General features: G+C 55.7%; 56 protein-coding genes and 1 rRNA gene (1 of these 57 running past the window's edge). 25 read left to right on the forward strand and 32 right to left on the reverse strand.

Going from position 1 to position 57,014, the window contains the following annotated elements:
- A 16S ribosomal RNA gene (locus L1D43_RS19080) occupies positions 1–480 on the reverse strand; the annotation flags it as partial.
- Between the two features lie 471 nt (positions 481–951).
- Between L1D43_RS19080 and L1D43_RS19085 the strand changes: the two genes are divergently transcribed.
- Positions 952–1,509, forward strand: coding sequence for a gamma carbonic anhydrase family protein (locus L1D43_RS19085; protein WP_239854050.1), 558 nt, complete (start codon positions 952–954; stop codon positions 1,507–1,509).
- Positions 1,510–1,628: 119 nt separating this feature from the next.
- Here the strand turns inward: L1D43_RS19085 and L1D43_RS19090 are convergent, their stop codons facing one another.
- Positions 1,629–1,901, reverse strand: coding sequence for a DUF1488 domain-containing protein (locus L1D43_RS19090; protein WP_239854051.1), 273 nt, complete (start codon positions 1,899–1,901; stop codon positions 1,629–1,631).
- Positions 1,902–1,941: 40 nt separating this feature from the next.
- Entirely contained in the window at positions 1,942–2,769 is an 828-nt protein-coding gene (aroE, locus tag L1D43_RS19095; protein WP_239854139.1) for a shikimate dehydrogenase, read from the reverse strand.
- A 190-nt stretch (positions 2,770–2,959) separates the two neighbouring features.
- Here aroE and L1D43_RS19100 point away from each other — a divergent pair, with 190 nt between their 5' ends.
- Positions 2,960–3,388 carry a group II truncated hemoglobin gene (locus tag L1D43_RS19100; protein ID WP_239854052.1) on the forward strand — a complete coding sequence of 143 codons (429 nt, stop codon included), beginning with the start codon at positions 2,960–2,962 and terminating at the stop codon, positions 3,386–3,388.
- A gap of 83 nt (positions 3,389–3,471) precedes the next feature.
- On the opposite strand, the gene hemF is transcribed toward L1D43_RS19100, so the two are convergent.
- The 3 genes from hemF to L1D43_RS19115 form a co-directional block, all read right to left on the reverse strand.
- Entirely contained in the window at positions 3,472–4,383 is a 912-nt protein-coding gene (gene hemF, locus L1D43_RS19105) for an oxygen-dependent coproporphyrinogen oxidase (protein WP_239854053.1), read from the reverse strand.
- Between the two features lie 18 nt (positions 4,384–4,401).
- Positions 4,402–4,959 (reverse strand): L-threonylcarbamoyladenylate synthase, encoded by a 558-nt coding sequence (locus L1D43_RS19110; RefSeq protein ID WP_239854055.1) that lies wholly within the window; start codon positions 4,957–4,959, stop codon positions 4,402–4,404.
- A gap of 91 nt (positions 4,960–5,050) precedes the next feature.
- Complete coding sequence (locus L1D43_RS19115; protein WP_239854057.1) at positions 5,051–5,617, reverse strand: type I DNA topoisomerase; 567 nt, start codon at positions 5,615–5,617, stop codon at positions 5,051–5,053.
- A 136-nt stretch (positions 5,618–5,753) separates the two neighbouring features.
- Here L1D43_RS19115 and L1D43_RS19120 point away from each other — a divergent pair, with 136 nt between their 5' ends.
- A complete protein-coding gene (locus tag L1D43_RS19120; protein WP_239854058.1) occupies positions 5,754–7,535 on the forward strand; it encodes a collagenase in 1,782 nt (593 codons plus the stop codon).
- 57 nt (positions 7,536–7,592) lie between these two features.
- Here the strand turns inward: L1D43_RS19120 and L1D43_RS19125 are convergent, their stop codons facing one another.
- The 3 genes from L1D43_RS19125 to L1D43_RS19135 all read right to left on the reverse strand — a co-directional run bounded on the left by L1D43_RS19125 (position 7,593) and on the right by L1D43_RS19135 (position 10,274).
- Positions 7,593–8,066 (reverse strand): DUF494 family protein, encoded by a 474-nt coding sequence (locus L1D43_RS19125; RefSeq protein ID WP_011867527.1) that lies wholly within the window; start codon positions 8,064–8,066, stop codon positions 7,593–7,595.
- A 2-nt stretch (positions 8,067–8,068) separates the two neighbouring features.
- Positions 8,069–9,088: a DNA-processing protein DprA gene (gene dprA, locus L1D43_RS19130; protein WP_239854059.1), complete on the reverse strand. Its 1,020-nt coding sequence runs from the start codon at positions 9,086–9,088 to the stop codon at positions 8,069–8,071.
- Positions 9,089–9,176: 88 nt separating this feature from the next.
- On the reverse strand, positions 9,177–10,274 hold the full coding sequence (locus L1D43_RS19135; RefSeq protein ID WP_239854060.1) for a LysM domain-containing protein: 1,098 nt from the start codon (positions 10,272–10,274) through the stop codon (positions 9,177–9,179).
- A gap of 125 nt (positions 10,275–10,399) precedes the next feature.
- Between L1D43_RS19135 and def the strand changes: the two genes are divergently transcribed.
- Genes def through L1D43_RS19160 form a run of 5 tightly spaced genes read left to right on the forward strand, consistent with a single transcriptional unit; the run spans position 10,400 to position 16,067 of the window.
- Positions 10,400–10,912, forward strand: coding sequence for a peptide deformylase (gene def, locus L1D43_RS19140; protein ID WP_239854061.1), 513 nt, complete (start codon positions 10,400–10,402; stop codon positions 10,910–10,912).
- Between the two features lie 7 nt (positions 10,913–10,919).
- On the forward strand, positions 10,920–11,894 hold the full coding sequence (gene fmt, locus L1D43_RS19145) for a methionyl-tRNA formyltransferase (protein WP_239854062.1): 975 nt from the start codon (positions 10,920–10,922) through the stop codon (positions 11,892–11,894).
- Complete coding sequence (rsmB, locus tag L1D43_RS19150; RefSeq protein ID WP_239854063.1) at positions 11,891–13,174, forward strand: 16S rRNA (cytosine(967)-C(5))-methyltransferase RsmB; 1,284 nt, start codon at positions 11,891–11,893, stop codon at positions 13,172–13,174. The genes fmt and rsmB overlap by 4 nt, the downstream gene beginning before the upstream one ends.
- A gap of 10 nt (positions 13,175–13,184) precedes the next feature.
- The gene (gene trkA, locus L1D43_RS19155) at positions 13,185–14,594 is read left to right on the forward strand and encodes a Trk system potassium transporter TrkA (RefSeq protein WP_041509791.1); all 1,410 of its coding nucleotides are present in this window, start codon (positions 13,185–13,187) and stop codon (positions 14,592–14,594) included.
- Positions 14,595–14,624: 30 nt separating this feature from the next.
- Positions 14,625–16,067 carry a TrkH family potassium uptake protein gene (locus tag L1D43_RS19160; protein ID WP_239854064.1) on the forward strand — a complete coding sequence of 481 codons (1,443 nt, stop codon included), beginning with the start codon at positions 14,625–14,627 and terminating at the stop codon, positions 16,065–16,067.
- A gap of 23 nt (positions 16,068–16,090) precedes the next feature.
- Here L1D43_RS19160 and rlmF read toward each other — a convergent pair whose 3' ends face one another.
- Both rlmF and L1D43_RS19170 read right to left on the reverse strand, forming a co-directional pair.
- Positions 16,091–17,266 carry a 23S rRNA (adenine(1618)-N(6))-methyltransferase RlmF gene (gene rlmF, locus L1D43_RS19165; RefSeq protein WP_239854065.1) on the reverse strand — a complete coding sequence of 392 codons (1,176 nt, stop codon included), beginning with the start codon at positions 17,264–17,266 and terminating at the stop codon, positions 16,091–16,093.
- 45 nt (positions 17,267–17,311) lie between these two features.
- Complete coding sequence (locus L1D43_RS19170) at positions 17,312–17,719, reverse strand: flagellar basal body-associated protein FliL (RefSeq protein WP_239854067.1); 408 nt, start codon at positions 17,717–17,719, stop codon at positions 17,312–17,314.
- A 174-nt stretch (positions 17,720–17,893) separates the two neighbouring features.
- On the opposite strand from L1D43_RS19170, the gene L1D43_RS19175 reads away from it, so the two are divergent.
- Positions 17,894–18,460: a chorismate lyase gene (locus tag L1D43_RS19175; RefSeq protein ID WP_239854069.1), complete on the forward strand. Its 567-nt coding sequence runs from the start codon at positions 17,894–17,896 to the stop codon at positions 18,458–18,460.
- Between the two features lie 31 nt (positions 18,461–18,491).
- Here L1D43_RS19175 and L1D43_RS19180 read toward each other — a convergent pair whose 3' ends face one another.
- The 3 genes from L1D43_RS19180 to L1D43_RS19190 form a co-directional block, all read right to left on the reverse strand.
- On the reverse strand, positions 18,492–21,353 hold the full coding sequence (locus L1D43_RS19180) for an immune inhibitor A domain-containing protein (protein ID WP_239854071.1): 2,862 nt from the start codon (positions 21,351–21,353) through the stop codon (positions 18,492–18,494).
- Between the two features lie 388 nt (positions 21,354–21,741).
- Entirely contained in the window at positions 21,742–23,940 is a 2,199-nt protein-coding gene (locus L1D43_RS19185) for a trehalase family glycosidase (RefSeq protein ID WP_239854073.1), read from the reverse strand.
- A 203-nt stretch (positions 23,941–24,143) separates the two neighbouring features.
- Entirely contained in the window at positions 24,144–24,737 is a 594-nt protein-coding gene (locus L1D43_RS19190) for a YhgN family NAAT transporter (RefSeq protein WP_239854075.1), read from the reverse strand.
- A gap of 228 nt (positions 24,738–24,965) precedes the next feature.
- On the opposite strand from L1D43_RS19190, the gene L1D43_RS19195 reads away from it, so the two are divergent.
- Together L1D43_RS19195 and L1D43_RS19200 are read left to right on the forward strand one after the other, a co-directional pair.
- Entirely contained in the window at positions 24,966–26,582 is a 1,617-nt protein-coding gene (locus L1D43_RS19195; RefSeq protein ID WP_239854077.1) for a metal transporter, read from the forward strand.
- A 61-nt stretch (positions 26,583–26,643) separates the two neighbouring features.
- On the forward strand, positions 26,644–27,450 hold the full coding sequence (locus L1D43_RS19200; RefSeq protein WP_239854079.1) for an NRDE family protein: 807 nt from the start codon (positions 26,644–26,646) through the stop codon (positions 27,448–27,450).
- Here L1D43_RS19200 and L1D43_RS19205 read toward each other — a convergent pair.
- Positions 27,447–27,869 carry a nuclear transport factor 2 family protein gene (locus tag L1D43_RS19205; RefSeq protein WP_239854080.1) on the reverse strand — a complete coding sequence of 141 codons (423 nt, stop codon included), beginning with the start codon at positions 27,867–27,869 and terminating at the stop codon, positions 27,447–27,449. The two genes, L1D43_RS19200 and L1D43_RS19205, sit on opposite strands and share 4 nt — an antisense overlap.
- Positions 27,870–27,974: 105 nt before the next feature.
- Between L1D43_RS19205 and L1D43_RS19210 the strand changes: the two genes are divergently transcribed.
- Together L1D43_RS19210 and L1D43_RS19215 are read left to right on the forward strand one after the other, a co-directional pair.
- Positions 27,975–28,526: a lysophospholipid acyltransferase family protein gene (locus tag L1D43_RS19210; protein WP_239854082.1), complete on the forward strand. Its 552-nt coding sequence runs from the start codon at positions 27,975–27,977 to the stop codon at positions 28,524–28,526.
- A 76-nt stretch (positions 28,527–28,602) separates the two neighbouring features.
- Positions 28,603–29,226: a LysE family translocator gene (locus L1D43_RS19215; protein WP_239854083.1), complete on the forward strand. Its 624-nt coding sequence runs from the start codon at positions 28,603–28,605 to the stop codon at positions 29,224–29,226.
- Here the strand turns inward: L1D43_RS19215 and L1D43_RS19220 are convergent.
- On the reverse strand, positions 29,223–30,473 hold the full coding sequence (locus L1D43_RS19220; RefSeq protein WP_239854085.1) for a mechanosensitive ion channel domain-containing protein: 1,251 nt from the start codon (positions 30,471–30,473) through the stop codon (positions 29,223–29,225). The two genes, L1D43_RS19215 and L1D43_RS19220, sit on opposite strands and share 4 nt — an antisense overlap.
- 183 nt (positions 30,474–30,656) lie before the next feature.
- Here L1D43_RS19220 and L1D43_RS19225 point away from each other — a divergent pair, with 183 nt between their 5' ends.
- Complete coding sequence (locus tag L1D43_RS19225) at positions 30,657–31,181, forward strand: TonB-dependent receptor (protein ID WP_239854087.1); 525 nt, start codon at positions 30,657–30,659, stop codon at positions 31,179–31,181.
- 93 nt (positions 31,182–31,274) lie between these two features.
- Complete coding sequence (locus tag L1D43_RS19230; protein ID WP_239854089.1) at positions 31,275–31,952, forward strand: DUF3157 family protein; 678 nt, start codon at positions 31,275–31,277, stop codon at positions 31,950–31,952.
- 54 nt (positions 31,953–32,006) lie between these two features.
- Here the strand turns inward: L1D43_RS19230 and L1D43_RS19235 are convergent, their stop codons facing one another.
- From L1D43_RS19235 to hutC, 4 genes are all read right to left on the reverse strand, one after another.
- Positions 32,007–32,486, reverse strand: a complete 480-nt coding sequence (locus L1D43_RS19235; RefSeq protein WP_239854091.1) for a PaaI family thioesterase — start codon at positions 32,484–32,486, stop codon at positions 32,007–32,009.
- Between the two features lie 151 nt (positions 32,487–32,637).
- Positions 32,638–34,170, reverse strand: coding sequence for a histidine ammonia-lyase (gene hutH / locus L1D43_RS19240; protein WP_239854093.1), 1,533 nt, complete (start codon positions 34,168–34,170; stop codon positions 32,638–32,640).
- Between the two features lie 27 nt (positions 34,171–34,197).
- A complete protein-coding gene (gene hutU / locus L1D43_RS19245; protein ID WP_239854094.1) occupies positions 34,198–35,868 on the reverse strand; it encodes a urocanate hydratase in 1,671 nt (556 codons plus the stop codon).
- Positions 35,869–35,989: 121 nt separating this feature from the next.
- Complete coding sequence (hutC, locus tag L1D43_RS19250; RefSeq protein WP_239854095.1) at positions 35,990–36,697, reverse strand: histidine utilization repressor; 708 nt, start codon at positions 36,695–36,697, stop codon at positions 35,990–35,992.
- Positions 36,698–36,877: 180 nt separating this feature from the next.
- Here hutC and hutI point away from each other — a divergent pair, with 180 nt between their 5' ends.
- The gene (hutI, locus tag L1D43_RS19255) at positions 36,878–38,104 is read left to right on the forward strand and encodes an imidazolonepropionase (RefSeq protein ID WP_239854097.1); all 1,227 of its coding nucleotides are present in this window, start codon (positions 36,878–36,880) and stop codon (positions 38,102–38,104) included.
- Positions 38,105–39,014: 910 nt separating this feature from the next.
- Here hutI and L1D43_RS19260 read toward each other — a convergent pair.
- The 3 genes from L1D43_RS19260 to L1D43_RS19270 all read right to left on the reverse strand — a co-directional run bounded on the left by L1D43_RS19260 (position 39,015) and on the right by L1D43_RS19270 (position 41,855).
- Positions 39,015–39,239: a GDCCVxC domain-containing (seleno)protein gene (locus tag L1D43_RS19260; RefSeq protein ID WP_239854099.1), complete on the reverse strand. Its 225-nt coding sequence runs from the start codon at positions 39,237–39,239 to the stop codon at positions 39,015–39,017.
- A gap of 239 nt (positions 39,240–39,478) precedes the next feature.
- Positions 39,479–40,426 (reverse strand): PDC sensor domain-containing protein, encoded by a 948-nt coding sequence (locus L1D43_RS19265; protein WP_239854100.1) that lies wholly within the window; start codon positions 40,424–40,426, stop codon positions 39,479–39,481.
- 274 nt (positions 40,427–40,700) lie between these two features.
- Positions 40,701–41,855, reverse strand: coding sequence for an alpha/beta hydrolase-fold protein (locus L1D43_RS19270; protein ID WP_239854102.1), 1,155 nt, complete (start codon positions 41,853–41,855; stop codon positions 40,701–40,703).
- A gap of 274 nt (positions 41,856–42,129) precedes the next feature.
- Between L1D43_RS19270 and mtnC the strand changes: the two genes are divergently transcribed.
- Both mtnC and L1D43_RS19280 read left to right on the forward strand, forming a co-directional pair.
- The gene (gene mtnC, locus L1D43_RS19275) at positions 42,130–42,807 is read left to right on the forward strand and encodes an acireductone synthase (RefSeq protein WP_239854103.1); all 678 of its coding nucleotides are present in this window, start codon (positions 42,130–42,132) and stop codon (positions 42,805–42,807) included.
- A gap of 145 nt (positions 42,808–42,952) precedes the next feature.
- A complete protein-coding gene (locus L1D43_RS19280; protein WP_239854104.1) occupies positions 42,953–43,381 on the forward strand; it encodes a thioesterase family protein in 429 nt (142 codons plus the stop codon).
- Positions 43,382–43,396: 15 nt separating this feature from the next.
- On the opposite strand, the gene L1D43_RS19285 is transcribed toward L1D43_RS19280, so the two are convergent.
- On the reverse strand, positions 43,397–44,422 hold the full coding sequence (locus L1D43_RS19285; RefSeq protein ID WP_239854105.1) for a Solitary outer membrane autotransporter beta-barrel domain: 1,026 nt from the start codon (positions 44,420–44,422) through the stop codon (positions 43,397–43,399).
- Between the two features lie 97 nt (positions 44,423–44,519).
- Between L1D43_RS19285 and L1D43_RS19290 the strand changes: the two genes are divergently transcribed.
- Positions 44,520–44,765, forward strand: a complete 246-nt coding sequence (locus L1D43_RS19290) for a GNAT family N-acetyltransferase (RefSeq protein WP_239854106.1) — start codon at positions 44,520–44,522, stop codon at positions 44,763–44,765.
- A 5-nt stretch (positions 44,766–44,770) separates the two neighbouring features.
- On the opposite strand, the gene L1D43_RS19295 is transcribed toward L1D43_RS19290, so the two are convergent.
- From L1D43_RS19295 to L1D43_RS19315, 5 genes are all read right to left on the reverse strand, one after another.
- Positions 44,771–45,175 carry a thioesterase family protein gene (locus L1D43_RS19295; RefSeq protein ID WP_041509764.1) on the reverse strand — a complete coding sequence of 135 codons (405 nt, stop codon included), beginning with the start codon at positions 45,173–45,175 and terminating at the stop codon, positions 44,771–44,773.
- A gap of 120 nt (positions 45,176–45,295) precedes the next feature.
- Positions 45,296–47,092: a long-chain fatty acid--CoA ligase gene (locus L1D43_RS19300; RefSeq protein ID WP_239854107.1), complete on the reverse strand. Its 1,797-nt coding sequence runs from the start codon at positions 47,090–47,092 to the stop codon at positions 45,296–45,298.
- A 127-nt stretch (positions 47,093–47,219) separates the two neighbouring features.
- The gene (locus L1D43_RS19305) at positions 47,220–48,482 is read right to left on the reverse strand and encodes a hypothetical protein (RefSeq protein WP_239854108.1); all 1,263 of its coding nucleotides are present in this window, start codon (positions 48,480–48,482) and stop codon (positions 47,220–47,222) included.
- Complete coding sequence (locus L1D43_RS19310) at positions 48,479–49,324, reverse strand: ABC transporter ATP-binding protein (protein ID WP_239854109.1); 846 nt, start codon at positions 49,322–49,324, stop codon at positions 48,479–48,481. Before L1D43_RS19310 ends, L1D43_RS19305 begins: the two co-directional genes overlap by 4 nt.
- 14 nt (positions 49,325–49,338) lie before the next feature.
- Positions 49,339–49,719: a GntR family transcriptional regulator gene (locus L1D43_RS19315; protein ID WP_239854111.1), complete on the reverse strand. Its 381-nt coding sequence runs from the start codon at positions 49,717–49,719 to the stop codon at positions 49,339–49,341.
- A gap of 115 nt (positions 49,720–49,834) precedes the next feature.
- Between L1D43_RS19315 and L1D43_RS19320 the strand changes: the two genes are divergently transcribed.
- From L1D43_RS19320 to L1D43_RS19340, 5 genes are all read left to right on the forward strand, one after another.
- Positions 49,835–51,418: an alpha/beta fold hydrolase gene (locus tag L1D43_RS19320; RefSeq protein WP_239854113.1), complete on the forward strand. Its 1,584-nt coding sequence runs from the start codon at positions 49,835–49,837 to the stop codon at positions 51,416–51,418.
- Positions 51,411–52,145 carry an ATP-binding cassette domain-containing protein gene (locus L1D43_RS19325; RefSeq protein ID WP_239854114.1) on the forward strand — a complete coding sequence of 245 codons (735 nt, stop codon included), beginning with the start codon at positions 51,411–51,413 and terminating at the stop codon, positions 52,143–52,145. Before L1D43_RS19320 ends, L1D43_RS19325 begins: the two co-directional genes overlap by 8 nt.
- Positions 52,145–53,278 (forward strand): ABC transporter permease, encoded by a 1,134-nt coding sequence (locus tag L1D43_RS19330; protein WP_239854141.1) that lies wholly within the window; start codon positions 52,145–52,147, stop codon positions 53,276–53,278. Before L1D43_RS19325 ends, L1D43_RS19330 begins: the two co-directional genes overlap by 1 nt.
- Positions 53,279–53,337: 59 nt before the next feature.
- The gene (locus L1D43_RS19335; protein ID WP_239854116.1) at positions 53,338–53,586 is read left to right on the forward strand and encodes a hypothetical protein; all 249 of its coding nucleotides are present in this window, start codon (positions 53,338–53,340) and stop codon (positions 53,584–53,586) included.
- A gap of 162 nt (positions 53,587–53,748) precedes the next feature.
- Positions 53,749–54,009, forward strand: coding sequence for a hypothetical protein (locus L1D43_RS19340; RefSeq protein WP_239854117.1), 261 nt, complete (start codon positions 53,749–53,751; stop codon positions 54,007–54,009).
- Between the two features lie 98 nt (positions 54,010–54,107).
- Here the strand turns inward: L1D43_RS19340 and L1D43_RS19345 are convergent, their stop codons facing one another.
- Positions 54,108–55,115, reverse strand: a complete 1,008-nt coding sequence (locus tag L1D43_RS19345; protein WP_239854119.1) for a helix-turn-helix domain-containing protein — start codon at positions 55,113–55,115, stop codon at positions 54,108–54,110.
- Positions 55,116–55,229: 114 nt separating this feature from the next.
- Between L1D43_RS19345 and L1D43_RS19350 the strand changes: the two genes are divergently transcribed.
- On the forward strand, positions 55,230–55,409 hold the full coding sequence (locus L1D43_RS19350; protein ID WP_239854121.1) for a hypothetical protein: 180 nt from the start codon (positions 55,230–55,232) through the stop codon (positions 55,407–55,409).
- A gap of 93 nt (positions 55,410–55,502) precedes the next feature.
- Here the strand turns inward: L1D43_RS19350 and mog are convergent, their stop codons facing one another.
- Together mog and L1D43_RS19360 are read right to left on the reverse strand one after the other, a co-directional pair.
- The gene (gene mog / locus L1D43_RS19355) at positions 55,503–56,036 is read right to left on the reverse strand and encodes a molybdopterin adenylyltransferase (RefSeq protein ID WP_041509755.1); all 534 of its coding nucleotides are present in this window, start codon (positions 56,034–56,036) and stop codon (positions 55,503–55,505) included.
- 173 nt (positions 56,037–56,209) lie between these two features.
- Positions 56,210–57,014, reverse strand: the 3' end of a protein-coding gene (locus tag L1D43_RS19360; RefSeq protein WP_239854123.1) for an ATP-binding protein. The gene runs 2,312 nt beyond the window's last position; the window shows 805 of its 3,117 coding nt (coding positions 2,313–3,117); its start codon lies beyond the right edge, outside the window; the stop codon is at positions 56,210–56,212.

Genomic DNA, 57,014 nt, shown 5'->3' on the forward strand with positions numbered 1-57,014 from the left:
CTTTCCTCCTCGCTGAAAGTGCTTCTTTCCTCCTCGCTGAAAGTGCTTTACAACCCGAAGGCCTTCTTCACACACGCGGCATGGCTGCATCAGGCTTGCGCCCATTGTGCAATATTCCCCACTGCTGCCTCCCGTAGGAGTCTGGGCCGTGTCTCAGTCCCAGTGTGGCTGATCATCCTCTCAGAACAGCTAGGGATCGTCGCCTAGGTGAGCCATTACCTCACCTACTAGCTAATCCCACCTAGGTACATCCAATCGCAGAAGGTCCGAAGAGCCCCTCTTTTCCCCCGTAGGGCGTATGCGGTATTAGCAGTCGTTTCCAACTGTTATCCCCCTCGACTGGGCAGTTCCCTAGGCATTACTCACCCGTCCGCCGCTCGTCATCTTCAAAAGCAAGCTTTTGAAATGTTACCGCTCGACTTGCATGTGTTAGGCCTGCCGCCAGCGTTCAATCTGAGCCATGATCAAACTCTTCAATTAAAAGTTTTTGTGCTCCACTCTTTATTCAAAAGGAAGCGACTCAATGAATTCTGATTCACATAAATGACTCGGAAGAATCACTTACATGTTTGTACATATTGCTATGGACTCTCATCATTGCATTGAGATTTAAATCGTTTTCGATTAACTCAATACCTGTGAGTGTCCACACAGATTTCTTGTTTTATCTTGTTAAAGAGCATTACACTTCCCGATGTTGGCGTCAAGTGATTTTTAAGAAGTTTTTCAACTTTATCACTTTAACCATCTGAGCTTGGTAATCGTTGCTAAGTAGCGCCGTTTGCCGTGTCAGTGGGAGCGCATTATAGGGAGCCAAATCTTTTGTGCAAGGGCTTTTTAAAAGAAAAGTGCTTCTTTTGCATTGTTTGCGCGCTTTTTCGCCTGACTAGCTACTTTTTCCCCATTATACTGGGTAACCCCCACTCATTTGGCCGTTTTAAGGACTTAGCCATGACAAAATCTATCCGTGCCTATAAGGGCCTTAGCCCACAATTTGATGCCAGTGTGTATATTGATGAAGCCTGTGTACTCGTCGGCGACATTGCTTTAGACACAGATGCCAGCATCTGGCCCATGGTCGCGGCGCGAGGCGATGTGAATCACATCCGCATTGGTAAACGTTCAAACGTACAAGATGGCACCGTATTACATGTCACCCGTAAATCGGCCAGCCGCCCCGAAGGACACCCACTCCTCATAGGCGATGATGTCACCATAGGTCATAAGGCGATGTTGCATGGCTGCCGAGTCGGCAACCGTATCCTTATCGGCATGGGCGCCATCATATTAGACGGCGCAATAATAGAAGACGATGTGATCTTAGGTGCAGGCTCTTTGGTTCCACCCGGCAAGACACTGGAGAGTGGCCACCTCTATGTAGGCAGCCCGGCCAAGAAGGTGAGAGCGCTGACAGAGGCAGAAATAAACTTCCTGCCAGAGTCGGCGGACAACTATGTCCGCCTGAAGAACGAATATATTGAAGAGGCGTTGCAGGATCTGCCGACCTAGACAGTTATTGACAGCTTCTCTATCGAGAAATGCGACTTAAACTCAACCTGCATGGCGTCGATGATTCGGCGCCCCTATGCAGCATCAACGTAAGCGCTAGGGGCAAACTTTAGAATGAGCTAGTCGACGCGCTCAACCTGTATATGGCCTTGAACGTCAAACGCCTCTTGCTCGATCAACTTTTCCGCCTGCTCCTCGATATCGAAACGAAACTGTTCAAACAAGGACAATGCCTGTTCACTGTTATTAATCTTCTCGGCCGCCAGATGCTCAAGCACCTTCTGGCTTATGTAGCAGTCGATCAACATCCCCTGCTGCTGCGCGGTAAAGTAAATCGCATTTTGCTGACCATCCCAGGTCAGTTGCTCGGTAAATATGATGCTTTGATTCATGGCTTGCTACTCCTATTGCCAACTAACGACATAGCTACTCTCATGCCTGCACGGCAAGCTCATTACGCAACTGTGCCAGCACTGGTTCGACGGCAGGTTCGACGCCACGCCAGATGGCGAAGCTCTTAGCCGCTTGGCCCACCAGCATGCCGAGGCCATCAATCACCTCACCCGCCCCCTGACTCGAGGCCCAGCGGTTAAAGGCGGTGAGATCCTTGCCATACATCATATCGTAGCAGACGGTATGGGCAGCGATAATCTCATGGGGCAGATTCGGCAACTCTCCACTTAAGCTGGCAGACGTTGAATTGATGACGATATCGAAACTATGATTCAGCTCGTCTAAGGTGCAAGCCTTAACCTGACCATACGCCTTAAATGTCTCGGCCAGTAGTTCGGCCTTGCTATGGGTGCGATTATGAATCGTCAGAGAGGCGATACCAGCATTCAATAACGGCAGTATGGCGCCTCGCGCGGCGCCGCCGGCACCGATAAGTAAGACGTTTTTACCGCTTAAGGCTCCTATGTGACGCTCGAGATCCGCCACCAGCCCCAAGCCGTCGGTATTATCTCCCTTGATACGACCATCATCCAAGCGGCTAAGGGTATTCACCGCTCCCGCGAGTCTCGCCTCCTCACTCAGGCAATCACACAAGGCATAGGCCTGCTCCTTGAATGGCAGGGTCACATTCGCCCCCTTCCCCCCTTCATTGAAAAAGCTTTGCAGAGACTCGGCAAAACCATCGAGGGGCGCCAAAATCGCTTCATAGCGCAGCGACTCCCCTGTCGACTGGGCAAAAGCCTGATGAATAGCGGGAGATTTACTATGCCCTATGGGATGGCCAAATACGGCATATCTGTCTTGCACCAGCGGTTGTGTCATGGGGTAACTGTCTCTGTTAATCCGATTGCGCCCAGTCTACTGAGCTTTTTAGGCGAAGCAAAGGGCGACGCCATGCAATCTCTTCAGGGAAACTAGCATTGATTGCAACTGGAGAATCCGCTAGTGTGCCGCTTGATATCTAAATCGAGTCCAACAGAGCCCACGAGAGAGTCAGATGAAGTGGTTAAAGAAGATGATGGCCAAGCCTTCGGCCGAGCGCGATCCTCAGCAATCAAACGCCTACGATAGAATTGGCGGTGAAGAGGTGATCAGGGCGCTCGCCAAACAGTTTTACCACCAGATGCAGACCAACCCAGACACACAGGCCTTATTGGCCATGCATAGATCCCCCATTGCCGAGTCGGAACAGAAGCTGTTCGAGTTCCTCAGCGGCTGGCTAGGTGGCCCACAGCTGTTTCATCAACGTCATGGACACCCGGCCCTACGCGCCAGGCACATGCCCTTTAGCATAGACGAGAACATGCGCGATCAGTGGCTACTCTGCATGCAGCGAGCATTAGCGATAGAGATCAAGGAGCCGCAACATAGGGAAGCCATCTACCAGGCGATCTCGACTCTAGCCGATCATATGCGTAACCAATAGCATAGGCGCCAATATGTGCAAAACCAAAATGTGTAAAACAAGAAAGGACTCAATAGAGTCCTTTTTTGCTTCTGGTTGACCTTCTACGCTGGCAGCCAATCTCTCGGCTTGAGGAAGTCGCTATAGAGTTTCGCCTCCGCACTGCCCGGCTCAGGAGTGTAGGCATATTGCCAACGCACCAGTGGCGGCATAGACATCAGGATAGACTCGGTACGGCCACCGGTTTGTAGGCCAAACAGCGTGCCTCTGTCATATACCAAGTTAAATTCCACATAGCGGCCACGACGATAGAGCTGGAAATCACGCTCACGTTCCCCATATTCGGTGTCTTTGCGCTTCTCGACAATCGGCGCATAGGCCTTCAAGAAGCCCTCGCCCACCGCCTGCATGAAGGCGAAGCTGTTTTCGAACCCAGGCTCATTGAGATCGTCGAAGAAGAGACCACCGACGCCACGGGTCTCATTACGATGGGGCAGGAAGAAATACTCGTCGCACCATTTCTTATATTTAGGATAAACATCCTCGCCGAAGGGCTCGCACAATGCCTTGGCACTCTGATGCCAGGTCACCACATCTTCCTCAAACGGGTAGTAAGGGGTCAGATCGAACCCGCCACCGAACCACCAGACAGGATCCGCTCCCTCTTTCTCGGCGATAAAGAAGCGCACATTGGCGTGGGTCGTCGGCACATAGGGATTATTAGGATGGATCACCAGGGAGACGCCCATGGCCTCGAAGCTACGCCCGGCCAGCTCGGGGCGGTGCGCCGTGGCAGATGCCGGCATGGCCGCGCCGGTCACATGGGAAAAGTTCACCCCAGCCTGCTCAAACACCTTACCCTTAGTCAATACGCGGCTCGTGCCGCCACCGCCCTCTTCCCGCTTCCAGGAGTCGGCCACAAACTTGGCCTCGCCATCGAGTTGTTCTAGGCCTTCACAGATCCTCTGTTGCAGGTCGAGTAAGAATGCTTTGACTTGAGTGGCATCGGGCTTCATAAAAATTCCTTGCTATGGTTATCGTAAAATCTTTCCGCTGATCACATCTATGATGGTCGACGGTTTAGGCTCGGCGCCTAGGCTACCGGCCACCAGGCCATCTATCTTGCCATCAAACTGACGTATGACTTCCTCTGGAGTCAAGGCGGGCTCTTCTCCGGTCAGGTTGGCACTGGTCGAGACGATGGGCTTACCCAGCGCCTGACATAGCGCCTGCACGCCAGGATGATTGGAGACACGCACGGCGAGGGAGTCAAACTGACCGCTCAACAGGCTGGATAGCCCAGGATGTTTCGGCATGATAAAGGTGAAGGGGCCGGGCCATTTATCGAAGGCCGACTGCATCTGCGCCTCGGTGAGGACAGAGCAATCGATATAGGGCGTTAATTGACTGAAATCACTGGCAACCAGGATCAAGCCTTTCTGCCAGGGACGCTGCTTTAGGTCGAGCAGCTTCTGAATCGCCTCATCATTGTCGGGATCGCAGCCCAGTCCATAAACGGCTTCGGTGGGATAGGCTATGACGCCACCTTGCAGTACCGTTTCAACCAGGGCGCCAGGATCTTGCTGTAACATGTGGCCTTACCTTTCTTGTTCAACGGGTCGACTTGACCTTATGCGTCGAGATTATACAGACAAAGCTAATGCGAACAATGGTAGAGAACGCTTAGGCTAGCGGGCGCTTATATTTACAGGCCTTTTGAGGACACTCCAGCCGCATGCCTGCGGCGCCTTTGCGTTCGACCAAGATGCCGAAGCCGCAATCGGGACAGGTCTCCTGCACGGGAGGATAATTGACCAAAAACTTACACTTAGGATAGGCACTACAGGCATAGAAGCTTTTACCGAAACGGCTGGTTCTATGCTCCATCACGCCCTTATGGCAACTGGGACAGGTCACGGCCTCGGTCGGATCCTCCTGATCGTGCTTCTCGATATGCTTACACTCAGGATATCGGGTACAGCCGATAAAGATACCGAAACGGCCCGACTTCACCGCCAGCTCGGCGCCACACTCGGGGCATTCTGAGCCTTGGATCACCTGAGTCTCTATCGATTCGTGATGCACCAGGGGCCGAGTATAGTCGCAACTAGGGTAGTTGTTGCAGCCGATGAACCCACCATGTTTACTGTTTTTTACCGACAGCTCGCAGCCACACTTGGGACAGAGTTCATACTCTTTCTCTAGTGCATGCTCGTGTGAACTAAACAGTTGATCATCTATCTTAGACATGGTTTTCTCGACAGCCGGTGACTCTAGCCATTTTATCAAGCTCTACAGCGCCTTGGGAATCGAATGTGCATTTAATTATAGCTAGTCTTCTTCATGACAATGAAATATATTGTATGCAAAAATAGATGGAGACTCTATGTTACACCAATCCCTCCGCGCACTCTTATTACTCGGCCCCAGTCTGTTACTGGGGTGCAGCACCACGGCGCCGACACAGCTAGACCCTGCCTTTATCGGCCGGCTTAACACCATGCCAGCGCAGCAAAGCTTCAGCCATGACAACCCTTTACTCGATAAGGCCAGCTTCAATCAGGCGGTACAAGCCATCATTCAGAGCCAGGACGAGCAAACGCTAGATGCCCAGCTCTACTACCTGAGGGCCTTTAGCTATTTCGGCCCTATGGACGCGCTGACCAGTGTTGAATACGCCGCGCTAACGGATGCGCTAAACAAGCTAGGTCAAAGCAAGCTAGTCAGTCAGAGTGCCAGATTACAGGAACACTTCGCTGTCACCCTGTATCGCTACTATGCCAATACTGAAGAAGAAAGTGATGAGCACGCCGAGCAAGTTGGCAGATTACTGCCCCTACTAAACCAGCAACTGAGCCGCATCGCTAACCAATCCCCCAGCCTGGCGACAGACTACGCCCTGTGGGAGACCCTGAGAGCCTATGGCATGCTGCTGAACGCTGCGCGCAAACAGCCCGAGGGTACCCTCAACCAACAATTGATTGCCGCCAGATTAGATAAGCCACTGCTCGACTTTGCCGCCTCTCCCCTTAGCCTGCACGGTCAGCGGGACTGGCCAAGAGCCAATGCCTACTGGGCGCTTGGGCTCTACCGCCTGGCACTGCCCAGCGGCGATGAGGGCAAGATCACGCCAGCCGAACAGGCACTGGACGACGCCATGGCCGAGATGGCCGAGCGAGATGTTGCGCGGCGAGGGGATGCGGCTAAGACCACCTACACCTTGGGCTATCATGTAAATGCCTTCGCCGGCCAGGAGGCCTGCAAGGCACGCGGCACTATCTGTCAGATCCCAGAGCAATCGCAGATCTTACCCATACGCCATAAATGCTCAGACAGCCTGTATATCCTGGCGCAGGATCTGACTCCGGATGAGCTCAGCATCAGCTGTACTAAGCTCACCTCCCAGGAGGCACACTTTCATCAGTTGCTAAAGACAAAGCATCGGCCTACCGCCAACGATAACAATGACGCGCTGCAGGTGGTGGCCTTCAAAAATTGGAGCCAATACAACGCCTACGGCCAGTTGCTGTTCGACATAGGCACGGATAATGGCGGCATATATATCGAAGGAACGCCATCTAACCCAGATAATCAGGCCAGCTTCTTCGCCTATCGTCAGTTTTGGATAGCCCCGGAATTTGCCATCTGGAACCTGAATCATGAATACGTTCACTATCTCGATGGTCGTTTCGTTAAATACGGCGGCTTCGGCCATTTCCCGAGCAAGCTGGTGTGGTGGTCGGAAGGCCTGGCGGAGTACGTCTCCAAGGGCAATGACAATCCATCGACCCTGAAGGTAATCAAGGAAAAATTAGATGAGGCGCCGGATCTCAAGACCATCTTCGCCACCGAATATAAGGATGGTCTCGACCGCACCTATAAATGGAGTTACATGGCAATCCGCTTCTTGGCCGAGCAGCACCCAGAGGAGTTGGTGCATCTCAGCCATTACCTGAAGACAGATTATTTTGAGGGCTATGAGAAGTTGCTCGATGAACTCTCAGAGCAGCAGGAAGCATTCTCAGTATGGCTAACCCAGCAGGTTGCCGATTTTAAAGAGAAAGAAACAAATAAGACGCCCAAGATAAACAAGCTAAATCGTTACGCCTATCGCGATTATTTGATGCCTGCTCATCTTAAGTTAGATAGCGCCCATCAACATTTTTAATCAAGCATTAAAAAAGGAGGCTCAGGCCTCCTTTCTTTGAAATCCGAATCGAGTCAATTAGGAGTGTAGCCGACCATCGGGTTGCTCGAAGATCAGATCTTCCATCTGCTCATAGGCGGACTCGTTGCCTGGCACATTAAACAGCACCATGAGGATCACCCACTTAAGGTCTTCAAGGATCAATGCAGGCTCATCCAGCTCCATCACACGATCGATCACCATCTCGCGTAGCTCGACATTGAGCACCTTGATCTGCTCTAGGAAAAGCAGGAAACCACGACACTCGACATCTAACTTCTCCATCTCGGCCTGAGTATAGATACGGAAAGAGTGTTGATCATGATTACATAGGTAGGGTTGATCACTTTCTTGTAGCGAAGCCAGGTGTTCTAACCAGGACAAGGCCTTAATAATCGCCGATTGATGAAAACCTGCTCGTGTCAGTTCTTGGGTCAACTCGTCTTCGTCGACCAGTAACTCGACCTCACTGTGCACATAGTTTTCAAATAGATACATGAGGATATCGAACATGGCTAGCTCCTCTTAAGTCTTATATAACCACCGGGTACAGCTGAAACCCAACCTTGTAGTTCAAGTTCAAGCAACTGCTCTAATACTAGCTCTATCGTTTTTCCACTATGCTCGACCACCACATCTAATGGCGTGGCCTCATAGCCTACACTAGCTAACAGTGAGGCAAATGGCAAATCAGAAGCTAACTCCTCCCCTATATGGTGACGACGATGCAACTCTTCAAGGTGAAATCTTGATAAAGCTGCAACCTCTTCGATAATATCGGCGGCGCACTCCACTAATTTAGCGCCATCCCGTAACAAATCATGACAACCCTGATGATCCCCAGCCAGGATGTTACCCGGTACGGCAAACACCTCGCGGCCCTGCTCCAGCGCCAATCGCGCAGTGATCAACGAGCCACTCTTTCGCGCCGCCTCGACCACCAACACGCCCAGCGACAGCCCGCTGATGATGCGGTTACGCTTAGGAAAGTTACCCGCGTAGGGTTTAACCTGAGGCCAGAACTCACTGAGCACACAGCCCCTCTGCTGGATCTTGTCGTAGATGGGTTTGTGACGTTTGGGATAGACCACCTCTATGCCTGTGCCCAACACGGCCAGGGTCACGCCATCCATATCTAATACCCCCTGGTGGGCCGCACCATCGATGCCAGCCGCCATGCCACTGATCACCGCAACCTTGGCCGCGGCGAGTTCCTGGGCCAGTTGATAGCTAGCGGCTAATCCCGACTGAGACGCAGCGCGGCTGCCCACCATGGCGATACAGGGATGCACCATGGCATTGATGTCGCCCTTGGCAAATAGGATCGGCGGTGGGTCGTTAATCTGCAGGAGCAGGCTAGGATAAAGGGGATCTTGAGGACAGAGGATATGATGATGAGACTCGGCATCTTGCCATGCTAACGCCTGTTCGACCAAGGCAAAGTCGGGGGTCAAGTTAGTCGTCAACAGCCGCTCAGGCAGGGGTAAGGCTTCGGGTTCATGCTCCAGCCTTTGCCTGAGCTCTGCTACATCCATGTAGTTTAATAATTGTTTAACCCGGGCCGGTCCTAACCCGGGTACTGCACAAACAACTAGCCAGTCGACCAGTTTGTCGTCGATGGCACTATTCGCTTGCTAACAGGGTATCCGGCTGCAGCAACTTATCATGAACACGCACAGGCTTCTCGTTAATCAGAATAAGCCCCATGCTGACACGGTCGAACACCTTGAAGACCATTACCTTACCGCGATAGATATCTGGCATCTTCACCGCGTTATCGGAAGAGATATTCGCCAGAAGCTCCTCATAGGTGCTGCGATCCTCAGGTTGTACCGGCTGGCCGTCACCATCGATCACCACCTCAACGCCATCTCGGAAGATGGAGAACACATGGCCTGGCTCGACACCATCCTGGCTGCCACGGTCGATATAGACCACATCCAGTTTACCCATTTCACGTACACCTTTATCCGAGGCGAGCACCTTACCAGGCGTGGTCGCCGCCTTAGGCATGAAATAAGCGGACATCAAGGAATCATCTTCGATAGGCAGCACACGATAACCCGCCTTGGTCTCACGCATATTGCTCAGCAGTTGCACCTTAGACACAGGGCCCGACTCGATGACACGGCCGCTAGCGGTTAGAATGACCTCCAATCCCAGCGCATCACCAGACTCGGCATCTTCAAACTGACGTCCCTTGGCATAGACACCAAACTTGTCCCCCAGGGTCAGCTCCCCTTGGACATAGATAACATCGTCGGTCACATGGTGTCTGGACTCGCTCTCGCCGCCCATGACCATAGGTTGCTTATCGAACCACTCGCCATCGACCACTCGGTTTTGCACCAGATAGGGTTGGATTAGGCTAAGATCCACGGCTGGGATTGCGCCACCTTTAGGCAAGACGCGCCCTTCGGGACTCTTACGAACATGAGGCTTAACCACCAATCTGGGTTCGCCGTCGATAAAGACCAGGGTCAGCCTGTCGCCGGGATAGATAAGGTGAGGGTTAGCGATCTGTGGGTTGGCGCCCCAGAGCTTAGGCCAACGCCAGGGGTCCTTGAGAAATTGCGCTGAGATGTCCCAGAGGGTATCTCCTTTCTTCACCACATACGAATCGGGATGGCCAGACTTCAATGTCAAGGTATCCGCGACAACAAACGAACTACTAAAAATCATTAAACCGAGTAAAATTAGTCGTTTCATGGGGGTATCCATGCTGTTTGCCCTTTATATAGAGCTTTTACTGTTATTGAATGCCACTAAGGATTAAAATTAACCCATTAGCCAAAGTCAGTATAACCAACTGACTCGAATTTGACAGACTTGTTAAGAGTTTATGTATGAGTTTACTAAAAGTTTTACGCTTTCCCGATGAGCGCTTACGCACCATTGCTAAGCCCATTACAGAATTTAACGCTGAGCTTCAGACACAAATCGATAATATGTTCGAAACCATGTATGAAGAGAAGGGAATTGGTCTGGCAGCGACCCAGGTAGATTACCATCATCAATTGATCGTTATGGACCTGCAAGATGACGTAGAACGCCCTAAGGTTTTCATAAATTTAGAGATAATTGAGAAAAGTGGCGATTTTTGCAACGAAGAGGGCTGCCTCTCCGTTCCCGGCATCTATGCCAAAGTCGATCGCGCCGAGTTTGTCACCATCAAGGCACAGGACAGAGATGGCAACGAGTTCACTTTAGAGGCTGATGGCCTGTTCGCCATCTGTCTGCAACATGAGCTTGATCACCTCAATGGCAAACTGTTTGTCGATTACCTCTCGCCCCTCAAGCGTCAGCGTATCAAACAGAAACTCGAAAAAGCCGCGCGCCTCGAAGCCAAACAAGGATAAGCCCCATTTGAAACCACTCAAGATACTCTTTGCGGGTACGCCAGATTTTGCCGCCCGCCATCTACAAGCCTTAATCGATTCAGAGCACCAGGTTATCGGAGTCTACTCCCAACCAGACAGACCCGCGGGCCGTGGCAAGAAGCTACAGGCCAGCCCGGTCAAGACCTTGGCACTCGAGCATGATATCCCAGTCTACCAACCCGTGAGCCTGAGAAACGAAGAAGCCCAGGCAGAGCTCGCCGCTCTCGGCGCCGACATCATGGTGGTGGTCGCCTATGGCCTTATCTTGCCTCAGGTGGTGCTGGACACCCCTAGACTGGGCTGCATCAATGTGCATGGCTCCATCCTGCCTCGCTGGCGCGGCGCGGCGCCGATTCAACGCGCCCTGTGGGCCGGTGACGAGGCAACAGGTGTCACCATAATGCAGATGGATATAGGTTTAGATACCGGCGACATGCTACTCAAGACCCACCTACCTATCGAAGACAGCGATACCTCTGCCAGCCTGTATGAGAAGCTGGCCGAGCAGGGACCTAGCGCCCTGATCCAGGCGCTACAGGGACTGGCCGAAGGTAACCTCACACCTGAGCCACAAGATGAAGCCCTGGCCAACTACGCAGATAAGCTGAGTAAAGAAGAGGCGCAGCTCGACTGGCGCAAACCGGCTGAGCAGCTTTGGCGTGAAGTTCGCGCCTTCAATCCTTGGCCCGCAAGCCACTTCCCCCACCAAGATGCGGTGATCAAGGTGTGGCAGGCCAGCGTGTCTAACGAGGCCGTTAAGCAGGCCCCGGGCACCATCATCCGCGCCGATAAACAGGGCATAGTGGTCGCCACCGGCAAAGGCGCGCTGATCCTCGAGACGATTCAACTGCCAGGCAAGAAAGCCATGGCGGTGGCGGACGTGCTTAACGCCCGCGGCGACTGGTTTACCCCGGGCACTCAATTGCAGGGTGTAGCCAAACAGGACGAGGCGCAGGCATGAAGAATCTGCGAGCTCTCGCCGCCAAAGTCGTCTTTCAGGTACTAGAGAAGGGTGTCTCCCTGTCTGTCGCCCTGCCAGAGCAGCAGCAAAGACTCACCAGTGGTAAGGACAAGGCCCTGCTGGCCGAACTCTGCTATGGCGTGATGCGTCATCTTCCCCAGCTCGATAAGCTGGTGAGCGACTGCATGAGCAAGCCACTCAAGGGCAAGCAGCGCATCGTACATCAGCTACTACTCGTGGGATGTTATCAGCTCTATTTCACCCGCATCCCCGGCCATGCGGCGATCTCGGAAACCGCCGAGGCCTGTCGCCAGCTCAAGTTCGAGGGCCTGGTCAAGGTGGTCAACGGTGTGCTGCGCAACCTGCAGCGTAACCAGAAGCCGCTGCCCGAAGACAATGAGACTCTGGCCTTCAACACCCCAGCCTGGTTGATCAAGCGCCTCAAGGCCGCCTACCCAGATAGCTGGCAAGAGGTGATCGCCCAGAGCCATCAACGCCCACCCATGTGGTTGCGTAACAATCAGTTGTCCCAGACGCGAGAGCAATATCTGGCGCTACTCGACGAGCAGGAGATAGCCGCAACACCAGGGGCGAGCGACAACGCCATACTGCTGGAGAGCCCCAAAGATGTCGGTATGCTTCCCAGCTTTGCCGATGGCGCCGCCTCGGTACAAGATGGCGCGGCGCAATGGGCCGCCAGCCTGCTGGCGCCCGAGCAAAATGAGCTGATCCTCGATGCCTGCGCCGCTCCTGGCGGCAAGAGCTGTCATCTGCTGGAGAGTCAGCCCAGTATCGATCTGGTAGCGGTAGACTTCGACGCCAAGCGTCTGGAGCGGGTACAGCAAAACCTCGACAGATTAAGCCTCAAGGCCAAGTTGGTGCATGGTGATGCCGCCAAGATAGACTCCTGGTGGCAGGGCGATAAGTTCGACCGCATCTTGCTGGATGCGCCTTGTTCGGCCACCGGTGTGATTCGTCGTCACCCGGACATCAAATGGCTCAGAAAGCAGGCCGATATCGAAGATCTAGCCACATTGCAGTCACAAATTTTGGATCATTGCTGGCAGTGGCTTAAACCCGGTGGCACACTCTTGTATGCTACATGCTCAATTTTACCGCAAGAGAACGCCGAACAGATCAAGGCTTTCTTAGCGAGAACCCAAGACGCAACCCTGGTCCCCATCGCACAACAACAAAATCGCGATGACATTGGCTGGCAGATCACGCCAGGCCAAGACAATATGGATGGGTTTTACTACGCTCGCTTGGTTAAGGGATAAAGTTTAGGCTATGAAAATTATCATATTAGGCGCGGGTCAGGTCGGCGGCACATTGGCGGAAAACCTGGTGGGTGAAAACAATGACATCACCATAGTCGATAATGACCGCGACAGGCTACGCTCGCTGCAAGACAAGTATGACTTGCGTGTAGTGCTGGGCCACGGTGCTCACCCTGGTGTCCTCAAGGATGCCGGCGCCGAAGACGCCGATATGTTAATTGCTGTTACCAACAGCGACGAGTGCAACATGGCCGCCTGCCAAATTGCCTTCTCCCTCTATGGCACCCCCACCAAGATCGCCCGAATCCGCTCGGAGCAGTATCTGGCCCTGCGTGACAAGCTGTTTATCGACAGCGAGACCAAGCAGAGCGAAAACCGTCCTCGCGGCGGCTTCATCATAGATGAGTTGATCGCCCCCGAGCAGCTGGTGACCGCCTATATTCGTCGCCTGGTGGAATACCCTGGCGCCCTGCAGGTACTGGAATTTGCCGAGGGACGCCTCAGCCTGGTGGCGGTGCGCGCCTATTATGGCGGCCCGCTAGTGGGTAACGCCCTGGCCGCACTGCGCGAACATATGCCCAATATCGACACACGTGTGGCGGCCATCTTCAGACAGGGCCGTCCCATCATGCCCAGAGGCACCACCATCATAGAGGCCGACGACGAGGTGTTCTTCGTTGCCGATAGTCGCCACGTGCGCGCCGTGATGAGTGAGATGCAGAAGCTAGATAACACCTACCGCAATATCATGATCGCCGGGGGCGGTAACATAGGCCTGGGGCTGGCCAAGCAGCTGCAGCGCAATCATGCGGTCAAGCTGATCGAACACAGGCAGGATCGCGCCGAGGCGCTGTCGGAGAAGCTGGAAAATACCACTGTGTTTTGCGGTGACGCCTCAGATCAGGAGCTGCTGCTCGAAGAGCATATCGACCAGACCGACGTGTTTATCGCGGTGACCAACGACGATGAGGCCAACATCATGGCCGCCCTGCTAGCCAAGCGTATGGGTGCCAAGAAGGTGATGGTGTTGATCCAACGCGAAGCCTATGTGGATATCGTCCAAGAAGCCAATATCGATATCGCCATCTCGCCGCAACAGGCGACCATATCGGCGCTACTGACCCATATCCGTCAGGGGGATATCTGTAACGTCTACTCATTAAGACGCGGCGCCGCCGAGGCGATCGAAGCCATCGCCCATGGCGACCCAAGCACTTCTAAGGTGGTGGGCAAGCAGATCAGCGAGATCAAGCTGCCACCCGGCACCACTATTGGCGCCATCGTCCGCGACGACGAGGTGCTGATGGCCCACGATAAGACGGTCATCGAACAGGGCGACCATGTGATCCTATTCCTGGTGAACAAGAAATTTATCGGTGAAGTTGAAAAGCTGTTCCAGCCTAGTGCATTCTTCTTCTAAGCCACTCGAGAAGCAAAGACTAAATTCGCGATGCTAAATTTTCGGCCGCTACTCTTCATATTAGGCGTGTTCCTGTCGACCCTGACTGCCTTTATGTTTATTCCGCTGCTCTTCGCCCTACTCTATGGCGAGGAGACGGTGGGCGCCTTCATGATCGCCTCGCTGGTCACCGGCACCTGTGCCAGCGCCTGCATGCATCAGGGACAGAGCGAGAACATCCGCCTCAATATCCGCGACATGTTTCTGCTCACCAGTTTAACCTGGTTTATCGTCAGCCTGTTTGCCGCCATGCCCTTTACCCTGTATCACGGCATCAACTACACGGACGCCTTCTTCGAGACCATGTCGGGGATCACCACCACGGGCTCTACCGTGTTGTCCGGCCTAGATACCATGGATCACAGCATCCTGATCTGGCGCTCCCTGTTGCAGTGGCTGGGGGGAATCGGCTTTATCGTGATGGCGGTAGCCATTCTGCCCTTCCTCAACGTGGGTGGCATGCGGCTATTTCGCACCGAGTCCTCCGACTGGAGCGACAAGGCCGTGCCCCGCACCCAAGACATGGCCAAGCACCTCTTCTATGTCTATATTCTGCTGACGATAGCCTGTGGTCTGGCCTACCACCTGGCAGGCATGACCTGGTTTCAGGCGATCAACCATGCCATGACCACACTCTCGACCGGCGGTTACTCCACCTCTGACAGCTCAATGGCAGCCTTCTCCAAGCCCGCCCACTGGGTCGGTACCCTCTTCATGGCGGCCGGCGGCTTACCCCTGTTGATGTTCGTTCATAGCCTGTCGCAGAAGTCGCTGCGGATCTGGGACGATGCTCAGGTGAAGGGTTATCTCGTCTTCCTGGCATTCGTCTCCTGCAGCCTGGCCTTCTGGCTCTACCATGGACACGACATGACAGCGGCAGACGCCCTTCGCCTGGCCAGCTTTAACGTGGTCTCAGTGGTCACAACCACTGGCTATGGCCTCACCGACTATACCTCCTGGGGCGCGGTAGCCAACGTGGCCTTCCTCTTCTTGATGTTTGCCGGCAGCTGTTCGGGTTCGACTTCGGGGGGAATCAAGATATTCCGCTTCCAGATCGCCATCGCCATCATGCGCGAGCAGCTAAAACAGCAGTTCCACCCTAACGGCATCTTCAAGGAGCGCTACAACGGTAGGCCAATTACCGAAGATATCGTGCGCTCCCTAGTCACCTTCATCCTGCTGTTTATGCTGGTGATAGTGCTCTTGTCGGTGATCTTGGTGTCGACCGGACTCGATCCCACTACCAGCTTTACCGGTGCCGTCACCGCGGTGACCAATGTGGGCCCTGGGCTTGGGCCAGTCATCGGCCCGGCGGGGAACTTCTCCAGCCTGCCGGACATCGCCAAGTGGTCGCTGGCCATCGGCATGCTGCTGGGACGTCTGGAGATCTTGACGGTAGCGGTGCTATTCCACCCTAACTTCTGGAAGTACTAAACAAACTAGCGCCTAGAGCTCGACTAAACGCGATACTGACTCCAGAGGCGATGCTGCTCAGGCGTTAGGAAGGTCCAGGCCAGCACCCGGGTCAGCTTGTTGCCCTGGGCCATCTCCAACGTCTCTACCCGCTTGGCGCCTACCTGCTCCAGCAGACGATAGCAGGGTTTGAGGTTTTCCTTCTTCGACACCAAGGAAGTAAACCAGAGGCACTGCGAGCCGAACTCCCGGCTCTCGCGGATCATCTGGCTAAGAAAAGCGAGTTCGCCACCTTCGCACCAGAGCTCCGCCTTCTGACCGCCGAAGTTGAGCTTCTCCTGCCCCTTCGCGACCTCATGTCCCTTGGCTCGCTTGTTGGCTGCCAGGTTCTTCAGCTTGCGCTCGCTGCCTCTGCTCGCCTCCGCCAAAGAGGCATGAAAGGGGGGATTACATAGGGTCAGATCGAACCTGTCCTCGGCCGTGATGATACCGGTAAAAATCTGTTTTGGGTCTGACTGCCGGCGCAGGCTCAACTTGCCCGCCAGTTGCGGATTATTTGCGATGATTTCACCAACGTTCGCAAGAGACACTGGGTCGATATCACTGGCCACGAAACGCCAGCCATAGACCTGATGCCCCAGCAGGGGATAGATGCCATTGGCACCTGTGCCTATGTCCAGGGCGACCACCCGCTCTCCCTTGGGCACTTTCGTCGCATTAGCCACGTTAGCCATCTTAGCCTCGTTAGGCTTAGCGCCTTTACGCGCAGGGACGGACTCGGCCAGCAGATCCGCTAGATAGTGCAGATAGTCCACACGGCCCGGAATCGGCGGGCAGAGAAACCCCTCGGGTATATCCCAATAGCTCAGCCCATAATGCAACCTGAGCAGCGCCAGGTTGAGCTGTTTCACCGCCTTGGGGTCGGCAAAGTCAATCGACAGGTTGCCATAGGGGTTAGGGCGCACATAGGGCTTAAGCGCCGGCGTGGCTTTCATCAGCGCGTTAAAGTCATAACCCTCGGCGTGTAGGTTTCGCTCATGTAGCCCCTTGGGCTGACGAGGCGTCTTACCTGATGTGGGCTTTGTTTTTTGCTTTGGCTTTGATGCCTTAACTGAGTTAGACGGCTTAGCTGCCTTTGATGCCTTAGCAGGCCTAGATGGTGACGCTTGAGAGGCAGACTTTCTTGCACCGGGGCGCGGGGGCTTGGGAGACTGGGTCATGAAGGGGATCCCGGCTGCACGCAATAGCATGCAGCCCATAAAGCATTAATCGTACAGGTATTTAGTAAACAGCAGGTTGACGATCAGCGGCTTGCCAATCTCCAGCTCCAGCAGTCGATTCAGGGTGTCATAGCACTCGCGGCGGATCTCCTCCTTACCGGTCAGAGATTTCACTTTATCTTCCGTCTGCGCTCCAAGGATCTCTATGATGGCGGCGCGCAGCAGCGGGTCGTGATGTTCAAGCACAATCAGATCTTCCGGCACCTTGACCATGAGTTCGACACTGATCTTCACAAACCCCAGCTTCTTACGATTGGAGATATAATTAGTCACAATATCGGGCTCGAAACCGTAATAGGCGTAGGTGTCGACCACCTCTTCCTCTTCGGCAAATGCCCCCAGGCTCAGTACACTGGTCACTAGCATGAGGCACAGCAGCGCAAACTTTTTCATATTAGACGAATACTCCGTTCATGATTTAATGGTCAACACTCGTTTTTCAGCCAGGCGATACCTTATTAACGGCACCAATACTTAGATGCTTTAGTACTCAAGGCTTTAATTACCGACATCAAAGCCTCGTCATGATAAACTGCTGACGTTTTTGAGTATTGTACCGAGAATTTAATGAGTGTGACCAGGTTAAGCTTCCCCTATGGTGAATCCATTCAATGGCATTCACCGGATCAAATTCCCCAGCTGCCACCCAGCCCTTTTAGGGAGTGGCTATTAGCTTCCGGTAGTTTAACCCAAAAACTCAAGTCTCACTGCACCCAATTTGAGGTCAAGGTGTTAGGCGAAGCCATGCTGCCTCCCTTCCCGGGCGAATTGCCCCACCAAGGACAAGCCTGGATTAGAGAAGTGCTCCTCTGTCTCGACGGCATTCCCTGGGTTTTCGCCCGTACCTTAGTGCCTGGCGCCATGATGGACAGCGCCCAGGATAACTTCCTCTCCCTTGGCACCCGCCCACTTGGCGAGCTGCTGTTTACCAGTGGCGACTTTACTCCGGGCAAGATAGAGGTCGGCGAGTTTACCGCCTGCGACTCTCTCGCCAGCCTGATCGACTCCCTGGAACAGGAGAGTCACCATCCCTTGTGGGGTCGCAGACGCTACTTCAGCCACGGGGCACAGCAGCTTATCGTCAGTGAGATCTTCCTCCCCAAGGCACGCCAGCTCATCGACCGGCTGGCTTAAAAAAACGCCTCTTAATGAGGCGTTTTTTTGTTTAGCTTCTACGGCGTAATCCCAAAAGCATCAGCATCGACAGGCTTAACCAGCCTAAACTACCACCGCCAGAGTCCTGCTTAGTCTCCGGCTGAACAACTGGCGGCTGCACCACGGGAGCAGTCACCGTCAGCGTCAGGCTCTTACTCGCCTGATTATTGGCCTCATCGGTTACCGTCAAAGTCACTGTATAGCTACCCGCCGCGCCATAGGTATGTGTCGGCGAGGCGGCCGTGCTCGTCTGCCCATCACCGAAGTTCCAGGCATAACTCAGGGTACCTCCCCCCTGACTCGACAGGTTGCTGAAGGTCACGGTCAAGTCGCTGGCCTTATAGCTAAAGTCGGCCACGGGCTTGATCACCACAGCCACCTGAGTATTGGCCGTCACCGACTCACCCGCGCCATCTGTCACCGTCAGGGTTACCTGATAGGTGCCCGATGCCTGATACACATAAGTAGGCGCCGCTAAGGTACTCCCTGCACCGCTGACACCGAAGGCCCAGGCATACTGATAGTTACCATCACCACCGCTCACATTGGCACTGAAGCTGACGCTCGCACCCTCTTGTGTCTTAGCTATCGAAGCACTCAATGCCTCTGGCGCTGGCGGAGGCGTCACAGTGCCCGAATACTCGAAGCGTACCTTGGCGCTGCTGGAATCCTGGCTCTGAGTCACGACCTCCATGGTCAAGCCCAGTTGTGGCAATATGATGCCCGACTGTGGCTTGAGGGGGGCGCTATAGTCCTGACTGTCATCGAACAGGCTGTTGGCTGCCAGATGATCGTCACCAAAATAGCTGCCTTGATCATACAGGCTAAAGGTGGCGTCACGGATCTGAGTCGCCGTACCATTAGTGCCGATAAGCATCTGGTCGGCATCGACCACGCCGATCAGGCCGCTGCCCGGATGGGTGCTGGAGTTGTTGTCAGACTCGTTGAAGTTTTCCAACCAGAGCAGCACCCCTGGCTCATAGGCATGACTCTTCAAGCCGACATCGACGCCATTGTAACTGCGCAGCTGCACCAGGTAGCGACGCGGTTTACCCGGACGCGTATTGTCGATGCGCGCAAAGCCGCCATTCAGCGTCATGGTATCTGGCTCCTCGGCACCATCGCTGTATATCACGGTCGTGCCATCGAGCACCTTGAGCTCATCGAACACGAAACCATAGTCGCCCACGGCCTCATCGGTAAAGTAGACGATACTGATCTGGCGATCATTGCTGCCCGCATAGGCACTTAAATCAAAACTCAGCTCCACCCAGGCATCGCTGCCTTCGGCGCCCGCCACATCGGCAGACTTGCCCGTGATGATATTCTTGGCATTATTGATGGTATTGCTGGCCTTGGTTTTGTTGCCCACTAAGGCCACATCACCCACCTTGACCTGCACATAATCATAGTCGGTTTCTATGCTCCAGTGCGCCTTCATCTTCAGCGTCAGGCTGCTGCTCGCGGGGAAATCCAGACTAAAGGAGGCAGCGGTACTCAGCAGATTACCCTGACCCGAATAGTACTGATAGCTGCCGGCATAGGGCTGCTTGAAGGGAATATTGCTCGCAGGTAGCGGAATAGCGATCTGGTTGACCTGATTAGCATTGACCGCCTCGGTCAGCTGTACCTCCTGTCCACCGCTTGGAATAGCGGCCAGATCCACCTGTGTCTCGTTGATCCACTTACCCTTGTACTTGTTTTGCAGATAAGAGCGGGCATAGGGGCTAAAGCCGGTCGGCTCACTGCCAGGGATATCCCCGGTCCAGCTGCCGCCAGACATGATAGACCAGGAGCCCACGGGCGAGCCGTCGCCGCTGTTGCTGGTGTCATACTCGTCGGGCAGGCCGAGATCATGACCAAACTCATGAACAACCACACCGGCGGCCGCATCTATGGGCTGAACCGTGTAGCCAAAAACCTTCTTGCCTGTACCTGGGATCTCATAGCCAGGCGAGTTACCTTCATAGACAAAGTATCTGTGAGACCAGATGGCATCATCGCCCAACACACCACCACCGGCCTCTTCGCCTATGCTGGAATGAAACAGCATCACATGGTCGATATCGCCATCGGCCTCATTCAGGTTGCCATCGCCGTCGAGATCATAGGGATCTTCCACGTCGAACGAGGCGATCTCGGCAGGTGTCATGCTTGCCAATGCCTGGGTCACGGCTTCTTTCACCAGCTCGGGCACCGCCTTGTCGTCATTATCGCTATTCGGATCGTTCTGCCCGTAATAGGCCGCATTCTGGTTGGCGGTATACCAACCATAGACCTTACCGGTGAAATAGAAGCTACCGCCAGATTCCGCCTGATAATATTGATACCCTGTCAGCAGGTTTTGCCCCTGTGGGCCGGTAAAGCCGGTCGTCGAGAACATGAGCTCCTGATAATGGGATACCGGATAGCTGGCATAATACATGGGCGTATCGGAAGCCGTCAGACGGTTGTTGTCGTGAGGCAGATCGGGAAAGTCGATCAACACGCCCAGCACCTTAACCGTCTTGGTCACATCGGCGTCCGCCTGTGGCGTCACGAAGGACATCACCCGCGCCTTCTGCTGGGCCTTCTGACGCAGGCTCTGCTGCGACTCTAGCTTGGCCTGTACCAGACCGCCTTTCTCCTGATAGCCCTTGGCTCTCTGGGTGTAGGCCTTAATCGCGGCGCGCTTCTCCTCCTCGCTGGCATCGGCTGCCAACTCACCACGCTTCACCAGCCAATAGAGGATCTGCTGCTCGTTAATCACCCCGGCGTCGGCCACGCCAGTCACTTCCTTCATGGTGATCGGGGCGGCATTTGCCGACGCGCCAATCAGCAGGAGGGAGAGGCTCAATCCGGACAACGCACCGGCATAATACTGTCTCTTCATGCTAAAAATTCCTTGTGCCTGTTTTTATCCCCAAACGGAACGCCTTCCCCGCTGGGTGACCCTAAGGCTGCCTAACTTAGATAATTTTAGTGGGGACTTGGGAAGGGGGCTAACTCATCGCTATAGGCATTTAGATTGCCAATAATAATCGACATAAAAAACGCGTGAGTTAAGCGGCCGGAGACTCGGCCAGACGGGTGTTAACGCCCACATAGAGGCAAACGTAACAACAACACCCAAGGTCCACTACAAGACATTAACAGTATTTTTCCCTGTAGAGTAGAGTAAAAGTGCTATTTTTCACTAAAGAGGTATAGGCCAGCGGCAAAAAAGCGAGAAGCGCGGGCAATCGCCACGCCACGCTTATCTCTTATCTCTTCTCTCTGCCTCAATCAGTGCTGAGCCAGCTGCGATAGATGAGCAGCAACACAGAGGCGGACCAGCTAAAGTTGGTGCAGTGCAGCCCGTCCCCGGTCAGAGGATCATAGTTTTCCCGTATGGGCCCATCACCCAGTACACCTTCGGCCTCATTCACCAGCCGGGTGGCGAAGCGCCGCGCCAGCTCGTCGTGGCCATAACGGGAGACTCCCTGCAGGCCAAACAGCGCCTGATCCAGCCAGACGGGGCCGCGCCAGTAGCGTCTCGGAGCAAAGGCTGGGTTATCGGCGCTCACGGTAGGAAAAGGGATCAGAGTTCCAAAGCTTTCCGGACCAAGGTGCCTGGCGATCATCCGCTCCGCCTGAGCCTTCTTGGCAGCGCCTGCCCACAGCGGCAACCAACCCTCGACGCCCTTGCCCTCGGCAAGCATCAGACGCGAATTCTCGCCATCGAGGCGTTTGTCGTAGAAGAAGCCGCTCTGCGCATCGAAGAACTCGCTGCGGATCCGCTCCCCCAGTCGCGCGGCCTGCTCCCGCCAGACGGCCGCCTCGCTACCCAGCCCCAACACCTCGGCCATCTGCGCCAGATAGCCCTTCTCCGCATACAGATAGCTGTTGAGATCCACCGACTCCTGAGAAATGGAGTAACCCAGCAGTCGCCCCTTTGCATCATAATTTTCCAGCACCTGGAGCTGGTCGTTCATGTCGAAGCGCGGCGCATTATCCATGCCCGACTCCCAGGCCGCCGCCTCGATCACCGCCTCCCTGTCCGGCTTACCCGGCTCACCATGGCGAGGATGTCGATTGGCGCCATATTCCGCCAGGCCGTTGTGGTTATGGTCTCGATTGCGATACCACCATTCATGGTAGGCGACCAGCTTAGGGTAGAGCCTGGTAATCAACGCCTTATCCTGGCTCTGCTGGTAGATCTGCCATACGGCCCAAGCCGCCAATGGTGGCTTGCCGTTACGCTCATTCCAGTTGCCCCCCTTGCCGCCGCGGCTGGCATCGGGGTTATAGAAGATGGCGTCGGGCAGGTTACCCGCATCCTCGGGGCGCAGCGGGTCCTTGGCATCAAACTGATAGTCAAACATCGCCAGCAAGTTCGACTCGGCCAGCGCCACATCGAACTGCGCCAGCGCCACCGCCTGTTTCCAGCTGTCCCAGGCCCAGACACCGTTGAACCACTTATAGGTCACAGATGGGGTGACGGCGTCATGCAGCAGGGCGCCCGCCGGGCTACGCCAGTTGTGCAGCAGAGTCATCATGCTCTTGGCCGCCAGGCGTCTGGTTTTAAGGCCGCCGCCGCGAATCAAATTATCGAGACGATTGTGCCAACGAACCTGATTGACCGCGAGCTGCTCGGTCACCCGAGCCCAGTCCAGCTCGCCGGCGCGTTTGGCCTCAGCCTGAGTATGAAAATAACGCTGGGCGGCGCGCAGAGTCACAGTCTCTCCCCCCGCCAGGGTCAACATCTGGCTGTCGGCGCGATAGCCTTGAGATCCCTGGGTCGATATGGTTATCGCCTGCTCAAACTGCAGCCGATAGCTGGCATCATCGAGCTGCATCTGCCAGGTCTGGTCGATAGGAGTAAACTGCCAGGTGACGGCGCGCTCGGACAACAGCCGCTTGTCGATCAGGCGATACTGGGCCAGCTTGGGATGTGTGGCAAAGGGGCTGCCCGACCAACTCAGTCGCCAGGCACGCGGCGTATCGCTCAGGTTAGTCAGCTTGGTCGAGATGATGGCGGTGCGCTTGTCGCTATAGGCCAGGGAGGTTTCGAGTTCCAACTCGTCGAAACCGAAGCGCTGCATCAATCCCCAGGGCTCGCTGTAGATCTCCACTCTTTCAGCCTTGGCCAGATCCACCCCCTGACCCGTCTCCCCCGAGATCAGCTGCAGTTTCTGCAGGCTATCGCTCAGATGCAGGCTGTACTCCTGGGCGATAAACAACGGGCCTGTAAAACTGCCATAGTAAGTCGGCGTATCGGGCAGATGAAAGCCATGCCAGGCCCCCAGATCCATGTAGACGGCGGGAATCGTCAGGTTGCCCTGCTGGTCACGCTGCTCCATGGTGCTGGGCGTACCCCGATAATTGAGCAGATCCCGATACTCGCTGGCCTGCGCCGCAGAAACAGAGCACAGAGAGTAGAGAAGAGACAGAGAAAGCAGCAGGAGACGGAGAGCAGATAGCGCAGGCAGACGCGTCATGGGATCACTCAAGAGTTAATTGAATACAATATTCAAATCATTCCAGAGTCGCTTGCCAGATGCAAGGAGATCTCTTCTTCTCAGGCTGAGTGTTGGCCCTTAGTCATTGAATTTCAGACAAGTGATAAGGAGTTCGCTAGACGCGCCAGAAGGGTTAAGCGCAGGCCAGTTCGGCGAGTGCCTAACCCTTATCTTAGATTTTCTTAGCTGGCGTGGGCGATATACTTGGCCACGCCGTCGAGGAACATCTGCACTGAGATCATCACCAGTACCATGCCCATCAAGCGTTCCACCGCGGTCAGCCCCTTCTCGCCCAGGAGTTTGGTAAACAGCTTATAGAAGAGCAGAATCACGGCGCTGGCCGCCCAGGCAGCAAACAGGGCTATGGTCCAGTCCATCATCCGCGAGCTGTCGGTATGGGCCAGCAGGATAAGCGCCGCCAACACGGACGGACCCGCCATCAGGGGAATCGCCATGGGCACGATGAAGGGTTCTTCACCCGCCGCCAACCCCACCACGCCGCCGGGCTGTGGGAAGATCATCCTAATGGCGATCAGGAAGAGTATGATGCCGCCGGCTATGCTGACCGACTCGGATCTCAGGTTTAGGAAGCTGAGAATCGCCTCACCGGCGAACAGGAAGAGCATCATGATGATCAACGCGAAAAGCAGTTCACGTACCAACACCTTGCGCCGCTTCTTAGGTTCGATATGACGAAGAATCGAGGCGAAAATGGGTAAGTTCCCCAGGGGATCCATAATCAAAAACAACATTACCGCGGCAGAAAAGATATCCATAACTCAATATTCGTCAAAAGTTGAATCTATATTGTATAACTTAATGACAATATTAATCAGTAGCTAAGATAACAAAATCGACACTAGGCCAAGGATTTTCAGCCATCACCGGGCACGCCGTCCAAAACACACCATGTAAATTCTTTTGCCACTCGGGTTATTTGTTCGATTGGCAGACATAAGACTGGTATACTAGCTGGCTTTCTAGGCTCCCTTGTTAACACGTATATGTACTATCTTGTCGCCAGTTGTATTGCACTCCTGCTAGGCCCACTCTTCTATCGTTTCTTTACGACGGGGACAGGTCTGCATAAAGGCTTGGATGGCTTCATCTTCGTCTCCCTGGGCGGCCTGGTACTGATCCATATTCTGCCCGAGCTATTGGAACACGGTGGCTTTCTCTCCCTGCTATTTGTAGTCGTCGGCCTCTGGGGACCCACCCTGAGCGAGCGCCTGTTTCACCGCTACTCTGAGGTCACCCACAACCTGACCCTCACCCTGGGCATTGGTGGCCTGCTGCTGCATACCCTCACGGATGGCGGCGCCATGGTGCTGGCCCAACAGGACGGCAACTCCAGCCTGCTGGCCCTGGGGGTTATCTTGCATCGTCTGCCCGTAGGGCTGGCGATCTGGTGGCTGCTCAAGCCTCAGGTTGGCAGTCGCTGGGCCTCCATCGTACTGGGCGGCATGATGTTGCTGACCGGTGTGGGCTATTTTGCCGGCGAACAGCTGCTGGCACAGCTGAGCTTGGACAACACTGTCTATCTGCAGGCCTTCGTCACCGGCTCGATTCTGCACGTGGTGCTGCATCAGCCCCATGGCCACATCGTTGACGACAAACAAGGCAAGTATGAGTATCAGGCCGGCATCGGCAGCCTGCTGGGTATCGCCCTGCTGTTTGTGCTGCTGGCGTTCGACTCCGGCGGCCATGACCATCACGAGCATAGCCACAGCAGCGAACAATTGCTCGACTGGATGCTGACCCTGGCTCCCGTGTTACTGCTGAGCTATAGCCTGGCGGCGATGCGCTATCTGTTTGGCCTATCGCCTCACCATGAGCGCCTGAGCCAGCGCTGGCTGCAACGCCTGGCGGGACCAGAAGCCCTGGTGATCACCCTCTTGCTGCTGGGGCCTAGCCTGGCACTGATCCAGTTGATCGGCCTGACACTCGTGGGGATCTTACTCACCATGACCCGAGTCGAACCGACAGATCCCCATCAGGGGCTACCGGGTTCGGCCTGGCGCTTCGGCTTCGCCCACCTAGTGGATCGCAGCGCCCCCTGGATCATCCTCAGCCTGATACTGGCGAATCTGATCGGCCATCCGTCTGTGCCCCTCACCTCACCTCTGGTGCAGGTGGGCGTATTGCTCCTGCTGCTTCTGCCGATGCGTTTCTGTAACCTAGGCGGCGCGGTGCTGGCTCTGGCGTTGGCCTACAGTGGCTGGACCATGGAGGCGGTGATGTTGGTGCTACTGGCGGCCCCGGTCTTTAACCTGTCGCAGCTCAAGCTGATGGACTGGACACAACGTCTGGCGCTCACAGGGGTAATCGGCCTCTGTCTGCTGGGCACCCACTGGTTGATCCCTGAGTGGAGCCGGCTGCTCAGCCTGCCCGAGACGGTCAACCAGCTGAGCCTAGCACTGGTCGCCATACTGTTTGCCGCCAGCCTGCTACGGCTGGGTCCGCGTAAGTTTATGGCTCGCATCATGCTTTGGAAACCTAAGGCCCATGCTCACAGCCATGAGCATAATCACAGCCATGAGCATAATCACAGCCATGAGCATCAACACGGGCATACGCACAAGCACACACATCACCACGAACATGACCACGGCCAGCACTAGGGGATAGCTTTTCTCGCCACGGGGGGCTAAGTTAAGACAAACGCCCCCTCTGGAGCCATCAATGTGTATTCTCTTCGTCGCCTTGGAAGTACATCCCCAGTATCCCCTAATCCTCTGTGCTAACCGGGACGAGTTTCACCACAGACCCACGGAGCCGGCGCACTTCTGGCCGCCGGACAAGCAACTGTTGGCGGGTAAAGATCTCGAGGCCGGAGGCAGCTGGCTCGGGGTGAATCGGCAAGGCGAAATCGCCGCGCTCACCAATATTCGTGCACCCGAGCTGCACGAGGCCAACCGCCATAGCCGGGGCGATCTGGTGATCAGGGCGCTGACACAATCCCAGACCATGACCACGCCCTGGCTCATGGAGCACAGCCAGCACTATAACCCCTTCAATCTGCTGTTCGGCAAAGACATGGATCTCTACTGCTATCACAGCATCAGCAAGACGGTGAAGCCGCTGTCACCTGGCTTTCATGCCATCAGCAATGGCGCCCTAGACGATATCTGGCCCAAGATGGCCAAGGGGACACAGGCGTTAGAGCAGGAGATCGGTCGAAGCGGCGAGATAGACATTCAGGCTCTGCTGACCATAATGACCGACGAGCGACAGGCGCCCGATGAGGATCTGCCACAAACCGGCGTCGCCCTGGAGTGGGAGCGGCTACTCTCCTCCATCTATATCAAGCATCCGGAATATGGCACCCGTTCGACCTCCATCCTGCTGCGAGACAGACAGGGCAGGTGCGAGTTTGTCGAGGTCAGGTACGATGGTAAGGGGAGAAATCTGGGCAGGCAGGTGTTTAAGTTTGAGACAGGCCCCGAGAATGAGGCCGCCACGGATAATGAATCGCCGGAATTTGCCTAATCCGAAGAGTGATCATGAGTGATCACCCACTTGTCATCTATCTTCTCCACCAAGAGGGTAAACACGCCGTTAGGCTTGTCTTTGACCCGGGTCAGCTGCCAGCGACCCACGACGACGGCGGCATAGTTGCTGAGCATCTTGGTCTCTTCTATGGTGAACTTGAGCTGACCAAGGGTAGCCTTATCGGGATAGTTCTTCTTGTAGGCCGCGAGTGTCTCGGCCCAGCCATAGCGGAATTTGTTGCCTGAGACGAAGCGCATCTTGTCGCTCTGCCAATAGCCTTGCATGTAGGCATCCAGATCGCCGCGATTCCAGGCAGCTTCCTGCTGGCGCAGAATATTGGCAATATCGTCCGTCGGCACCGCCTGCACCGGGAGTCCCAGCAGCAAGATCAGTAAAATCCATCCATTTTTAAGCATCATCATCTCCAGATGGGAGGCATTAGGGTATAGTATATAATAATGGTAAGGCATTATCTTCCCTATAAAAATGCCTCGTTAGACCGATTCAGTAGAGCCTAATTTATGTTTCAATCTTTGTGTAAAGCAATTCTCAAACTCAGCGGCTGGACCATAGACGGTCGCCTCCCCGAGGCGCCTCAATATATCGCCATCGTCGGCCCCCACACCAGCAACTGGGACTTCATCATAGGCGTATTGGCCCGGGGCGCTTTGGGACAGAAGATCCACTTCCTCGGCAAGCATCAGCTGTTTATTCCCCCCTGGGGCTGGTTGTTTCGTGCCATCGGCGGCACCCCTGTCGATCGCCGTAAGAGCAACAACCTGGTCGATGCCGTGGCGCTGCTGTTTCAACAAGACCCCCAGTTTAAGCTGGCCCTGGCACCTGAAGGTACCCGCAGCCCGGTCACACGCTGGAAGACGGGCTTCTACCATATCGCCAGCAAGGCACAGGTGCCCATAGTCACGGTAGCGCTGGATTTCGCCGGTAAGCGAGTGGTGATCCCCGAGGCAATAAGCGTCACAGGCGATATCGACAAGCAGATGCCGCAGATCCTCGACTTCTACCGCAGCATCAAGGGGCGCCACGCCAAAGCCATCCCCGACTACCACGCCTAAGAGTACCTAACAGATTGCCAAACCCGGTCGCACTGGTTATAGTGCGGCCACACCTCATTTTGTATACAATCTTTAGATGAACTTAGATACCTGGCTACTCTACCTGGCGGCTATCCTGCTGATCGCCATCTCACCCGGCACCATGGCTGTATTGTCCATGAGCCATGGGATCCATTTCGGCAAGGTACGTAGCCTGGCGACCGCCCTGGGGAGTGTCAGCTCGGCCCTCTTGCTGATGTTTGCCTCCGCCGCCGGATTGGGTGCCCTGCTGAGCGCCACAGAGTATGGCTTTACCCTGCTCAAATATTGCGGCGCGGCCTACCTCATTTACCTGGGGATCAAGTTGATATTGACCAAGGCCAGTGCCCAGGGGCTGGACCTGCAACATATTAAGGGCAAGGGGTCGCCGAGGCAGATGTTTAAAGAGGCCTTCCTGGTGGGGATCAGCAATCCTAAGGATCTGCTCTTCTTCGGCGCCCTGTTTCCGCAATTTATCGATATCGCGGCACCCCAGGGGCCTCAGCTCGCCATACTGGCGCTCACCTGGGCCCTGGTGGACTTTAGCTTTGTGATGATCTACGCCAGCATGGCCAATGTGCTGGCGCCTAAACTCAGGGCCAGCAACCGCCTGCATTGGTTCGACCGCACCAGCGGCGGCGTGTTTCTTTCCCTGGCCGCCATACTGGTTACCCGAGACTAACCCTTAAGACTCCGAACATCGGCGCCGGTCGGTGCCTGGAAGGCGCGCAGGTTAAACTGGGGCAGAATCGCGTAGATATGATCGAAGATATCCGCTTGGATATCCTCATAGGCCGCCCAGCGGGTGTCGTTGGTGAAGATATAGATCTCGATCGGCAGCCCCTCGGTGGTCGGCGCCAGCTGACGCACCAGCAGGGTCATCTCCTGATGCACCTTAGGGTGTTTACGCATATATTCCAGCAGATAGGCCCTGAAGGTACCGACATTGGTGAGGTTGCGGCTGTTCACCGGCATGTCACCATCCTGAATATTGGCGTTGAACTCGGTGATCTCCGCCTCTTTGCGGGCCAGGTAATCCTTGAGCAGGTTGATCTTACCCAGACGTTTGAGCTGTTCATCACTGAGAAAGGCGATGGAGTCGATATCGATATTCACCGCCCGCTTGATACGCCTGCCGCCCGACTCAGACATGCCACGCCAGTTCTTGAAGGCGTCGGACACCAGGGCGTAGGCGGGGATCATAGTGATTGTCTTGTCCCAGTTCTGCACCTTGACCGTGGTCAGAGAGACCTCTTCCACCGCGCCGTCCGCGCCATACTTATCCATCTGGATCCAGTCGCCCGGACTGACCATGCGGTTGGCCGCCAGCTGAATGCCGGCCACGAAACCCAATATGGTGTCCTTAAACACCAACATCACCAGACCCGTGGCGACACCCAGGCCGCTGAGGAAGTAGACCGGCGACTGCTCGGCCAGTACCGAGATGGAGATGATGATGGCGACGAAGAACATGAACAGCTTGAGCAGCTGCACGAAACTCTTGATCGGCAGACGACGACTGATCATGTTGACGTCGGCGATCTCGTTACCCGCGTCCAGCACGCTGAAGACGGCGCGCACGAAGAGGATAACGATCGCCACATCCAGCAGTCTGTCCGCCAGGCTGCTGAGTAGCGGATGCTCCACCAAAGCCAGCGGCAGCAGGATGTTGAGGATCAGCGCGGGCACCAGCTTAGCCAGCTTCTCCAGCACTCTATGCTGCATGAAGATATCGTCCCAACGCACCTTAGACCGCTGGATCACTATGTTCATGGTGCTCACCACACCGCGTTTTACCACCACATAACCTATGAAGGCGATCAGCAGACAGGCAAACACCATGATGCCGGTCGATACTCCGTCCGCTGGGCTATCTATGCCAAAGTGGGTCAACCAGAGCGACACCTGCGAGCGTAATTCTTGATCCAAAATTCTCTCTCCTTGCTATTTCACCTTAGGTGACAAAACCGCTAAAGACCATGCAACAAGGCCATTTCAGCACACCAACAAAAGCGATACAACTACCTATTTTAAAAGCTATTTTAGCCTATCCAATTGACTGTAATACAGAGATTCTCAACAATCCATTGTCCCGTGATGATGGAGAAAATTATGCTAAAGCCTCTACTCGGCGCCGTCTTACTCGTCGGCGCCAGCCCCCTGTTGGCGGCAGACCAAACCCAGGGGCCAAGCCCCAAGACGGCCATCACCCTGGATTATATTCCGGCCGAGTCGGCGCTCTATGGTATCACCCTGGCACCCAGCCATTATGACAGGAATTATGCCAACTGGGGCTACTATCTCGGCTATGCCCAGAGCCAGAAACGGGACATAGAAGTCGAGGCTCCTAGCGAGGCTTATGCCCAGGACAAGCTGTGGCGGTTCGGCCTCAGCTATGGACTCACAGACCATCTCAGTCTCTATGGCGGCGCCAGCGCCTACACCCAGGAATACTCCTACACCAATAATATCTCGCCGCGCATCGTCGACGGCAAACCCACCTGGGAAACGGAGCGGGAGACCCGCTGGGGCGGCGAACTCGGTGTACGCTACCGGGTCGGTCGTCATCTGGTATTGGGCCTAGGCTATGACTCCGCCAGCCAGTCGGCGCTCTTCAGCCTGGGCTATAGCAACTAAAATCCCCTATTCGCGATCTCGGCATATAGGAATTTCCACCGAGTTTGACTATGCTAGTGACCACAGACAAACCGCTAAAACTGGTTAAATTCAATGTATAAAGCACTACAAAGCTGCGCCATCATGGCACTCTTCCTCCTGGTGGCTCCCGCCTTTGCAGCCGATAAGGCTGACGATGCCGTCGCCCTGATCACCCTAGAGAATGGCGCCACCGTCAGACTCAACGCCGACTTTACCTGGGAATATGTGTTCCTGACGCCTCAGACCACCTCTGCCACAACAGAAGGCCAAGCGATAGAAAGCCAAGGGACTGACGCAGCCCAGACACAAGCCGAGCAGGCAAGCCAGCCCGTCGCCAAGGTGCAGCCTGTGGTGATCGCCAGCGGCCCAGTCGTGGGCGGCGCCATGACGGCATCGGCCATGGATCGCGCCAACCTGCTCAGAACCACCGCCAAAGGCGGCGCCAAGGTGAGCTACCTCAAGAGCCAGTGGGACAGCAAGGGTCGCCTGGGGCTCAACTTCGAGCTCAGCAGCAACAGCGAAGAAAACTATGTGATCATCGAGATGGAGATAGGTCTGTTCGCCGACTCGGGCGAGCTGATCAAGACTGAGACGGTCAACGTCTGGCAGGCGATCTTCCGTGTGCCCGAGACCTATCTGCGTAAGGGGCAGACACGCAACAGCGAGACCTTCTGGATCGAAGGCATCGACAAGGCCCAGTGGAGCAAGGAGCTGATGACGCTGAAGATCATCGACATGAGCTCGCGCTAACGACGGCGTGAGTATCGAGTAGAAAGTAGAAACAGGCCCTAGTGGCCTGTTTTGTTATGCGGGCACTGCGGCCATGGTCTCTGGCATCTTGACCGCCACCATATGGCCACGGGCGCACAGCTTACCGGCGGCCGACAGGGCAATCTCCACCACCACCTTGCGTGGCTTCACCTCTTTGATCTCACCGATTAGCTCCAGCTCCACGCCCATGGGGGTCGGCGCCAGGTAGTCTATATTGAGGGCGGCGGTGACAAATCTTGGCGGCTCATCCAGCTGCTCGCCCGCCTGTTCCAGCGCACGCTGGGCCGCGGCGCTGGCACTGCCCGTACCGTGACAATCTATCAATGAGGCAATAAGGCCACCATAGACGAAGCCGGGGATCGCCGTATGAAAGGACTTGGGCATGAAGTGGGCTATGGTCTGCTCGCCGCGCCAGTAACTCTTGAGCTGGTGACCCTGCTCGTTATTGCGGCCACAGCCATAGCAGTGGCTCAGATCATCCGGGTAGGCATCCTGAAAAGCGATTCCCTGCATAGTAAACTCCTCGACAAATTGGCCTTCTACGCTAGCGGGATAGCGCCCCCATGGCAACACAGACTTATGGACTAGGTCTATCGCTGTTGAGCCTATATGCCAGCCAATAAAAAAGGGCCCTAAGGCCCTTTTTTCACTCACAGCATTTCCACTAGAGGCTAGGTAGCACGCCTGCCGGTAGATACTGGTTGTAGCTGGCGCTCAGCAGCAGGTCGGTAGCAGCCTCGATATCCGGACCAAAGAATCTGTCCTTGTCATAGTAGGCCACCACCTCACGCAGCTCGGCCTTGGCCTTGGCCACGGCGGTCGCGGGCTGCAGCGGAGCGCGGAAATCCAGCCCCTGGGCCGCCGCCAGCAGTTCGACCGCCAGCACGCCACGGGAGTTTTCCGACATATCACGCAGACGGCGCGCCGCGAAGGTCGCCATAGAGACGTGATCTTCCTGGTTAGCCGAGGTCGGTAGGCTGTCTACCGAGGCAGGATGGGCGTAGGTCTTGTTCTCAGAGGCCAGGGCCGCCGCAGTCACCTGAGCGATCATGAAACCTGAGTTCACCCCGCCATTTTCCACTAGGAATGGTGGCAGCTTAGAGAGGTTAGAGTCGATCAATAGCGCGATACGACGCTCGGCGATGGAGCCCAGCTCGGCCAAAGCAATCGCCAGGTTGTCTGCCGCCATGGCCACAGGCTCGGCGTGGAAGTTACCGCCCGAGATGATGTCGCCGGTATCCTGGAACACCAATGGGTTATCGGTTACGCCGTTGGCTTCGGTGGCCAGCACCTCGGCGGCGTGACGGATCTGAGTCAGACAGGCACCCAGCACCTGTGGCTGACAACGCAGCGAGTAGGGATCCTGCACCTTCTCACAGTTGATGTGGTCCAGGCTGATCTCAGACTCATCACCCAGCAGGTGACGGAACACGGCGGCCGAGTCGATCTGACCCTTCTGACCACGGGCCGCATGGATGCGTGGGTCGAATGGGCTACGACTGCCCATGGCGGCCTCGACGCTCATGGCGCCGATCACCGAGCTGGCCGCAAACAGATCTTCGGCGTTGAACAGACCTTCCAGCGCCAGTGCAGTAGAAGCCTGGGTGCCGTTAAGCAGCGCCAGACCTTCCTTCGCCGCCAGTTCGATTGGCTTAAGGCCGGCGATCTCCAAGCCTTCGGCGGCCGAGATGATCTGCCCCTTGTAGCTCATCTCGCCTTCGCCCAGCAGCGGCAGACACATGTGTGACAGTGGTGCCAGGTCGCCCGAGGCGCCTACCGAGCCCTTCTCGGGCACGCATGGGTAAACTTCGGCGTTCACCAAGGCGATCAGGAAGTTGATCACCTCGAGACGAATGCCAGAGAAGCCACGGCTCAGGGAGTTGATCTTCAGCACCATCATCAGGCGCACGGTCGCGTCTTGCATATACTGGCCGGTACCGGCGGCGTGTGACAACACGATAGAGCGCTGCAGCAGCTGCAGATCTTGCTCACCAATCTTAGTGTTGGCCAGCAGACCGAAACCTGTGTTGATGCCATAGACGGTACGGCCTTCGTCGATCACCTTCTGTACCAGACCGGCACTGGTGTTGATGTCGGCAACCGCGCTGTCACACAGCTCCAGGCTCACCTTGCCACGGCTGATGGCTCTTAGCTGTGCCAGGCTCAGGGTGCCTGGCTTTAATACTAAATGACTCATTATTACAACCTCTTGTTCTTATTGTTTTTATAGGTCGAGCATGGGCAGATCCAGGCCCTGCTCCTTGGCGCACTGCTTGGCGATCTCATAGCCCGCATCGGCATGACGCATCACGCCGGTGGCAGGGTCGTTCCACAGCACTCGGCCCAGACGCGCCTCGGCCTCATCGGTACCATCGGCAACGATCACCACACCCGAGTGCTGGCTGAAGCCCATGCCGACGCCGCCGCCATGGTGTAGAGACACCCAGGTCGCGCCGCTTGCCGTGTTAAGCAGGGCGTTCATCAGCGGCCAATCCGATACCGCATCCGAGCCGTCAAGCATAGATTCGGTCTCACGGTTAGGGCTGGCCACAGAGCCTGAATCCAGGTGGTCACGACCGATCACGATTGGCGCCGACAGCTCACCGTTTTTCACCATCTCGTTGAAGGCCTTAGCCAGACGCGCCCTGTCTTTCAGGCCGACCCAGCAGATACGTGCCGGCAAGCCCTGGAAGGCGATGCGCTCGCGCGCCATGTCCAGCCAGTTGTGCAGATGTGGGTTGTCTGGGATCAGCTCCTTAACCTTAGCGTCTGTCTTGTAGATATCTGCCGGATCGCCAGAGAGCGCCGCCCAGCGGAAGGGGCCTATGCCTTCGCAGAAGAGTGGACGCACATAGGCTGGCACGAAGCCGGGGAAGTCGAAGGCATTTTCCACGCCCTCTTCGAACGCCATCTGGCGAATGTTGTTACCATAGTCAGTGGTTGCCGCACCTGCCGCCTGTAGGGCCAGCATGGCTCTCACCTGCACCGCCATCGACTGCTTGGCAGCCTTGACCACGGCCGCCTCATCCTGCTTACGCATCTCGGCGGCATACTCTAATGTCCAGCCCTGTGGCAGGTAGCCGTTCAGTGGGTCGTGGGCAGAGGTCTGGTCGGTTACCACATCTGGGGTGATGCCGCGTTCCACCAGCTCGGCAAACACGTCGGCGGCATTGGCCAGCAGGCCGACAGACACGGGCTTGCCGCTCTTATTGGCTTCGTCGATCATCGCCAGCGCCTCATCCAGGCTAGTGGCCTTCTTGTCCACATAACGGGTACGCAGACGGAAATCGATACGGGTCTCATCCACCTCACAGGCCAGCACAGAGTAGCCTGCCATGGTACCGGCTAGTGGCTGCGCGCCACCCATGCCACCCAGGCCGCCGGTGAGGATCCACTTGCCGCTGGCATCGCCACCAAAGTGCTGCTTGGCCATGGCCACGAAGGTCTCGTAGGTGCCCTGAACTATGCCCTGTGAGCCGATGTAGATCCAAGAGCCCGCGGTCATCTGGCCATACATGGCCAGGCCTTTCTTATCCAGCTCGTTAAAGTGTTCCCAGTTGGCCCAGTGTGGCACCAGGTTAGAGTTGGCGATGATGACGCGCGGCGCATTGCTGTGGGTCTTGAACACGCCCACAGGCTTGCCCGACTGAACCAGCAGGGTCTCATCTTCTTCGAGGCGCTGTAGCACCTCGATAATCTTGTCGTAGCACTGCCAGTCACGCGCCGCACGGCCGATACCACCGTAGACCACCAGGTCTTCCGGGCGCTCGGCCACATCAGGATGCAGGTTGTTCATCAGCATGCGCATCGGCGCCTCGGTGAGCCAGCTCTTACAGCTCAGCGTAGTGCCATGTGGCGCTATGATGCGACGGCTTGGGTCGTGTCTCTTATCCATCTTGCTTACCTCAATTGTGCTTGTCTTAATGACATTATTTTTATGTTTATCTGTGTCTTACTACCTGTCGCAACCTATTGGCTACCGAGGGAACAGGCGATCCCGAAATCTGTTTCGCTGACTAGCGATTAAAGGTCAGGTGTCCACCGAGGCGGAAACGGCTGCCCGGATGCAGCAGGCGGGCGAAACTCACCACCCCCTGGCGGGACCAGGTGCGACGCAGGATCTGCAGGCAAGGTTCGCTAGATTCTATCTGCAGACGCGCGCGCTGAGTCTCGTCAGCCACCACAGCCTCTATGGTGTGGCGGGCCTCGGTAAGTGGCGCCACCAAGGAGAGGTATTCGTGGGGCGTCTGCAGGCTAAAATCCTGATCCAGGTAGTCGGGCACCAGTTGCGGATTAACGAAACGCTCCTCCAGCTGCAGCGGCGTCCCCTGCTCGCAGTGCACCAGCACCGAGTAGAACACCTCGCTGCCCTCCTCCAGCCCCAGTGAGATGGCGATGGGCGCCGTGGCGCGAACGCGGGTCAGCTCGAGCTGCTTGACGCTATAGCCATGGCCCCTGTCCTTGATCTCGTCGGCAATGTTGCGGATCGCCATCATGGAAGACTGAGACTTCAGCCCGGCCACGAAGGTGCCCAGGCCCTGAGAACGCTCCAGCACCCCAGATTCGGTCAACTCGGTCAGGGCGCGGCGTGCCGTCATGCGGCTGCAGCCAAAGAGTTCGGCCAGCTGGTTCTCCGACGGCACGCGGCTATGCTGCTGCCACTGGCCAGATTCCACCTTGGTCAGAATGAACTGTTTGATCTCTGCAAACTTAGGCGTCGCCATCTCCGCTCCTTGTGGGCTGCCGGGTTGCTATCGCCCCGGACATAGCCGCAAACTCGATTACACTTTTCAAATGCTGAAATTTACCGCTATAATCCTAGCTTGTATATACAAGTAAATACAAGCTAGCTCACACAAATTTATTGCCGCCCTCAGAGGGGCGCGCCACTTGAGGGATACACAATGACTTGGGATCAGGTTTGGATTGACGTCAACATCGCCACTATGGACCCTGAAATTTCAGCGCCTTATGGTGCGATCACCGATGCCGCCATCGCCGTCAAGGCGGGTAAGATTGCCTGGATGGGTCCCCGCAGCGAGCTGCCCGAGTTCGATGTGTTGTCAACGCCGGTTTACAGGGGCAAGGGCGGCTGGCTCACACCCGGCCTTATCGACGCACACACCCACCTGGTGTTTGCCGGCAACCGCGCCAACGAGTTTGAGCTCCGCCTGCAAGGCGCCAGCTATGAAGAGATCGCCCGCGCCGGCGGCGGCATCATCAGCACGGTCAACGCCTGCCGCGAGGCCAGCGAGGCCGAGCTGTTCGAGCTGGGACGCCAACGCCTCAACGCCCTCGCCAAGGAGGGGGTGACCACGGTCGAGATAAAATCCGGCTATGGCCTGGATACCGAAACCGAACTTAAGCTGCTCAGGGTCGCCCGCGAACTGGGCAAGCATCACCATGTGGATGTGAAGACCACCTTCCTCGGCGCCCACGCCATCCCGCCCGAGTACAAGGACAACAGCGACGCCTATGTAGATCTGGTGGTCGATGAGATGCTACCCGCGGTGATCCAAGAAGGGCTGGCCGATGCCGTGGATGTCTTCTGTGAGAATATCGCCTTCAGCCTGGCACAGACAGAGCGGGTGCTTAGCGCGGCCAAGCAGGCTGGACTGGATATCAAGCTGCACGCCGAGCAGCTGTCGAACCTGGGCGGTTCGGCCATGGCGGCCAAATTGGGCGCCAAGTCGGTGGATCATATCGAATATCTGGATGAGGCGGGTGTTAAGGCACTGAGCGAGAGCGGCACCTGCGCCACCCTGCTTCCCGGCGCCTTCTACTTCCTGCGGGAAACCCAGATGCCGCCTATCGACCTGCTCCGCCAATACGAGGTGCCCATGGTGCTAGCCAGCGACTACAACCCAGGCTCGTCGCCACTCTGCTCCAGCCTGCTGATGCTCAATATGGGCTGCACCCTGTTCCGCCTCACCCCAGAGGAAGCTCTGGCGGGCATGACCCGCAACGCCGCCAAGGCGCTGGGAGTCGAGGACTCAGTTGGCGTACTCAAAACTGGCATGCAGGCCGACTTCTGCCTTTGGGATATCACCACACCAGCGGCGCTGGCCTACAGCTATGGGGTGGATGTGTGTAAGGAAGTGGTGAAAAACGGGAACTTGGTTCATCAATAAAGATGATGAAGTAATCTTCTTGTTTTGTGCCCCTAAGGGTTTTGGTATCTGGCAAGTGAATGAGATAACCATGGCTTAATAGGTTATCTATCACCTGCGGTGGGTGCAGCATAAGGACATGCTAATGTCGTGATCACATGGATGTGAAAGAACGACCTCATGTGCAAGCACACTTTTGGCACGGTGAGTGAAGCGCAGCTTCTAGCTCACAAACGAGAGGCATGGATGCCGAACTGGCTTTTAAACAGGGACGTTGTTCAAGCCCATCCCTCCATGAACTGTAATGGCATAAATGCCAAATGACTTCCTAGTCAGCAAATATATAGCTGTAAATTCTTCGCTTCAGCTTTTGATATTTAATAAGTAATTGAAAGCCATGACGCCATGGCAACCTATCACCTGCGGTGGGCTCATGTGCAAGCACACTTTTGGCACGCAGCAAGCCCGTCCCTGGGGGCTCTGCGGTGGCATCCTTGCCACCGAAGGCCAAAAGCGTGCTTACACCCGGTCATCTGTCTCTTCGATTTGGCCTCAACTATTTCATCTATGAAATGCGATCAAATTTGGATATTTCCTTGTTCTTCTATCGCTTATGAGTTTTCCTTCTGTTGACCTAACAGATACAAAATCAGGTTAATCGAAGAGACGTTGGATAAGGTGTGTAGGTATGTCTGAGGGTATCGAAAACAGGGATGTTTTCGTTAAGCGGCCAGGGATGGCTTTACAGCGTCCCGAAGACGTACCTGCACATAAGCCCGCGGCAGGCGATTAACAGCAATTATGGTAAGATTTACAATCACCTATACAAATGACAACTCAGCGCAAAGTTAATAATTTGCTCTTTACCTCACAGGTTCAGATCCAAACCGTTATTAAAGAGAGCCCGCGCTAATCCCCACCATTCTGGGTCTCAGGAAGACCTACCCTGACAACACTGCCCAAGTTGTATTGGCGGACACTTCACCGTGCCGTAGGAGCAGAAGACGCAGCAGTCGCCGGGGAGAGGCTTTAGCAGCTTATGGCAGCCCTGGCACTCGTAGAAGAATTGGCAGGCATTGGTGGGCATAGTCTCCTGCCGAATATGCCCACAATGGGGGCAGGTGATTTCAGACGTTAACACCAGATCACTAACCATGACTCGCCAAACCTCCCAGGCAATAGACCTTAACCCTAAACTACGCCTATTGTGCGCGAATAAACAGTAGTTAACTCACATCGATCTACTGAGGCAAAGGAGCAACAGCTTAAGGCGGAGGGCTCCACCGAGAAGGAGTTCTTGGCTCAGGTTTAGGGCTATCCAACAGACGTACCTGTACTCGCCAGGCTGATGCCTCAGCTCTGCAACCTGTCGCCTAAGGTTTAAGGGATAAGGGCCTAAGGCCTACCATTGCCCTGCTTGAGCAGCAGCTCGGCCTTGGCACCGAGAAACACATAGATCCCCAGCCCCACCAGCAGGCCGACCACGGCGAACATCATGCCAATGGCGGGCTGCACATACTTCATCTCTCCCAGTGAGGCCTTAAACATGGTCAGCAGGGCCTCGATGGAGATGGCGATCAAGATAGTGGAGATGAAACGGGTGATGGTGCGCCGGGTGGAGCTGTGACGAAAGATATCCTTGTGCATCAACACCTCCTCTTCGAGGATCGTCTTGCCCAGATCGAACACCGCCAGGGCCAGGGTGATAAAGATGATGATGCTAAAGGGCTTGATTGAGCCACTGGGCACAACTCCCTCAGCGAGCAGGGCGGCGATATCCACGGTCGCCATGCTGATGAGCACGAGTACCATGATAAACAGCCCGACCACCAACGCGGTATAGACCCCCTTGAACAGGGGCGTCGCCCTGCGTCTGGCCCGATCGCCCATCATAAACTCGATCAGCTGAGTGAGATTGATATCCACCACGATGAAGCCCCGACCCGAGTCGTCTTCGATACGATAGGAGGCCGACAGGCAGAGCTGGCCACTGGCGTTGGAGAGATAGGGGGTGGTGATCTTGAGTCGCTCAGTCTCCTGCGCCTTGGAGAAGTAAGGCCTGTGGCTGCGGCTCAGGTTACGCCCCACGGGGATCGCCTGCACGACACGATTAACTATGGCCACGTTGTCGCTGATCTGCACCCCATCGCCATCGAGCACATAGAGCAGCTCGATAAAGGGATAGCTGTTGGCAATCTCGGCCATGGCCCGCACCCGAAAGCCGGGGTCGGACAGCATCAGGGGATCGCTTATTCCCACCAGAATCGACTCCAGCAACTCCTTCACCAGCTGCTCATGTTCATGGTACCGCTCGATCACGCTTAGATAACTCATTGCCGCCATAGACTGCTCCCCTTAGATAACGGCTCTAAGCTTTGCAACTATGACGCCAATCCCATTCGCGGGCACAGAAACCAGGCTAAGACTGGGAAAAACGCCGCGCCATAGGCCGTAAAACTAGGCAATGAAAGACTGATAGTGAGATGAATCGCCGGAGCCAGGGCGTGCAATTCTCGCTGACTACTGCCCAAACAAACAGGCATCTGCACCAAAAGAGGGCAGATGCCGGGGTATTTCAACACAGGTAAAGGGTGAAGATAACCTTATGTAGAATCAATTAGTGCCGCTGCTGCGCCTCTAACGTCGCCAGGCTCTCGCTGTATTTGCGGGTCCAGAAGGGGTGATCTGTCTTGGCCAGCGCCTGCTTCTGCTGGTCTATGGCTAAGTCGAACATCTTCAGCTCGCCATAGGCCCGGGCCAAAGCATCGTGGGCGGTGTGGGAGTCGGGGTTGGCCTCCACCGCCGCCTGATAGACAGCTAACCCCTTGTCTTTATCCTTGGCAAACTCGGCATCCGCCAGGGCGATCAGCGAATCGGTAGACGGTACGGGGAAGCCATACTTCTGCTGCGACAGGTAACTATAGTGGTCGAGGATCGCCTTCACGCCCCCCTTGGCGATCTCTGAGTCTGGCGAGAGCACCCTGTGATAGTCGTCGAACAGCCACTCTATGCCGTAGGCGGTCGCCAGGATCGGCTGGGTCATATAGTAGGTGCCGTCGAAACGCTTCACCTTATAGTGCAGCGCCGGATGATTTGTGGTCTCGAGCAGCTCCTCCATGGCGGCGAAGTCCGCCAGCTGACGCTGCTCGAAACCGCTGTCGCTGGTGGTCAGCATCAGGTAGCGAGGCTTGCCCTTGAGCTTCTCCAGCTTGTCGGCGGCCGACTTCATAACATAGGCAAAATCGTCACTCAGCACAGGGCTCGCCGCCAGGTAGGCGTTGAACAGCTCGGGGCGATTGAGCAGGGTGTAGAGCACCAGGCCGGCGTTGCCGGTAAAGCCATTCATGATACGAAAACCATTGGTGCGATACTTGGCGTCGATAGCGGGCAGCAGCGACTGCTCCATGAAGTCCAGCAGGGCGACGCTGCCCTCCTGCTCTATCGCCTGACTCTTCAACTTGCCCAGCGCCTGGTCGCCGTCGGGCGCGGTGACGATTATGGTCTCCAGCCAGGGCCAGTCGCCGTTATGACTCATCCAGTCATGCATCCCCTCGAGATAGCCTCGGCTGCGGGGATGGAAATCAAACAGCAGCACATAGCGCTTATCTGGGTTGTTGCCATAACTGGCGGGCAGGGTGACCTTGAAGGCCATGGGCTTGTCGACACTCGGCGCCTTAACCATCAGGGTTTCAAGGTTGGCCGGCGCAGCCTGAACCAGGTTCAAGCCACTGCCGAGCAGTAAGATAACACCAGCAATCCATTTATTTATCACGTGTATTCCTTATTATTCTTGTTAAATGACTAAGTGATTAGCAGGCGCTCACCCAGGCGCGACGACTAGCAAGGTGAGGTGCTATTTTTTAACATAGCAAATGAGTATGCTTTTCAGCGAGATACTCGTCAATCTGTGGCCGTGCTGCACTAGGCTGGTATTTCGTCTTTAAGGGAGTGAATTCTGGCGATAATTCACTAGCCAAAGGGACATTTTCCGCTTAGGATCTGGCCTGTCATTTAACGATTAATGCATAGTGGAGTAAGCCAACGTTATGGGTATTCGAGCCATAGTTGTAGATACAGCAGGTACAACAACCGACCTGAACTTTATTCAGGACACCCTTTTTCCCTATTCGTCTAAGGCCCTCGCTGATTTTTTAGAAGAGAATCAAACTAATGTATTAGTCGACAACTGCATCAGCGATGTAAAAGATATCGCGCTGGAGCCGGATGCGTCGCTGGAACGCGTGATCGAGATCCTGCAGCAGTGGATTGCCGAAGATCGCAAGGCGACCCCGCTTAAGACGCTGCAAGGCCTGATCTGGAAACAGGGCTATGCCAAGGGCGAATTTAAGGGTCACATCTACCCTGACTTCATCGACAGCGTGAAAGATATTAAGGCGCAGAACGTACGACTCTACAGCTTCTCTTCTGGCTCAGTGGATGCACAGAAGCTACTGTTCAGTCACAGCGACGGCGGCGACCTGACCGAATACTTCGATGGTCACTTCGACACCCGCACCGGCAACAAACTGTTTAAGCAGGCCTACAGCAACATCATCAACACCATCAGCCTGGCACCTAAGCAGGTACTGTTTATCTCGGATGTGCTAGAAGAGCTGAAGGCGGCGGAGCAGGCTGGCATGCGAGTGATTCAGATGGTACGCGAGACCACTCAGCGCACCGGCGACTACCCACAGATCACCAACTTTAAAGAGTTGAACTTCTAAAGCCGTCGATTAGAAGCAAAAAGGCACCCCAGGGTGCCTTTTTTGTTGCCCTCAGTATCACTTAAGGCTCGGGGATTGGTATTGTGGCGAGATGCTGATATCTTAAGCCAAAACTAAACGCTTGTTTGAAATTAAAGGTTAAGATATGGAGCAGTTCGTTAGTCGCTTTCCCTTCCATACCCGCATCCAGGTTGCCTGGGGTGAAATGGATGCCCTGCAGCACGTCAATAATGTGGTCTATTTCCGTTACTTCGAAACGGCACGTATCGACTTTTTTAATCAGCTGTTTCCACTGGATAAACTCTATAAGTCGGGCATGGGGCCGGTGATCAGCGACATTAATGCCCGCTATAAGCGCCCGGTCACCTTCCCAGATACCCTCTTGGTCGGCGTCAGCATCAGCGATATTCATAAAGATCGTTTCACCATGCATTATCAGGTGTTCAGCGAGCGACAACAGGCGATCACCACCACGGGCTCCTCGGTCGCCGTCATGTTCGACTTTAACAAGCAAACCAAGGCCGAGTTACCCGACGAGCTACTGGCTGTGCTTCAGCAACACTGCGCAGACTAGCCGGGCTAGCCTAAGTCACATCTCCTCGTTAAACAGCAACACTATGCCGCCACCACTGAGGCCGCTGTTGATGTTGAGGGTAATGCCTATCCCTATGTTGCGCAGCCAGGATGAAAAGGATGGTGTCTGCACTAGCCAGCCGGCGCCAAACTCGTAGTAGTGGCGCGTGCCCATGGGGTCTATCACGTCGCCACTGAGATCGATTCGCTTGGCCAACAGACGCATCTCGTTCTGTCGCTCGAAGAAGTCGGGCAGGCCATAGTGAAACACCAGGGCATTGCTCAGGCGCCCGACCTGAGGGGTGACGGCCTGCATGCCATCATCGGTCAACAGGCTACGGCCTATGCCGTATCTGAGGGTGCTGATAAACTCCCACTTATTGCCCAGCAGGTCGCCGGTATAGCTAACCTCGACATTGGGATCTAACATGATGGCACCATAGCTGGTGTTCACCAGCTTCTCATCGAGCTGGCCTCTAATCTTGCTCAGCAAGGGATCCTTATAGGTTAAGGTGTTCTCCAGCCAGAGCAGTTGGGCACCGAGGCCAAACATTGCACGCCACTGCTGGTTTATCTGATACTTCCAGCGATACTCGCCCGCCAGCAGGTAGCTGGTATCTTTGATCGGACTACTGATGGTCTCATCCTCCAGCCCTTGTATGCTGTCGCTGGCGTGCACGTAGGAGAGGCGAACTTGGATGCTTTGGGACCACTCGGGCGAGAGCGGCACTGTGTCGCTCTCCCAGGGCAAGGTATAGGAGGTGAGCTGACTGCGCCGCTCAAGCGACTCCTCGCTACCGACATCGCCTATCTCGCTCAGATCCACTATGGTGTTGGGATTAAAATCCACTATCCCTAAGGTGATCAGGTTGGCATCGGTGAGCACCATGGCACTGGTGATGTCCCCCTTGAGTTTGGCCTCGACGGCGGGGCGCAGGTTAATCTCCGGAGCAGCCAATGCTTGAGTAACGTAAACCCCAACACAGAGCCCAAGCCAGCGGGTCAGCGCGCTCTTAAGGAGTATATGGCCCTTGATTTTCACGCGAAGGCCTCATCTAATTTTAACAAAATCATCTTGTTACTAATTTTATCACCCTGTGCTAACGTTAAGTTTCATCCCGTCAAACGAGAGGCAGACTATGACGCAAGAGACGATTCGACACCAGGCCGACCAGCAACGATTTGTGTTATCTATTGCCGGCCATGATGCGGTATTAGAGTATCAACGACAAGGCGACAAGGTAGATTTTGTTCGCACCTTCGTGCCGGATGAACTGAGGGGACAAGGCGTGGCCGGGCGCCTGGTGCGCCATGGATTAGCGTGGGCCAAGTCCCAGCAACTCGCCATCACTGCCAGTTGCTGGTACGTGCAGAAGTTTTTGTAACCCGCCTATTCGCCGGTCAGGGTCAGCAGCGCCTGCTTCACCTCTTCCCCTATGGGTTGGCTCTTGTCGACGCTATAGTCGTAATGCACTAGGGTGGTCTTGGCCTCGGCGGTCATCTTCCCGCCCTGCCAGCTCTGCTGCGCCACCTCGAAACTGGCATTACCCACACGGCTGATCCAGGTCTTGATCTCCACCGGCAGACCATATTGGGTCGGCGAGGTGTAGGCGATGGTAAAGCCCGCCACGATCAGGTTCCACTCCGCCAGATTAAGCGAGGGATTGAAGATGGCGAAGATGGGCTCACGCGCCGCCTCGAACCAGACGGGCATAACGGTATTGTTGATATGGCCCAGGCCATCGGTTTCATTGAATCTGGGTTGAATGGTTAAACTGAAAGAGCGTAACGGCACAGGGAGCTCCTAAGGCTAAGTCGTTATTTTTGTGGGAATACGCTAACCGAGAAGCCCTTGGGATGCAAGATGGACTTTCGACCTAAGGGCGCCTCGTTGCGAGACGCCCTTAAGATCTAATTACTTCACATACATGGCGTTAATTTCGGTGGCGTACTTGTGATAGATCATCTTACGCCTCAGCTTCATGGTCGGTGTCAGCAGACCGGCCTCCATAGAGAAGGCCTCGGGTAACAGGGTAAACTTCTTGATCTTCTCGAAGCCCGCCAGCTCCTGCTGCAGATGCTTGAGACGCTGCTCGAAGTGCTCGATCACATGGCTGTGACGCAGCAGCTCAATGGGCGACTCGTAATGCAAGCCCTTCTCCTCGGCCCAGGCCTCTAACGACTCGAAAGCGGGCACGATAAGCGCGGTCACATAGTTTTTGGCATCGGCGATCACCGCCACCTGCTCGATGAAGGGACAGCAGCCTACCTTGCCCTCGACCCGCTGGGGCGCGATATATTTACCGTTAGAGGTCTTCATCAACTCCTTGATGCGGTCTGTGATGAACAGGTTACCCTGCGCGTCTAGCTGACCGGCATCCCCCGTCTTCAGCCAACCATCTTCGAAGCTATCGGCAGTCTCCTGGGGACGATTGTAGTAGCCGCGCATCACGGTATCACCGCGCACCAGGATCTCGTTGTCTTTACCCAGCTTGATCTCGACTTCCGGCAGGGTCTTGCCGTTAGAGCCAGCCACCCGGTTATCCAGGGTATTACAGGTCACGGTCGCCGTGGTCTCCGTCATGCCATAGCCGCAGAGCACGGGAATATCAATGGCGTGGAAGAAGCTGGCCACGTTCTGATCCAGCGCCGCACCACCGCAAGGCATAAACTTAAGCCTGCCACCCAATACCTGTTGCAGCTTGCTGTACACCAGCTTATGAGCCAGTTTCCACTGGGTCTTGAGCCACCAGGAGCTCTTGGCCCTGCCCTGGCTGACCTCGAACTGACGCTCGCCCACCGACATGGCCCAGGCAAACAGCCTCTTGCGGGTGTCGGGCGCCTTGTTCACCTTGTCCTGCACCGCACTGTAAACCTTCTCCAGGAAACGTGGCACCACACACAGGGTATGGGGACGAATATCGACGATCGCCTCTTTCACCGTCATAGGGTCGTTAAGGTAGACGTTGTGGCCGCCGCGGCACAACACATAGAAGCTCCAGCCCCGCTCGAACACATGGCTCAGCGGCAGGAAGGCCAGCGACACATCGCCCGGCGTAAAAGGTAAAATCGTATCGTGCTGACGCACCACAGAGGCGATGTTACGATAATCCAGCATCACGCCCTTAGGGTCACCCGTGGTGCCCGAGGTGTAGATCAGGGTCAGCAGATCGTCCAGGTCCAGGTTAGCTAAACGACGCCCTAGCTCGGCCTCGACTTCGGGCGAATAGGTTTGGGTAAGCAGACTATCGAAATGAACAGCCGTTTCCTCTTGCTTAAGTGCCACCTCGGCATCGAAGACCACTATCTGGGTCAGGCTGGGGCAGAGTGCAAGCAGTTCACGGGCCATGCCATATTGCTCGGCGTCGCCGACGAAAATCAGCTTAGCCTGGGCATCGTCTATGATGTAGCGCGCCTGTTCCAGGGTACTGGTAGGGTAGATGGGCACCACAACGGCCTTGGCCTTGAGGGCACCGACATCGGCACAGGTCCACTGGGGACAGTTCTGCGACAGGATTACCACCTTGTCCTGGGGGTCAAAGTCAGAGGCGATCAGCGCCTTGGCAACCTGGTCGCCAATCTCATCGAAGCGTCGCCAACTTATCTGCTGCCAGGGAGCGGCTAAGCCATAGCCTTCCAGCGCGATGGCATCGCCACGTTGCTGGCTCTGGGCCTGCATCAGGCTGATGGGATGATACTGTTGGAGCGACATAATTTTCTGACCTTTTTAGCGTACACTTGTACCTGTTTTGGCGCATTTTACTGCAATGGCGGCCAAAAAATAAGAGTTTTTGCTCCAATAATGTTAATTGGAGCACAAAAGCCAGGCACTAGTCGGATCAGGCCAAGGCGTCACGCCACAACTTTCGCTTGCCCCACCAAAGCGTTAGCAGAGAAAAAGCCACCAGGCCAATATCCAGGGTCACATAGGTGGTGAGATCTCTGCCTTCGCGCAGTGCTACCAATGCGGTGGACAACCAGATGGCATGGCAGATCACCACTAACATACTCAGTGAGATATGCATGGCGCTGCGGGCGGCGCAGCCCAGGCCCAGCAAGAAGGCGCAGACGCAGAAGGTGCTGAGTACCAGATGGCTCCAGATGAGCAGGGTAAAGTCTGGATTGAGTATCAGGGTGCAGGTCGCCAGCAGCGCCATGGTGCCGGTGAAATACCCCAGCAGACGATACTGGGCGCTGGCGAAGGCCTCGATCAGCCCCTGTTTACCGTCGAAGCCCGGCAAGATATAGAGGGTCTCAGTCGCCCGCCATCTCTGCACACGACTCCAGTGCACTAAGGTACAGGCGACGGCGCTGAACTGACCCATGATGAAGAGCACGGGCAGCTCGATGCCGACAAAATAATTTACCAGCCCTAGCAGCAGCGCCAGCGCAGGCAGTAACACCAGCATCATGGAGAGCATGGGGCCGACGAAGAAGTTCACCGGGTGCAGCCACCTGTCCAGACGATTCATCAGGCTATTCGAACCAAGGTTCGGCAACCAGAACCAGCCCATCTCCAGGCCATTGAGGTAGACAGATCTGGCCTCCAGGTGCCAAACCTCGGCCCTGAGATCAGCACGGATCAGATAGATAAGCCCCACGACGGCCAGCGGCACCAGGTAGAAGCTGAGGCTAGGCAGAAACGCCGTCATCTCAGGTGTAAAGGGCAGCAGCAGAAACAGGGCGAAAGAAAAGTAGAACCCCTTGATGTGTCGGCGACAGAAATAGATGAAGGCGACCCCAGCCAGGCTCGCCAGCAGCACCTGCTGAACCGCCGCCTCGAGGGGCAATAGTATCGCCGCAGTTAGCGAGATCAAGGTGGCGATAATGCCCACGATGAGCGCCTGCCATTGAATGCTCTCGGCGTAGCCGGGCACCAGGCTGGCCCACTCGGTGGCCGACAGGCGATTGAGTTGCCAGGCGATCGCCGCGCAGGTAGAGACCTGCATCATCCCCAGCATGATAGGCATGGCGTCGTATTTGCCCGAGAACGCCAGCACCAGCATCATCACCAGCGCCAATAGCCCGGTGCCGAGAAAGCTGGCGCTGCCCACATCGAACAGCCAGAAGCGCGCCATACCGCGCAGCGCTTTAGGCATCATCTGTGCAGCTCCATGAAGAGTTGTTCCAGGTTCATTGGCGTCACTGAGGTGAAGCTTGGTGCCATGGCGGCCTCATAGTGATCCACCAGCAGCTTATCCTGCTGACGGTTGAGCACAACAAGCCCCTCGGGCAGAGACTCGCCCGGCTTGAGACTCACCAGCTGCACGCTCTCCCTGAGGGCGTCTATCTCTTTAAACAACACCAGCTTGCCCTTGCGCATCAGGGCCACATGGCTGGCGACCCGCTCGAGATCTGAGGTGATGTGTGAAGAGAAGAGCACCGCCGAGCCGGCATCCAACGCCAGATCGAATAGGTCCGACATAAACTCGCGCCGAGCGATAGGGTCCAGGCTGGCAACCGGCTCATCGAGGATCAACAACTTGGGGCGATAGGCCATCGCCATGATCAAGGCCAGCGACTGGCGCTGTCCCACCGACAGACGCTGCACCTGCTGCGTCCCATCGAGCTGGAAGCGACTCAGCCACTCCTGCTCCAGCGACCTGTCCCAGTTGGGATAGAAGCTGCGATGCAGGGCGAGGGCGCGCCCGACGGTGAAGCCCTCATAGCCGAAGGGTTGCTGAGGCACATAACCTATCAGCTCCTTCTGCGCCGAGCTGATGTTGTTGCTGGTACCGCCGAGGATCTCTATCTGCCCCTCGGTAACCTCGAGGATCCCCAGGGCGCAGCGCATCAGGGTCGACTTGCCCGCACCATTTTGCCCCAGCAAGCCTACCACCATGCCGGGATAGAGGGTCATAGACAGATCGTCAATGGCTAGCTTGCCGTCAAACGCCTTGCTGATCCCATGGAAGGCCAATATGGCTTGATTGCTCTCTTGCATCTGCATCTGTTCCTTTATTGCGTCTGTAGCCATGCCTTGGCGATGATGGCATTGAGTTCTTCTAGGCTTACCCCTAACTGCTTTGCCTGATCGATGAGTGAATTGACCTGAGGCGCCATCAAGTCTGAACTTGAGGTGCCCTGGCTATCGCCACGCTGCGCCACCCGGGTCGGTTGGCCGCGACGACGCTCGAGCCAACCCTGCTCCACCAACTGCTGAATGGCGCGGGAGACCGTCATGGGGTTGACCGCCAGGTGCTCGGCGATCTGCCGCACCGAAGGCAATACCTCCTGAGGTTGCAGCTGGCCGCCGACGATCAGACGTACTATCTGATCGCTAAGCTGGCGGTAGATGGGGTCGCCATTACTGGGGTTGACATTGAGTAAATCTAGCATTAGCCTTTATTCACTGTATTAATACATTGATACACCGATACAGTACTAAATTAACATAGATACGGTAAATTTCAACTAAGGAATAGGTATCATGCTTCAAGGAGAGGTTAAACTGATGGCCAATAGATTCACCCGGCAGCAGCGGCTGGTAGCGCTACTCCTGCCCGCCTGTTTGGCGCTACTGCTATTATCTCAGCCCACCTGGGCAGACGCTCAACAAGCAGATCAGCAAGATAGCCAGCCGACATCTTGTTATGTAGACGATCTGCCTGATCGTCTGCGCTGCGGCGCCATCTGGGTACCGGAAAACTACGCTAAGCCCCAGGGCAAACAGATACAGATCCACTATCTGATCCTGCCCGCCATCAAACCCAGTTTCGAGAAAGAAGCACTGCTAGCCATCGCCGGCGGCCCGGGCCAATCTGCCATAGATAACGCCGCCAGCTTCGACAAGATCTTTACCAAGGTGCGCCAGCAGCGAGATATCCTGCTGATCGACCAGCGCGGTACCGGCCTCTCCAACCAACTCACCTGCGAGGGCGCAGGCTTCGAGGGAGGCCTGGCCTTCAACGACGACGAGCTGGATATCGCCGCCGAGACCAAGGACTGTCTAGCCAAGATAGATGCCGATGTCAGTCAGTATGGTAGCGAGACAGCGCTAAAAGATTTCGAGGCGGTCAGGCAAGCCCTGGGTTACCAGAAGCTGCACCTGTACGGCATCTCCTACGGCACCCGCATGGCCCAGCTCTATATGCGTCACTACCCAGAGGCCCTGGCCACTGTGACCCTGGACGGTGTGGTGCCCATGCAGCAGAGCGTGCTTAATATCGGCGATGCCATCAGCCGCGCCATTGACCTGCTGCTCCAGGATTGCCAAGGCAACGCCCTGTGTCATCAAGAGTTCCCTAATCTCAAAGCGGAGCTCGAACAGGTAGAGGCACTGCTCAGCCAGGGACCTCAGATCAGCCAGACCCGCGATCCCCTCACCAATGCGCCGACCCAACTCACCATGACCCGCGCCAAGTTTATGGGCGCCATCCGCATGGCGCTCTATATGCCCAATGTCAGGGCCCTGTTGCCCCATGCTATCCATCAGGCGGCAGAGGGAAATTATCAGGCCATCATGGGGCTGTATGCCCTCACGGTGAACAGCACAGGCATAGCCGCCGGTATGCACTCGGCCGTGGTCTGCGGCGAAGACTGGCACCGTTTCAGTAAGGACGAGCGTCAGCAGATAGGCCAGAGTTACTTCGGCCGTGAGATGCTTAAAGCCTTCGACCTGAGCTGTCCTATCTGGCATATCCCGGCGGCCGATGCCAGCTTTGCCGCGCCCATTACCAGCAACCTACCCACGCTAGTGTTGTCGGGACAGATAGATCCCGCGACGCCACCCAGCTGGGGCGAGCTTGCTATGGCTAAGCTAACCAATGCCAAGCATTTCGTCGCCCCCTATGCGACCCACGGCGTGGCCTATCAGTCATGCGCCAACACACTAATCGCCGAGCTGATCAGCAGCGGCAGCATCGACGGTCTCTCACAGGAGTGCCTGAGCAAAGATATCAGCCGTAACTTCTACCTCAACGCCAACACGGTTGAGGCCATCCCACAGGACAAAATCAGTCAGAGCAATCTCAGCCAGGCCACTACTAGCCAGGCCTCTCTCGGTGACGCCAAGCAGCAAGGAGCACACCATGATTAAGGTATCAAATTTATCTAAGCGGATCGGTGAGGTGCAGGCACTGAATGATCTGAGTTTCGAGGCCCTGGACGGCCAGATCACCGGCCTGCTGGGCCCCAACGGCGCGGGCAAGACCACCTGCCTGCGTACCGTGTTTGGTCTGCTCAAGCCCGATCAGGGCATCGCCGAAATAGACGGCATAGATGTCGCCAAACAGCCGGTGGCCGCCAAGCAGCAGCTGGGCCTGTTCCCCGATCCCTTCGGCCTGTATGAACGCCTGACACCGAGAGAATATATCCGCTTCTTCGCCGAGCTAAACGGCCTCTCCCGCGAGCAGGCCAAGGCTGCCTCGGCCAAGGTGCTCTGCAAGCTGCATATGAATGACATTGCCGATCGCAAGTGCAAGGGCTTCTCCCAGGGACAAAGGATGAAGACGGCGCTGGCCCAGGCCATAGTGCATGAGCCCACCAACATCATACTCGACGAACCCACCCGTGGCCTGGACGTAATGAGCACCCGGGTACTGCGCGACCTGCTGAAGGATCTCAAGCAGGCGGGTCACTGCGTACTCTTCTCCAGCCATGTGATGCAGGAGGTTGCCGCCCTGTGCGATCGCGTCATCGTCATGGCCGAGGGGCGCGTGGTCGCCGTCGGCAGCCCACAGGAACTCTGCCAACAGACGGGCCAGGCTTCACTGGAAGACGCCTTCATTCAGCTAATCGGTACCGACGAGGGAATCGCAGCATGATCAGTTCAATCATTACCATGGTCAGAAAAGAGCTGACCGATGCCGCCAGAGACAAACGTTCCGTCATGGCCGGCCTCTACTACGCCATCGGCGCGCCGTTGATGATGTGCGGCATGTTTATGATCCTGATAAGTCAGATCACCAGCCCAGAGGCGCTTAACATCACCATCACCCACGGCGAGCGCGCACCGGATCTGGTGAAGTATCTCGCCAGCAACGAGATCAGTCAGGGTGATGAGGCCGATCGCAAGGAGATAGAGCTTGTCATCAGCCCAGACTACGCCGCCAACATGGCCAAGAGTCAGGCCGCCGAGATAGTGCTGATCGCCGACAACTCCAACGAGAAGCTACAATCTTCTATCCGTCGCCTAGAGAAGGCACTGCAAGAATACAGCGCCGAGATGGGCAGCCTGCGACTGATCGCCCGCGGCATAGACCCCAAGGTGATGCAGCCGATCAAGGTCAAGGTAGAAGATCAGGCCACCTCAGATTCTAAGGGCGGGATGATCTTAGGCGTCGCCATCTTCATGATGGTCTATGCGGTGTTTATCTCAGGCATGAATCTGGCTATAGACACCAGCGCCGGTGAGCGCGAACGCAACTCGCTGGCCCTGCTGCTCAGCCATCCGGTATCCACCCGGGATATCGTGCTGGCCAAGGTCGCCGCGGTGACCATCTTCGCCATGTTGGGGCTGATCCTCACCCTAGTGATCTCTAAGCTCGCCTACGGCTTCGTGCCTTGGCAGGAGCTGGGCTTCTCGGTCAACATCAACATCGACTTTATCCTGTTGATGCTGGCGATCGGCCTACCCATCGCCCTGATGGCAGCGGCGCTGCAGCTGTTTGTCTCCTTCATGGCCAAGTCGTTCAAAGAGGCCCAGTCCTACCTCACCATAGTGCTGATCGTGCCCATGATGCTGTCGATGGCGGCGAGCTACAACATAGCGCCCGACACGCTACAGTGGCTGCCAGTCTCGGGTCAGATGCAGGCGCTGATCGCCTTCATCAAGGGCAAGGAGATCCCCATGATGCAGCTGGTGCTTTCCAGTGCCATCACCTTCGTCATCGCTCTAGCCCTAGCCTTCGGCATGGAGCGCTCACTGAAGAGCGAGAAAATCGTCTTCGGACTCTAACCCGCACGAAACTTCACTAGAAGGGGCCTTCGTCAGGAGGCCCACTTAAGGAGCATGCTATGGATAAGCAACAAGTCGTCATGATCATCATGTTGATAATGGTGGTCGCCACCAGTCTGAGCGAACTGTATAAACATCGCCTCAGGCTAGACAGACGCAGATCGACGCCTCGCAACACAGATGAGATGGACCGCCTGAAACAGGAAAATCAAAGATTAGCCGAACGCGTCAGCGTTCTAGAGCGTATCGTCACCGACAGCGATTATCAGCTTAGGCAGGAGTTTGTCGCGCTAAATCGCAATGCCTAACGACTGATACTAGATACAGGTCTTAGTTACAGGCCTTATCGATTAAAGGGGCTAACAAAGCCCCTTTAATCGATAAGGTTTTTACTTGTACTCAGGATGGCAAATGGTTTTATAATGGCGAGCTAAGACAAATCGCTATATAAACCTTGCATCAGAGACGATATGACCACCAATACCGCCATCAAACACACTTTCCTTGGCCTGTTTGTACTATTTAGCCTAACCAACCTATCTGGCTGCGCCAGCGCCCTATGTGATGCCCAGACCGACCACGCCACCAATCCGCTGCAGCGGGAGAATAACCGCCTGGAGTGCCAGCGTCAGGTGATGAACGCCATGGACGAGCATGAACGCAAGAAGAGGAAAGAGAGTGACGCTCAGTTAAAGGCCTATCTGGATAAACACCTCAAAGATACCCACTAACTTAAGGTGGACGCCCTAAGCACCCGCCTCCAGCTAACAGCTAACAGCTAACAGCTAACAGCTAACAGCCTTGAACAAACAGTCTAAAGCAGCCAACCTTAGCAGCAACTGTGAGTATTAAATTTCTGCCGATAAGCCCTAGGGGAGAGGCTGGTCAGCTGGATGAACAGCTTTCTAAAGGAGCTGACATCTTCATAACCGACCCGCTCGACAATCTGCTCCAGGGCCAACTCTGTGGTCTCCAGCAGCCGCTTGGCCTCATCGACCCGCAAACGCTGCATGTAGCTGGCCGGCGTCTCGTTAAGCGCCTTCTTGAAACGGCGAATGAGGGTGCGCTTACCCAGGGCAAACTTCTGCGCTATCTCATCGAGCAACCAGTTTTTATCTAAATTGGACTGCATCCACTGCTGAATCTTGCCCACCAGCTCATCTTGATGCTGCTGAGGCGTGATCGCCATGGTCATAAAGGGCTGCTGGGAACTGCGGTTAGGATCTATCAGCAAAATCTTGGCCATCTGTTGCGCCAGCCCCTCACCCGCCAGCAGCCCCACCAGATGCAGGGCCAGACTCAGATTCGAGGTGGTCGCCCCCGCTGTATGAAACTGACCATCGGACACCACAAGAGAGTCCATACAAAGATTGACCCTGGCGAAGTTACGCTCGAACATCTGCGACAGCCACCAGACAGTGGTGGCCCGTCTGTTATCCAGTAACCCGGATGCCGCCAACATCAGGGTGCCAGAGCAATAGGCCGCGATGGGCTTGCCCGTCTGGGCATAGGCACTAAGCGGCCCAAGCAGCGGCGAGAAATCCTGAGCATATTGCTTAAATTCCGCCTTATTGGTCACTAAGGAGGAAGCCACTATCACGGCATCGGCCTCGAGCAACTGGGTCTCATCTTTCAGCTCCATCGCCGCCAGCTGAAATCCTTGGTTGGTGGTGATCGCCTGGCTATCGCCAGAGACGATGTGGCAATGAAACAGATCTTGGCTGACCTCGGGGTTCAGCCTGCGATACAGGGTATTGGTAAAGTTGAACACATCTATGAGTCCCACTATGCCGCCAGCCACCACATTGCCCGCCGCCAAAATCATGATTGTCTTCATCGCGTCCCCTCTCTCAAGATGTCACTTATCACCTCAACTTTGTCAATAATGACACTTTTTGACCGTTTGTCGAGTTTTTATACTGGGCACATTGCAAAGACAAGGAACTGGCAAATGAACACACGCACACTACACCTGATACTGAGCCTGGGTTACTTAGGGGTTAGCTGGACCCTGCTGTTGTGGCTGCATTTTACTACTCAGCCCAACCTCTTCGCCCATTTCATCGCCATCCCCAGCCTGCTGCTATTCAGCGCCTATAGCGCACACCAGATCATCCGCAGGGGCGTGTGACTCATCTTCACAATTGGGCACCACACGGATGCATAACGCGAAAGCATAAAAAAGCCCGGCAAACGCCGGGCCTTTCTGTGACGACAAATCGGCTTATTTCGCCTTTGGTCTGAAGGGCTTGATCACCGACTCGTCACACACGAGATAGGGGCCTTCCATCAGATCGATGCAGTAAGGAATTGCCGGGAACACGGCATCTAGGCACTCGCGGATCGACTTAGGCTTACCGGGTAGATTGACGATCAGGCTGTCGCCGCGCAGGCCAGCGGTTTGACGAGACAGGATGGCGGTCGGCACAAACTTAAGCGACTCGGCGCGCATCAGCTCACCAAAGCCCGGCATCATACGATCGCACACCGCCTCTGTCGCCTCTGGGGTCACGTCGCGCTTGGCCGGCCCAGTGCCACCCGTGGTAACTATGAGGCAGCAATCTTGCTGATCGGCCATCTTAATCAGGGTCTGTTCGATAACTGGCTGCTCATCGGGAATGACTTCGTAGACAGGCTCCCACTCTGAGGTGAGGTATTCGCCCAACACCTCGATAATTGCCTTACCGGAAATATCTTCGTATACGCCGGCGCTGGCGCGATCACTAACGGTGACTATGCCTATCTTTGCTTTTGCCATTCCACTTTATCCTTTAGGTGTTGGGTCATGCGCGGCGCAAAGCGCCCCGCCAGGGTTGCGCCCTAAAATAACATATTTTGCTTATCGCTAAAGTGGCTCAAAAGAGATAAAAATGAGACAGATGTCGAATATTAGCAAGCTAAGGTAAACTGGGAGCGAAAACCCTAGCTAGACTAACGGCAACATGCCAAGGTCTCCTCGAGTAATGCCAGAAAGGCCTCGCGACTGGCCTTTATCACCTGAAGATCGCCGCGGCGCGCATCGGCCTCCAACTGGCGAGCTAGCTCCACCAGCGCCGTCATGCTCAGGTTGCTGGCAGCCCCCTTTACGGCGTGAAGGCTGGTACGGATAGCGTCACAATCGGCGGCCTCTATGCCATCGAGAAATGCCTGGCGATACTTCTGCATCTCATCATCAAACACCTGTAACACCTCGTCCAGCAGCGCCTCATCTCCCGACATGAGTGCCAGAACACTCTCGCGATCGAACAGGCTATCGGCCACCTCGACGGGCACATGTGCCTGCTCGCTATCCGGCTCATGACCCAATGTCGCCTCATAGTTTTGCTGGCTCAGAGAGAACCAACGATAGAGACACTTCTTAAGCCCCTCAAGCACCAGCGGCTTAGTCAGGTAGTCATCCATCCCCGCCCGCAGGCAGTGTTCCCTGTCGCCCTTCATGGCGTTGGCCGTCAGCGCTATGATTGGCAGGGCGCAAAACTGACTGCCGCCTTGCCCTTCGCGAATCGCCGCCGTCGCCTGAAAACCATCCATCTCAGGCATGAGACAATCCATCAAGATCAACTGATAGGGATTCCCCTGCTGCGCCGACAATACCGCCAGGGCCTCACGGCCATTGGCGGCGACATCGGCCTCGACCCCAAGTTGTTGCAGCATCCCCAGGGCCACCAACTGGTTAACCTTATTGTCTTCCACCAGCAGCACTTTGGGCTTGTCTGACATGGAAATCTCGACCATG

Origin of the sequence: Shewanella sp. Isolate8, assembly GCF_022398495.1 — a bacterium.
GTDB lineage: Bacteria > Pseudomonadota > Gammaproteobacteria > Enterobacterales > Shewanellaceae > Shewanella > Shewanella aquimarina.

Bases quoted from the DNA above. Each gene is read 5' to 3' on its own strand.
- L1D43_RS19085 (WP_239854050.1), top strand. From the start codon at position 952: ATGACAAAATCTATCCGTGCCTATAAGGGCCTTAGCCCACAATTTGAT.
- L1D43_RS19090 (WP_239854051.1), bottom strand. From the start codon at position 1,901: ATGAATCAAAGCATCATATTTACCGAGCAACTGACCTGGGATGGTCAG.
- L1D43_RS19100 (WP_239854052.1), top strand. From the start codon at position 2,960: ATGAAGTGGTTAAAGAAGATGATGGCCAAGCCTTCGGCCGAGCGCGAT.
- hemF (WP_239854053.1), bottom strand. From the start codon at position 4,383: ATGAAGCCCGATGCCACTCAAGTCAAAGCATTCTTACTCGACCTGCAA.
- L1D43_RS19110 (WP_239854055.1), bottom strand. From the start codon at position 4,959: ATGTTACAGCAAGATCCTGGCGCCCTGGTTGAAACGGTACTGCAAGGT.
- L1D43_RS19115 (WP_239854057.1), bottom strand. From the start codon at position 5,617: ATGTCTAAGATAGATGATCAACTGTTTAGTTCACACGAGCATGCACTA.
- L1D43_RS19120 (WP_239854058.1), top strand. From the start codon at position 5,754: ATGTTACACCAATCCCTCCGCGCACTCTTATTACTCGGCCCCAGTCTG.
- L1D43_RS19125 (WP_011867527.1), bottom strand. From the start codon at position 8,066: ATGTTCGATATCCTCATGTATCTATTTGAAAACTATGTGCACAGTGAG.
- dprA (WP_239854059.1), bottom strand. From the start codon at position 9,088: ATGGATGTAGCAGAGCTCAGGCAAAGGCTGGAGCATGAACCCGAAGCC.
- L1D43_RS19135 (WP_239854060.1), bottom strand. From the start codon at position 10,274: ATGGATACCCCCATGAAACGACTAATTTTACTCGGTTTAATGATTTTT.
- def (WP_239854061.1), top strand. From the start codon at position 10,400: ATGAGTTTACTAAAAGTTTTACGCTTTCCCGATGAGCGCTTACGCACC.
- rsmB (WP_239854063.1), top strand. From the start codon at position 11,891: ATGAAGAATCTGCGAGCTCTCGCCGCCAAAGTCGTCTTTCAGGTACTA.
- trkA (WP_041509791.1), top strand. From the start codon at position 13,185: ATGAAAATTATCATATTAGGCGCGGGTCAGGTCGGCGGCACATTGGCG.
- L1D43_RS19160 (WP_239854064.1), top strand. From the start codon at position 14,625: ATGCTAAATTTTCGGCCGCTACTCTTCATATTAGGCGTGTTCCTGTCG.
- rlmF (WP_239854065.1), bottom strand. From the start codon at position 17,266: ATGACCCAGTCTCCCAAGCCCCCGCGCCCCGGTGCAAGAAAGTCTGCC.
- L1D43_RS19170 (WP_239854067.1), bottom strand. From the start codon at position 17,719: ATGAAAAAGTTTGCGCTGCTGTGCCTCATGCTAGTGACCAGTGTACTG.
- L1D43_RS19175 (WP_239854069.1), top strand. From the start codon at position 17,894: ATGAGTGTGACCAGGTTAAGCTTCCCCTATGGTGAATCCATTCAATGG.
- L1D43_RS19180 (WP_239854071.1), bottom strand. From the start codon at position 21,353: ATGAAGAGACAGTATTATGCCGGTGCGTTGTCCGGATTGAGCCTCTCC.
- L1D43_RS19185 (WP_239854073.1), bottom strand. From the start codon at position 23,940: ATGACGCGTCTGCCTGCGCTATCTGCTCTCCGTCTCCTGCTGCTTTCT.
- L1D43_RS19190 (WP_239854075.1), bottom strand. From the start codon at position 24,737: ATGGATATCTTTTCTGCCGCGGTAATGTTGTTTTTGATTATGGATCCC.
- L1D43_RS19195 (WP_239854077.1), top strand. From the start codon at position 24,966: ATGTACTATCTTGTCGCCAGTTGTATTGCACTCCTGCTAGGCCCACTC.
- L1D43_RS19200 (WP_239854079.1), top strand. From the start codon at position 26,644: ATGTGTATTCTCTTCGTCGCCTTGGAAGTACATCCCCAGTATCCCCTA.
- L1D43_RS19205 (WP_239854080.1), bottom strand. From the start codon at position 27,869: ATGCTTAAAAATGGATGGATTTTACTGATCTTGCTGCTGGGACTCCCG.
- L1D43_RS19210 (WP_239854082.1), top strand. From the start codon at position 27,975: ATGTTTCAATCTTTGTGTAAAGCAATTCTCAAACTCAGCGGCTGGACC.
- L1D43_RS19215 (WP_239854083.1), top strand. From the start codon at position 28,603: ATGAACTTAGATACCTGGCTACTCTACCTGGCGGCTATCCTGCTGATC.
- L1D43_RS19225 (WP_239854087.1), top strand. From the start codon at position 30,657: ATGCTAAAGCCTCTACTCGGCGCCGTCTTACTCGTCGGCGCCAGCCCC.
- L1D43_RS19230 (WP_239854089.1), top strand. From the start codon at position 31,275: ATGTATAAAGCACTACAAAGCTGCGCCATCATGGCACTCTTCCTCCTG.
- L1D43_RS19235 (WP_239854091.1), bottom strand. From the start codon at position 32,486: ATGCAGGGAATCGCTTTTCAGGATGCCTACCCGGATGATCTGAGCCAC.
- hutH (WP_239854093.1), bottom strand. From the start codon at position 34,170: ATGAGTCATTTAGTATTAAAGCCAGGCACCCTGAGCCTGGCACAGCTA.
- hutU (WP_239854094.1), bottom strand. From the start codon at position 35,868: ATGGATAAGAGACACGACCCAAGCCGTCGCATCATAGCGCCACATGGC.
- hutC (WP_239854095.1), bottom strand. From the start codon at position 36,697: ATGGCGACGCCTAAGTTTGCAGAGATCAAACAGTTCATTCTGACCAAG.
- hutI (WP_239854097.1), top strand. From the start codon at position 36,878: ATGACTTGGGATCAGGTTTGGATTGACGTCAACATCGCCACTATGGAC.
- L1D43_RS19260 (WP_239854099.1), bottom strand. From the start codon at position 39,239: ATGGTTAGTGATCTGGTGTTAACGTCTGAAATCACCTGCCCCCATTGT.
- L1D43_RS19265 (WP_239854100.1), bottom strand. From the start codon at position 40,426: ATGGCGGCAATGAGTTATCTAAGCGTGATCGAGCGGTACCATGAACAT.
- mtnC (WP_239854103.1), top strand. From the start codon at position 42,130: ATGGGTATTCGAGCCATAGTTGTAGATACAGCAGGTACAACAACCGAC.
- L1D43_RS19280 (WP_239854104.1), top strand. From the start codon at position 42,953: ATGGAGCAGTTCGTTAGTCGCTTTCCCTTCCATACCCGCATCCAGGTT.
- L1D43_RS19290 (WP_239854106.1), top strand. From the start codon at position 44,520: ATGACGCAAGAGACGATTCGACACCAGGCCGACCAGCAACGATTTGTG.
- L1D43_RS19300 (WP_239854107.1), bottom strand. From the start codon at position 47,092: ATGTCGCTCCAACAGTATCATCCCATCAGCCTGATGCAGGCCCAGAGC.
- L1D43_RS19305 (WP_239854108.1), bottom strand. From the start codon at position 48,482: ATGATGCCTAAAGCGCTGCGCGGTATGGCGCGCTTCTGGCTGTTCGAT.
- L1D43_RS19310 (WP_239854109.1), bottom strand. From the start codon at position 49,324: ATGCAAGAGAGCAATCAAGCCATATTGGCCTTCCATGGGATCAGCAAG.
- L1D43_RS19315 (WP_239854111.1), bottom strand. From the start codon at position 49,719: ATGCTAGATTTACTCAATGTCAACCCCAGTAATGGCGACCCCATCTAC.
- L1D43_RS19320 (WP_239854113.1), top strand. From the start codon at position 49,835: ATGGCCAATAGATTCACCCGGCAGCAGCGGCTGGTAGCGCTACTCCTG.
- L1D43_RS19325 (WP_239854114.1), top strand. From the start codon at position 51,411: ATGATTAAGGTATCAAATTTATCTAAGCGGATCGGTGAGGTGCAGGCA.
- L1D43_RS19335 (WP_239854116.1), top strand. From the start codon at position 53,338: ATGGATAAGCAACAAGTCGTCATGATCATCATGTTGATAATGGTGGTC.
- L1D43_RS19340 (WP_239854117.1), top strand. From the start codon at position 53,749: ATGACCACCAATACCGCCATCAAACACACTTTCCTTGGCCTGTTTGTA.
- L1D43_RS19345 (WP_239854119.1), bottom strand. From the start codon at position 55,115: ATGAAGACAATCATGATTTTGGCGGCGGGCAATGTGGTGGCTGGCGGC.
- L1D43_RS19350 (WP_239854121.1), top strand. From the start codon at position 55,230: ATGAACACACGCACACTACACCTGATACTGAGCCTGGGTTACTTAGGG.
- mog (WP_041509755.1), bottom strand. From the start codon at position 56,036: ATGGCAAAAGCAAAGATAGGCATAGTCACCGTTAGTGATCGCGCCAGC.